Source organism: Ensifer sp. SSB1 (genome assembly GCF_016652895.1).
In the GTDB taxonomy this organism is placed as follows: Bacteria; Pseudomonadota; Alphaproteobacteria; order Rhizobiales; family Rhizobiaceae; genus Ensifer.
Window position 1 is genome coordinate 1 of record NZ_JAEPRP010000040.1, and the last position, 44,278, is coordinate 44,278.

The window sequence follows — 44,278 nt, forward strand, 5'->3', positions numbered from 1 at the left end:
GAGACTGTCGCATCTCTAACTGGCCCAACTGTCGCATTACTAAATAGCCGCTACACATAGAGATCACATAAGATAGATTATGGAACTATTGCATCTACCGGAAAACATGGATTGCGGCCAATCCTTGTGTTGCCGAGCTTGACCCGGCCTTTCCAGCCTGCTTAGCGTTCCGGCACCGAACACCACTTTCAAGGCCAGATGCGATGAGCGAATTGCGCGTTCTTACAGATGCTTTCATTCCGGAACTGCCAAGCCGCTATAAAGGCAAAGTTCGTGAAAACTACGACCTGCCCGACGGCAATCGCATCATCATCGCCACCGACCGTCTCAGCGCCTTCGACGTCATCCTGACATCGATCCCGAACAAGGGTCATGTACTGACCCAGACGGCACGCTACTGGTTCGAGGAAACGGCCGACATCTGCCCGAACCATGTGGTCAGCTATCCGGATCCGAATGTCGTCATCGGCAAGCGGCTCGACATCCTGCCAGTCGAGGTCGTCGTTCGCGGTTATCTCGCCGGAACCACCAGCACCTCGATCCTGACGAAGTACCGCAACGGCGAGCGCGAGATGTACGGCATTACCTTGCCGGACGGCATGCGCGACAATGAGAAGCTGCCCCAGGCGATCATCACGCCCACCAGCAAGGCTTTCGACGGCGGCCACGACGAGCCGCTTTCGGCTGAAGCGATCCTCGAGCAAGGTCTGCTGACGAAGGAACAGCTCGATACCGTCTGGCAGTATGCGCTCGCTCTGTTTGCCCGCGGCCAGCAGCGCGCCGCCGAGCGCGGCCTGATCCTCGTCGACACCAAGTACGAGTTCGGAACCGACGAAAACGGCACGATCATTCTTGCCGACGAGATCCATACGCCCGACAGCAGCCGCTACTGGATCGCCGACAGCTATCAAGAGAGCTTCGAGCGCGGCGAACGCCCGAAAAGCTTCGACAAGGATTTTGTCCGCGCCTGGGTCACCGCGCGCTGCGATCCCTACAAGGACCCGATCCCGGAAATTCCTGTTGATCTCATCGAACAGACGTCGGCTGTCTATATCGAAGCCTTTGAGAAGATCACCGGCCAGCGCTTCGCTCCGGATCTTTCCGGCGCTACGGTTCTGGACCGCATCCGGGCCAATCTCGCGCCATATTTTTCCAAATAAATCAGCATATTAGATCGGTATTTTAATCTAAATTATGCGTCAGCGGGCGCCGGATCGTCGATATCGAATTCGAGCCGCATCATGTCATAGGCCGGCTCGATATGCTCGGGCGTTTCGCTCTGGACCATGTCGTAGTCCAGCGGCACGTGCATGTGCGTGAGCACCGCCCGCTTCGGCTGCAGCCTGGTGATCCAGCCGAGCGATTGTACCAGCGACAGATGGCTCGGGTGGAACTTGTACTGCAGCGTGTCGATCACGAGCAGATCGAGGCCGCCGAGCTTGGCGACGGTCTCCGCCGGAAAATCGCTGACGTCGCTGCAATAGGCGAAATCGCCGACGCGGAACCCGAGAGAATGGATGTTGCCGTGAAACTGCATCAGCGGCCGGAACGCGATCGGCCCGCCGGCGCCCGATATCACCACGGGCGACAGATCGTCGGGAATAATCCGCGGCTCGACGATCGGCGGATAGCCGCTGCCGGGCGGTGACTCCAGGCAATAGCCAAACCCTTCGCGAATGCGGCCCATCGTATAGGCATCGGCCCAGATCGGCACCCGCCTGCGGTTTTCGATGACGTAACCCCGCAGATCGTCGATGCCATGCAGATGGTCGGCATGCGAATGGGTATAGAGCACCGCATCAATATGGCGCACGTTCGTTGCGACCATCTGCGCACGAAAATCCGGCCCGGTGTCGATGACGACGGTCGTCTTGCCGCCATCGGGCGCGATTTGCTCGACAAGCAAAGCCGCGCGCATGCGCCGGTTCTTCGGGTTTTCAGGATTGCAGGCGCCCCAGTCACCGGTGATCCGCGGAACGCCAGGCGACGACCCGCAGCCAAGAATGGTGAAGGTGCGCCGGAACGCCACGTCAGAGCCTCGGCATCTTGGAGAAGATGCGGAAGGCATTTGCCGTGGTGATCGTTGCGATTTCCTCCGCGCTTACGCCGATCGTTTCGGCAAGCACGGCGGCCGTATGGGCACCGTAAGCCGGCTCGTTGCGCTTGCCACGGAACGGCTTCGGCGCGAGATAAGGCGCGTCGGTCTCGACGATCATCCGGTCATGCGGCACGGTCTTGGCGATTTCGCGCAGCTCTTCGGATTTCGGGAAGGTCAGGATGCCCGAAAACGAGACGTAGCCGCCGAGCTCCACGCCGACCCGGGCGAGGTCAGGACCAGACGAGAAACAATGCAGAAGGAAAGGGAAGGCCCCCTTCCCGGTTTCCTCGGTCAGGATCGCTGCCATGTCCTCGTCGGCCGAGCGGCTGTGAATGACGAGCGGCAGTCCCGTCTCGCGTGCAGCGGCGATATGACGGCGCAGGCCCTCTATTTGCGCGTCACGCGGCGCGTTATCATAGAAGTAATCGAGACCCGCCTCGCCGATCGCCACCACCTTTGGATGCGCCGAAAGCCGAACGAGATCCTCCGTCGTGATGTCCAGTTCCTCGTCCGCATTGTGCGGATGGGTGCCAACGGAACAGAAGACGTTCGGATAGGCTTCAGCAATCGCGAGGATCGTCTCGAACCGCTTCACACGGGTCGAGATCGTGATCATCTGCTCGACACCCGCCTCGTGCGCCCGCGCGACGATGGCGTCACGCTCCGCTTCGAAATCGGGGAAGTCCAGATGGCAGTGGGTATCGATCAGCATGCTCAAATGCCCTACTGCGCTTCCGGTGCCACATAGCGCGGGAACACCGGCCTCGGCGCTTCGAGCGGTGTGCCCGAGACCAGACGCCCCGCCTCGCCGAGAGCTGCGAAGTCGCGCTTGTCGGCAGGTGCTGCCACTAGGTCGAGCAGCTTTGCTGAAGATTCCGGCATGAAGGGCTGCAGCAGGATGGCGATCTGGCGCACGACTTCCGCCGTGACGTAAAGCACGGTGCCCATGCGGGCCGGATCGGTCTTTTTCAGCGCCCAGGGCTCCTGGCCGGCGAAATAGCGATCCGTCTCGGAAACGACGGCAATGATTGCCGCCAGCGCCCGGTGGATCATCTGCTTGCCCATCTCATCGCGGGTGATTTCATGCAGCGCGTCAGCGGCGGCCAGCATCGCCTTGTCCTCGTCGGTCAGCGGACCGCAGACCGGAACCTGGCCGTCGCAGTTCTTAACGATCATCGACAGCGAGCGGCTCGCCAGGTTGCCGATGCCGTTGGCGAGGTCGGAGTTGATACGGGTTGCGATCCCCTCCTCGCTGTAGCTGCCATCCTGGCCGAAGGAGACTTCGCGCAGGAAGAAGTAGCGGATCTGGTCGAGGCCGAAATGCTCGACGAGATTGAACGGGTCGACGACGTTGCCAAGCGACTTAGACATCTTCTCGCCCTTGTTGAGCAGGAAGCCATGAGCGAAGACGCGCTTCGGCAGCGGCAGGCCGGCCGACATCAGGAACGCCGGCCAGTAGACGGCGTGGAAGCGGATGATGTCCTTGCCGATCACATGGATGTTCGCCGGCCAGAATTTGGCACGGGGACCCTTTGGATCGTCGAGATAACCGGTGGCGGTGATGTAGTTCGTCAGCGCGTCGACCCAGACATACATGACATGCGACGGGTCGTTCGGGACCTTGATGCCCCAGTCAAAGGTGGTGCGAGAAACCGAGAGGTCCTTGAGGCCGGACTTCACGAAGGAGATCACTTCGTTGCGGCGTTCCGCCGGGCCGATGAAGTCAGGGTTTTCCTCGTAGTGCTTCAGCAGCTTGTCCTGGTATTCGGACAACTTGAAGAAGTAGCTCTGCTCCTCGACCCACTCGACCGGCGTTCCCTGCGGCCCGTAGCGCACGCCGTCATCGCGCAGCTCCGTCTCGTTCTCCTGGTAGTAGGCTTCATCGCGCACCGAATACCAGCCGGCATAGGAGTCCTTGTAGAGGTCGCCCGCCTCGCCCATGCGGGTCCAGATGTCTTGCGAAGCCTGGTGATGGCGCTGCTCGGTCGTCCGGATGAAGTCGTCGTTGGAGGCGTTCAGAACCACGGCCATTTTCTGGAATTCCGCCGAGTTGCGGTCGGCGAGATCCTGCGGCGTCACGCCTTCCTTGCGCGCGGTCTGCTGCATCTTCTGGCCGTGCTCGTCCGTTCCGGTCAGGAAAAACACGTCACGTCCGTCGAGGCGCTGGTAGCGCGCCATGGCATCCGTCGCGATCAATTCGTAGGCGTGGCCGATGTGCGGCTTGCCGTTCGGATAGGAGATCGCGGTGGTGATGTAAAAGGGGGACGTGTCTCTCATAGGCGGATTCGATCTATCTCGGATTAAGCTACGCACGCTCTTAGCGCATACGCCGCAAGGAAGAAACATGCGATCCGTGAAAAGCCCGGGCCCCGCGGTCGTCGTCGCTGCTCCCAGCCTTGCGCGCTCAGCACGCGCCAACTAGAACAAAACAGAAACAAGCTGAAGGACAAATCATGCTGGAACGACTTGGCAGCCAATTTGAAACTGCATCCGCCGGCTATGCCGGCGCGCACGGCATCGAACGTGATCCCGATTGGTTCATCCTGAAGATGCAGGAGGAATTGGGGGAGCTGACGCAGGTCTGGAACAAGCTCAGTGGGCGCGGCCGGCGCCACGGCGTATCGACGGACGAACTCACGGCGCTGATGGCCGACGAGACCGCCGATCTGCTCGGGCATGTGCTGCTGTTTGCCCACCACCACAAGCTCGACCTCAGCGCCGCGATCGAGCGCAAGTGGCGCTTCCAGGCGGTGCTATAGCGCCGCCTTCATGTCGTCGAGCAGCGACAGGATGGTCTGCTTGCGATCGAGATTGTAGGCGTCACTGACCGTCAAGCGCTCGGTCACGGAGGCAGAAAGCCGCGCGAAGCGCTCGGCGCGCATGATGTCTCCCGCAATCGCAGCCTCCCGCGCATCGCGCATGATGCGGTCGCTCGCGAGCGCCTGGAAAAATTCGAAGATCGTTTCGCTGTCCTTGCCCGACAGCACGTCGGCCAGCTTGTGCATGTCCTTGCGCACCGCCGGCCCCTGCCCTGCGAGGATCCCTTCGAATGTCGCGGCGATCTCCAGTCCGCCATAATTGATGAGCTTCAGCGCTTCGGCGACGCTGCCATTGGCGGCCGCAATGATGCGCTCGGCATTCTCGCCCTCGAGATCGAAACCGAGATGCGCCAGAGCCTGGCTTAGCGGTGCCACGTCAAGCGGCCTCAGCCGCAACGGCAGGCAGCGCGAGCGGATCGTTGGCAGCAGCTTTCCGGGCGCATGCGTCAGCACCAGGAAGAGCGAGCGGCGCGGCGGCTCCTCGAGGATCTTCAGGATGGCATTGGCCGCATTGCGGTTGAGATCATCAGCCGGGTCGATAATGACGATGCGCCAATTACCGGTACCGGACGTCTGGCTGAAGAATTTGCCGGCCCGCCTGACCTCGTCGACCGTGATCGCGCCCTTCGCCCGGCCCGTTTTCTCATCGATCGGGCGCGTCAGGTGCAACAGATTGTGCGAGGCGCCCGAGGCAAGCTGGCGCCCGATGGCGGAAGCCGGATCGGGATCGGAAATCGCTTCAGGCGCTTCCGCGGGCTCGGGATGTTTCAGGATGTGATGCGCAAGGCGGAAGGCAAGCGTCGCCTTGCCGATCCCCTCCGGCCCTTCGATCAGGATCGCGTGGTGTCCCTTGCCAGAACGATAGCTCTGCGCGAGGAATGCTTCGGCTTGCTCGTGGCCGAAGAGCCGATTGTTCTCGGCGGGCGCGATGGCGCCATCCAGGACGCCGGCTCGTTCGCTCATGACACCACTTCCTCGGCCGACGTATCGGTGCCATCGCCATGCGGCAGGAGGGTCTCGACGAGCGAAAGTACCTCGGCGGCTATGGCCTCGACAGGCTGTGTCGCATCCACGACGCGGCATCGCTCGGAATCGCGCCTGGCGATATCGAGAAAGGCATCCCGCCGTTTCTCGTGCGTCTCCAGTTGTTCCTTCTCAAAACGATCGGGATTGTCATCGCCGGCGCGGCGTTGCGCCCGCTCAAGGCCGACACTGGCCGGCAGATCGAAGATCACGGTCCGATCGGGCACCACGCCGTTGATCGCCACACGCTCGAGGCTCTCGACGAAGCTCTGCTCCAGGTTTCCGGTAATGCCCTGATAGACGCGCGAGGAATCCATGAAGCGGTCGCAGAGCACGATGGTGCCCTGATCGAGCGCCGGCCGAATGACCTCTTCGACATGATCGCTGCGGGCGGCGGCAAAGAGGATCGCCTCCATCCGCACCCCGAAAGCCTCTGCGGCGCCGGAAAGCAGCACGTGGCGCACCGCTTCAGCGCCGGCTGAACCGCCGGGCTCCCGTGTCGTCAGTACTTCGTAGCCGCGCGCGCGCAGCGATTCGGCGAGAAGACGGAGCTGCGTCGACTTGCCGGCGCCTTCCCCGCCTTCGAATGTTACGAACAGACCTTTTTTCAGCGACACCATGCGTTCCCATATCGGCATGCGACCCCGGTCACGATGAAATCTGGTCGAATCGACCGCGTGACCGGTTCTAATAGGTTGGAGCGGGATGGAGCGGAAAACTGCGCAAACCATCCTCATCCCGCTTCGGCTCTGTTTAGCCGATTGGCCGGCGCTGTGAAACCGTCAGGTGGCGATGAATTGGCGAGAACCTCCCCCGCCTTGGCTTGCTGTCGCTAAATCCAGAAGAACAGCAGTTCCTGCAGCGCATCGAGGGCACGGCTGGTGAGCGTGCCCTGCCCGACGGCGCTCGCGGTCTTGACCGGCACTTCACGCAGCAGCTTCTCGCCGTTCCACAATTTGACGACGCCGACCTCCGTTCCCGCCGTCACCGGCGCCCGCAAGGGCCACTTGTAGACGATACGCGCCGTCAACCGGTCCGGATTATCGACCGGCAGCAGCACGTCGACCGGGCCGCCGGCAACCAGCGCGACATGGGAGGCATCGCCGCCATAGACGGCCGCCTCGCCGATCGCTTCCCCGTCGGCAAAGATCCGCTTCTTTTCGAACGCAGACATCGCCCAATCAAGCACCTTGCGGCTCTCTTCGATGCGCTCTTTGTCGGTCTCGAGGCCGCCCATGGCGAGATAGACCCGGCGGTCGCCGCGCTGGAGGGAAGCGGCGAGCGAAAAGCCGAAACCTTCGGCAAAACCAGTCGCCAGACCATCAACGCCGATATTGGCCGAGATCAGCGGGTTTTTGTTGCGCTGCAGGATCTTGTTCCATTCGAACTCCGGCTGCGAATAGAGCCGGTAGAGATCCGGGTGCGCCTCGTGGAGATGCCGGATGAGCGTCACCAGTTCGCTCATCGTGATCTGGTTGCCCGGATCGGGAAGTCCGGTCGCGTTGCGGAACGTTGCGACCGGCATGCCAAGCTCGCGAGCGCGCGCCGTCATCAGTTCGGCAAAGGCGCCCTCGTTGCCGGTCATGCCTTCGGCAAGGATGATACAGGCGTCATTGGCAAGCTGCACTGCAACGCCCTGCAACAGGTCGGCGACGCGCATGCGGGATTTCAACGCGGCAAACATCGTCGAGGTGCCGGCGGGTGCGCCACCGGTACGCCAGGCATGCTCGGACACTTCGAAGGTGGTTTCGGCCGAAAGCTCGCCCTTGCCGATCGCCTCGGCCACGACTTCCATCGTCATCAGCTTGGCAAGCGACGCGGGCGGTATCGGCTGGTTTTCGGCGCGTGAAAAAAGCACGGTGCCGGTTTCGGCATCGACAAGCAGGATCTGCTTTGCCTTGGTATCGAAGGCAGGCGCCGGTGCCTGCGCGAGTGCGGCGCCGGCAAGCAGCGAAACGCTGAAAAACACCGCCGAAAACATCTTCATGCGCATGGGAAACTCCGGGTTCCCCTCGGGCATAGCAGCGCGGTCATTTTGGCACAACGCCGTCTGTGCTTATCGGACAGAACCGCTTGCTTTCTGGCGCTTGGCGTAATCGACGATCACCTGCGGCGTCAGTTGCTTCTTGTCGACCATGATCGCTTCAAACGGCGATTCGGCATCGCTGACGCGAACTTCGTAATAGGCGGCCGCAAAAGCCATGTTGCCGTTGGGCATCGGGATGTATTCAGGACGCTCGCGCGGGATCGGGCCGATTTCCGGCAGCATGACGAACTCGTTGAACGACTGTGGCTGGGCGAACTGCGGCACGGGAGCGGCAAGTGCCGTCACCGGCTCGCTGACATCGAGCGAAGCCTTTGCCGGGACTGTGATCGTGCCGAGGCTCTGATTGCGGAACGGCTCGTTCGAAGCGACCATCACGCCGGTCGCGATCTGGCCTTCCGGCATCACGCTCGGGCCACGCTGCCCCTTCTCGACATAGGATGCCATCAGGTAGGGCATGTCGTTGCCTTCGAGCGGCGCACGACCGACATATTGCACCCGCACCTGCGCGCTGCCCTTGCGCTTGATGTCGAGCATGTCTGCCGTCTTCGAGGAAACGTCGATGATGCGGCCAAATTCATAAGGCCCGCGGTCGTTGACGCGAACGATGACCGACGTACCGTTTTCCATGTTGGTGACGCGCGCATAGCTCGGCAGCGGGAACGTCGGGTGCGCGGCCGAGAGATGCGCCTTGTCGTAGACCTCGCCGTTGGCAGTCAGGCGCCCGTGAAAGGCCGAGCCGTACCAGGAAGCCGTACCCGTCTTGTTGTAGCCGAAGTCTTCCTTCGGCTGATACCACTTGCCCTTGACCTGATAGGCCTTGCCGACCTGAAAGCGTCCGCCGCCCTTCGGGATGTTGTTGCCGGTGGCAACGCGCGGGCTGGCCTTTACGCCATAGACGGATTCAGGAAAGTACTCCTTGCTCCGCGCAGTTTTCTTGACGTTCGACGTGGAGCCGCAGGCGGCAAGCGCTACGCAGAGCGCAGGTATCGCCGCAAGGCGCAGTCCCTTGACCAGATATGCCGCATTTTTACTGGATTTCATCTGTCCCACAACATCGATCGATAAAGCCGTACTCGAAACCTTCCGCTTACCCCCAGCGGAAATCTCGGCGTCCCGAAACGGAACAGGTGTGTATTCATGACATCATCAAGGCGAAAATGCGAACTCATCCACAGGCCGGCGCCGCATTTCGCGAGTTATGGTTTATGGCTAGTTAACGCAATCCAGCCCGACGCGTGCTCTTCGAAGCGGTCGAGAAAATCTTGCGGCGACGCATGTTAATTCTTGCAAAGCGCCAAGGCTTCGCGCAATAACGCCGTGCCCGGCACGCAGTCGAGCGTTGCTTCAGGCAAGGACAGGTGGCCGAGTGGTTTAAGGCTCTGGTCTTGAAAACGTGTGCCACTGTCGGAAATGCCCCTTTCCTCTCAATCGGTTAGGGAAAAAATAGCGGCAAAAGTGCCGCAAAAGTGCCGCAGGGCTGCAAAGCTTGCGGCATCGGTCGGATGGGTGGCCGAGTGGTTTAAGGCAACGGTCTTGAAAACCGTCGTGCGGGGAACCGTACCGTGGGTTCGAATCCCACCCCATCCGCCAATTTCCCGGCCCCGCGCCCTTGTGGTAATTTGTTACCACGATGCGCAAAGTGCCCGACCCCGCCGAACAATTCGAATCGATGATTGCCGCCCTTCGCGACGATGGCCTTTCCTATCGCCAGATAGCCGCCGAGGCGGGGATTTCCCATGCCTCGATATGGCGCATTGCCGAGGGCATCACGCACCGGCCGTCCTATCAAACCGGCTTTGCCATTGAGCGGGCTTATCGAGCGAGGCGAACCGATGCCCGTTGACCGCCGGCTCTATGATAAGCGATGGGAGAAGCTTTCCCGGTCGTTCCTTCGCGCCAACCGCCATTGCGTCCGATGCGGCGAGCCCTCGGCTCACGCCGACCATATCGTGCCGGTTAAGGTGGCCCCGCATCGGCGCTATGACCGTTCCAACCTGCAAGCGCTTTGCCAGCCCTGCCATAACCGCATCACGACCGCCTATGAAAAGGGCTCGCTTGCCGGCGCATGCGACGAGGACGGCGTGAGCCTCGACCCGTGGCACCCATGGGCGCAAGAGACGAACGCCGACGCCATCAAGGTCGCGAACCTGCCCAAGGACAAACGCACGGTGGACCCGCGCTATGCCGCCACCCTCAAGGCAAGGGTGAGCCGCCAATGAACCCGGTAGCGCTCACAAGGCGGCTGATAGCGGCCGGCATCACCAAACAGGAAATTCACCGCCTTGCCGGAATTTCCCGCCGAGCGCTCGACCAGACAATCAACGGGGCAACCGACAAGCTCACGCTTGACGAATTGGAGCGGCTGCAAAGCCTGTTCCGGGGAGTGTTGCCGCCCTCGGTCGTCGCCCAGGTGCATCACCCGCGAACGCCGCCGAGGTTCGGGCGATGAAAAGTCCTCTCGACCTTTGGCGTTCCCGACCAAAACCCAAGAAACCGCCACGGGAACCGGAAACCATCGGGGCCACGTCGCCCAAGGGGCCAAAGCCGCTCGGGGCGGCCGATGCCAAGCGATTGCCAAAGGACCGACCGCGTCCGAGGCGATGAAGCGGGCCGGGACGTACCGCACTTATTGTCACTGGCCTCCGTCCCGGCCTCATTCGCATGGTCCCGGCCATCGCTTAGGCCGGCTCATGCGATATTTGAAGCCGGGGCGACGACCTCACATCGCCGCCCCGGCGCATCCGCACTTAGGGCGAGCTTGCCGGCGGAATGGATTTTGCCCTGCGATAGGCGCGGAAATGGAGCTTTCCGGCCCCCGCATCAACATCAAGCGCAATGTCGTCGGCGTCCATGTTTTTCGCGATGGCGACGAGTTCGCCGAGCGACCCGGTCAACTGTTCGGCGGGTGCATTCTGCATCTCATGTTCGACAAGCTCGGCACCGTCGCGCCGTACAATGACAACGTTGCTCATGGCTTTTCCTTCCTTATCCGGTCGGCGACGATTGCCAGAACCTCAACAAGCGTCTGGCCGGGGTCCAGCGTCTCACCGTCGAGGCGGCTGCCGTGGTCGCTTACCCGGTAGCTCGTACCATCGACACAAACGACGAGGGCAAGGAACCGCGCCTTTGGCTTTTCCGGTTTGGGCAGACGCTCATGCATCATCGGCTTGCCCTCTCGGCCTTGAGCTTGGCGATTTCGGCTTCAAGCTTGCGCAGTTTCGTCTCGGCCATCCGTTCCATGCGGTATTCCGCATCTGCCAAGCGCTGCTCAAGAATGCGGTCGTTGCGCTTGAATTCGGCATCGAGCTTTTCAAGCGCCTTGTCGATGCGGGCGCGCTCCAATGCGAGCGCGTCGGTGATGGTGGCCCGCATCGCCTTCACATGCTCGCCGATGAGGCGGCCCACGCCCTTGATAAGGCCGTCGAGCTTCCGGTCGAGCCAGTCTTTCCAAGAGATGTTCAACGCCGCCTTGCGTTCTTCCTCGGCGCGCTTTTGCTCGGCCTTCCACGCCATTCGCTCATCAAAAGTGCGGTAAACGCCATCTTCGCACGGGCTCTTGTAGCTTCCGGCCTCTTCCATGGTTCAAGCCTCGTCGGTATAGGCGACGGCACCGGGGGCGGCCACCCACGACGTCGGCAGGACGGCCCGGAGCGCGGCCGAGTCGGTTTGCCAAAGCGACCTCGCGGGGGCGCCGATGGTTCCGGCACCATCGGAAAACGGTACGACGCCGGCTTGGTCCTGCTCGACCAAAACCGCCGAACGGCTCACCGAGAATTTAACCTCGCCGCCGAACGCCACGCTCAAATCGTCGGCGTCAACGAGGATAAGGCGCGTATCCGGTACGGCCTCGCTGGAAAGCACGCTGTAATCGGAGAAGCCGAGAAGGTCGCCGCCCGCCGCCAATGCCGCCCGCCGTCCGGGGCCGGTGATGAAAACAGGGTTCGCGGGTTTGACGACGGCCATCAAGGCGGCGATATCGGCTTGAAAAGTTGCCCCGCCCGTCGTCGCGGTGATGCCATTCAACAATCCGGCGGGCCGGATAGCGGATGAGGGGCTGGCGTCAAAAAGCACGCTATCGAGGCAAGAGCCTACCGCCTTGTTGAGGATGGTCCGAAGCAAGGTTTCAACCTGCGGCGCGGTGCGCTCGCTCATTTCCTCGGTGAAGCTGGCAATCGCCTTTATCGAATGCGCCTGGAACGAGGCCGAGGAAAACGCCGCTTTCGTCAAGCCGATGGGCTGGCCCTCGCCGACGAAAGAGGCCGAGGCAGACCCGGCAATCACCGCCTTGACGCTAGCGCTCATCGAATAGCCGTGCGCCGCTTGAAACAGGGACGGCGCGGCATAGACGCCGCCGCCGAGCGAAAGCACGTAATCGGCCGTGACGCTCTGCGCCAGTTCGGCGGCCCAGCCGGTGACCGACGTCATCGCGGGCGACGTCGCCGCCTTTTGCTGCCAGCGCTCGACCGCGTCCATGTCCTTGAGGTGATGGAAAATGGCCGCCGCCGCTTGCGCAATGAACCTTGTGCCCGTGGGCTTGCGCTTGCCGCCGCGCTCAAGTTTCACCAACAGACCGCGCAAGTCCTGCAATTCGCGGCCGATACTTTCGAGAGAGTGCGACATGAAAAACCCCGGCTCGATGGATTCCGGCGCGGGGCGAACATTGTTCGATTGGGCGGCCGGAATGCCCTGTTACACGACTGCAATCAATGTATCAGGTGAAGGCAGGTCATCAAAGCGATGAATTCGTTGCCAAAAATGCAACGCCATATTTGGCTGTAGACGCGCTAGATGCGCGGACGATGCGACATGCGGAAAAAGCGCCGGTCGCGCTGTAGACCCGGCCCACGGCCGGCACCGTCGAAAGGATGAGGATATGGGCGAGGTCATCCTGTTTCCAAAGCCGATGCCCGAATGGCGGCAAATCCTATTCGAAGCGCTCGAAGTGCCGCGTCGGTATTGGGGCACGCCCGAGGGTGAGGCTATTGCTTTTGCCCTTGCATCCCGGTTCAATGAGGACAACAAAACGCGGCACTGATTATCGCGGCTTGCCGGATTTCTCCGCATGCAGCTTTGCCGTTGCGGACGTCGGCCAGAGCGCGGCCATTCTCGCCTCAAGCTCGGCGCTCGGTGCCCATGACGGGTCGGCGAAGGATTGCAGCAAGCCTTCCGTGGCGAGCCCTTCCCATGTCTCTTTGTCCTCGGCCGTCTTGGGCCGGCGACCGGTTATTCTGCGACGAGCGGCGGCTGTTACGCCAAGTTCGCCCTCAAGTCGGGTCGCCCTCGCCCGCAAGGCATCCAGTGCGCCGGTCAACGGGTGTTTCACCGGGTTGCCCTTTTGCCCTGTCACCATCCTGCCGGCCGCATCAATGATGGCGCTCGTTTCCTTCTCATCGACCCGGCACCGGGCCAACCGGGCAACCGATTCCACGTCGGCCGAGGCCGCCAATTCGGCCAGTTGCTCCATGATGTGACGGAATTCCGCATGATATTTGGGGTCGAGCCCCGTTGGCGGCTTGTGAACAGCGAGTTTGACGGCTTTGGCCACGGGATGCCCTCGTTTCAGCGTTATTATTTTCGGATATAAAGCCCGAAAAACCAACAATTTCTCACGTTGCACTCCACGGCGCGGACGCCCATTGGGCTCTCTGGCGAACGCGACCCGCCCCCCCGCCCGAGGGGACCGTCATCAATCGCTTTCGGCGCGACTAACGCGGATGACTTCACCGAGAAGCACGTCGAGGTCTGACGCAAAATCCACCTGAATTGCAGTTGGCAAGTCCACTCTCGACCTAATCGGTGAATGAAGGTGAACGTTGGCAATGTTGCGCAATGAGGTCTCAAGACGCTGCATTGACGCTTTGAACGACCTTTCTGTCTTTGGAGTGCCGTAATTGGTTGCGACTTCGGCGAAAGTCCCGAATCCAAGGACAGGCGGAACATGGTCCATTATCGCACGAAGAAGCATAGCGGTTGAAAGGTGACAGCGGTTTGCAGCAGCCACATTCAATTCGCGGCACAGTTCCACGAGGCGTACGAAGTCCCACGGCCCGTTGCTGAGGCCCTGAAGCGCACTGATGCGTGATTGATCAACGTAAGGCTTGGGGGACGCTGGTTGCGACAGTGGTGCCTTTGCTCTCTTGCGTCCTACCGCTCGCGCGCCGGCTCGGACAATCTGACCCGATTCCTCAACCGACGCGTACGAGGGGCCGCCATCATAGAACATTCCGCTTATGCCAATGCCGGCAGTATGGGCGAGATTCCTCGAATAGTCGTTAGCGATGCCGAGTTCGTCATCTAGGATTGATTTAGCCTCAAGAGCGAGCCCTTTGAACGCCGCAGCATGTGGAGTTGCAAGAACCAAGCCGGAAATATTGCCGCCGTTGATGAACAACGGCAGTAGGCTTTCCATCTTCTCGGCGATTCCTGAGAGGTCTTCTATCATAGGGCGAGAGGCTAACCGCACTGCCCGCAGACGAGGGAGTCCCATTTCGGGGTTTCGGAGCTTTATACACAACGAACTATTTCCGAAGGCACTGCGACGAGGCGACAAGGTGACAGAGCGACAATTGTCACTGTTTGTCGCTCTGTCGTCGGGATGGTTGGCGGTGGTCGGCGGTAGAGGGTGACAAGCGACAAAGGCGACACACCCCTTTAAAGGGTGTCGCTTTGTCGCCGTTGTCGCCAGCTAACGCACCGTGTCCTGTCGCGCTGTCCACACAAGGTCTTTCCACTGTCCTATCCATCCCTCTTTCGCCAACCGTTCCACGGAACGGGTGAAGGCTCTGGCCGTTGATTTCGGATTATCGGAAGCCGAGACGCCGCGCTTAAGCGCATGCTCTCGCCACTCATCCATCATCACGGCCTGCGTATTGTCAGGGATATAGCGCGACCGCTCGGGCACCTTTCCGCGTTCAAGCAATACCTCGATAAGCGCCCGATGAGCCGCGACGGCCGAGTCTGGCAACTTGGCCTTAAGCTGTTCGGAAAGGCCCGGTGCATCGTCCACGGGCTCGACAACGCATGACGTCACCGGGTCGCCGTCCTCGTCGGTGTAGAGGTCCACCACACGAAGCTTGAAGGCCACTTTCGCACCGGTTGGCCCATCCTTCATGAATTCGACGGTGACAATGATATTGCCCTCATTGTCCCGCTTGAACGAAAGCACGCAATCGGCGGCGGCGACGAGCGAGGTATGGCCCCGAGGGCGTGACGTATCGAGGCCGGTATGGTGGACGATGACGAGCGAGCAATTGAATTCCGCAATGATTGCGTCACCCGACTTGATGAAAGCGCCCATGTCCTCATCGGAGCTTTCCGAGCCGCCGATTGAACGGTTGAGCGTATCCAGCACGATTAGCACCGGCACCACCTGCCCGAGTTGCGCCCGTATCTCGGCTATCAGTTGCTTGCGGTCGGCGGCGAGGATTGCCGGAACCGTGATGGCATAGAATGGCGGGTCCGCGCCCGCTTCCAGAAATTCCTTGCGGAACGCCTCGGCCCGGTCACTGACGCCGGTCGCACCCTCGAAAGCGCAATAGACGACGGCCCCTTGCTTCACCCGCCGGCCTCGATATTTCCAACCAAGAGCGACATGCATTGCGAGGTCGACAATCCAGAACGATTTCCCGCATTTCGCCGGCCCATAGGCCACGGTGAAGCCCGGAAACGGTATCAGCCCCTTGACGAGGTATCGCCGCCGGCCGTTGGGTTTCAGGTCTTTGAAGCGAGTGAGCTTGAAACGTATCTTGGGCGCCGGTCGCTCGGGTTTCGGCTTGGGCCTGTAAAGCTCGCGGATATTGTCGCCATATTGCTCTGTTGCGTCGGGTTCGGATGGTGGCTTATTGCGCATAGTCGGCGCCCTCTCTGGTCGGCATGAGAATCTCGACGGAGCGGCCCGCATCCTTCCAGCGCTCGGCGCATCGGCGGGCCGCTTCGATACCGGTGCGGCTCTTGTCGTGGTCGGCCCAGATGACGAGCTTGCGGACTCGGGGAATGACGGGGAATGCCTCGATGGCCCCGGCCGAGCCGAGCGCCCAAATGGGGCGTTGCCATACGGCCAAGGGGTTGCCGTCGTCTTCCTCTCGGAAGCTCGTCACCGGCTTGCCCTCGCCATAGATGGCAAGCGCGGTTTCGACGCCCTCGGCGATATGCAGGACGCCGCCGACCTGTTCCCTCGGGGAAATCATCATGGCCGCGCCGCCGACCGCCCCGAGCATCGCCTTGTTGTCGTGGCCGCGCCCGGTGATGCGGTGGATTGCGACCACCTCGTCATCCTCGAAAACATCGAGCGCCGGATTTCGCATGATGCGAGTGAAGGCGACGAGCAACGCCGGCCGTGGCTTGCAATCGGGGAACGGGCATTCCGGGTGAAAGCCGAACGCGAGGCGGCGAATGTAACCGTTGACCGGCAACTGTATGCCGCGCCCGTTCAAGTATTCTTCCGCCCAGGTGCCAACCGGGTCGACGGCCTCACGCCATAGACGGCGGGCGAGCGCCAAGCGTCGGGCCTTGGCTTTCTCTTCCTTGCGGCGCTTCTCGGCGAATCGCCGGTCTACCTCGGCCTTTTCTTCCGCGCTCTGTTCCGTCTTTTCCTGCGCGGTCGGCGCGCTGAAAGTGCCGCGCTCGCCGCACCGGATGCAAAGATAGTTGACGGCCTCGGGTCGCTTTGAATGGGGCCACAGGCGCAACACCTTGCGCGCCGCGCCGCGTTTCGTCTCGCAACGGCTGGCGCAAAATTCGCAAGTCACGTTGGCCTCGGGCTTGCCATCGAGCAAGCGCTTGAAGGTCTCGTAATCGGCGCTCATTCGTCGCCCCCGTCAAATCCGGGGCGATTGGCCCACCACGTTTGAAGCTCTTGCCGCTCGTCGGCCTCTCGCTCTTTCAGCGCTTGGGCGGCGTCCTCGTCCCACCATTCGGCAATTGCCGCCAAGACGATATCTTGCAGGTCGGGCGGCGAAATCGCCTCACACTGGACCGTGCTTGTCCCGTCGCCATCCAAGCCGGCAAAGCTTCGCCGGTCGGTACTCTTGGCCGGGGCCGTGGGTAGGCCCAAGCCGCGGATTTGCTCGGGCGTCACCGCGACCCGCCGAAATATCGCCTTGTCGGTATCTTCGCCCATGCCCTCGATGAAGGCGGAAACGTCGGCCTCAAGATTCTGAAAGATATGTTCGCCGGATGGGTCAAAATCGCCGAGATGCAGGATGACGGTCGGCCGGCTCTCAAAGGCGATGGAGCGCGCCAGTTCATGCTTTGCCGTGACGCTATCGAACCCGCCGGCCGAGCGCACGGTCGCGCCATAGGGGGAAGCCATCCGCGCCAGCATTTCGGTCATGCCGGCGGCCTCGCATTGGACGATGAGCCGGGATGGCTGGCCGATATCGGGACGAAGGCGGAAATAGCGGACGTTCGACTCGAAGGCTTGCAACAGTTGGTGAAACGAACTGTAACCGCCGCCGCCCTTCGAAACGGTGCCGTCGTCGCGAATTGCATCAAAGGAAATCAGGCGGGCGCGGCGGGCGCGCTGTAGAACCTCGCAAAGCGAGGAATAGGCGTTTTCGGTCTTGCTATAGTCGAAAGTCCCGACGAGGCGATAAAACACCTGCCGGCACGTCATCGGCCCGAATTGCTGATACTCGGCGATGATATGGGCGACTTGCGAAAGCAATTCGCGAGTCTTGGCGTGCGGTTGCCAGCTTTCAATGAATCCTATCGGTCTGCTCATCTTGGGGGTCTCCCCGAAAAGGTGAAGGGAAACCGGCGCCGCCCCCCTCAAGCGCCGGTCGTGGTGTCAAACATCAACCTGGATTGCTTGCGCCATATCCTTCGCGGCGGCGGCGTAGTGCCGCGCTTTCTGGCGATGGAGTCGCGCCAGTTCCAGCAGCACCTTGCGCACCTCGTCGGTCGAGATTTCCGGCGCGGGTGTTCCGACTGGCAATGGAAGCTGAATATTCATGACTTGGTTTCCTTTCGTGTTGAAAGGCAACCAGTTGACGCGGAAGGATGCGGCCCCTACGTTTGAAGCGCTCCGAAATGCTTCATTTGATGGGGGTCGCCCGCGCAAGCTGGCGGCCTTCTCTGCGTTGGGTCTAGGCCGCTTCGATACCGAAGCTCGCGCGGATATCTTCAATCGTCTTCCCGGTGATGAGGACGAGCCCACCAAACCGGATGGTCGGCACCTCGCCGTTATCGACGGCGCGTTGCAGGCGCTTGCGCGGCATTGGGATGGTCTTTGCCGCTGCCGTAATGGTGTAACCGGCGCCGGAACCGCGAAACCTGCCCTTTTCCTGAATTGCTGGAATGCTCATCGGCCTTTTTCTCCCTTTCTCGTGTGTTACCGATAACAAAGGGAAACACGGTTACATAAATCATGCAACACGGAATATTGCGGTAAATTCGGTCATAAGGTACAACAGGAACCGTTAGGGAAAGAAAGGAAAATCCGTGGCAAAACAACTTCTGTTATTTCGCGGGCATCGGTTCAAATCGGCCCGGATTGATGTTGACCGGACCCTCATGACGACGGGCACCGGGCAAGCATGGGAAGCGCGCCGGCCTCAAGGGTTCTGGCGCACCTTCGCCGAGGCGGACTTGAGCAAGGCCGATATCATCAAGGGGTTTATCGCCAGATATGGCGACGTAAACAGCAAGCTCCCCGAGCGAAGCGCGCTCAAGGACTGGCAAGAGGTACAGGACACATTGAAGGTGGCCGCGCTTGCCTATGTCGCGCCGGATGCCAACGGTGTCTCACATGTCACCACCGATAAGGCGCTTGTCGACCATGCAAGCGTACTTGGCTTCCCCGGCGAGGGCACGTTGCATTTCGACGTCACCAACGAGGTCGTGCGCGGAGTCGGCATCTGCCCGCGTGCCCCAAGTCTCGCCACCTTCATGCAGATGAGCGCGGTCCAGATGATTTTTGAGCGAACGCCGACGAGGCGCTGCGACGAGTGCGGCCATTGGTTCGCCCTTGAGACGACCCGCGCCATTTATTGCTCGGCCGCTTGCAAGAGCGCGGCGCACCGCAAGATGAGGGCCGCATAATGGCTTACGTTCGCAAATCCCAACGCGCCAACGGCGCCACGTTCCATAGAGCCATCTGGCACACGACGGCCGCAAACGGCGACCGCTCGCAACATTCCAAGAGTTTCGGCAAGGCCAGCGATGCCAAGGCTTACGCGAACCGGATGGAGACCGAGGTCGAGCGCCGGGGCGTATCCAATCCCGAGGGGCAAGACGTGGCGACATTCTTCCGCAAGTGGGTCGCCCATATCACCGACCGGGCCGAGCTATCCCCGGCAACGATTAGCGGCTATTCGATTAACCTCGAAAACCTCGCCCGGTTCGTCGGCCACGTGCCGCTATCGAAGCTCGGCACCCATCACTTGGATGAAGCTTACGGCACGCTCTTGAAGCGCGGCGGCAAGAGCCGGAAGCGTGACGGCGGCGAAACGCCCCTGTCGGCGCAATCGGTCCTTCATATCCACCGGGTCGCCCATACCTGTTTGGAGCAAGCCCGTATCTGGAAATTCATTGCCGAGAACCCGGCCCGAGACGCCAAGCCGCCAACCCCGGCCAAATCCAAGGTCCGCGCCATGACCGACGACGAGTCGGCCCGCGTCCTCAAGGCCGCGATTGCCGCCGAGGCCAAGGGCGAGATTTACCCCGGCATTGATTTGGTGGTGATGCTCTTGCAAGCCACCGGGATTCGCCGTTCCGAACTGTTGGGCCTGAAATGGAGTTGCGTTGACCTGTCGGCCAGCAAAATCACCATCGAGCGCGCCGTTGTCCTCGATTTGGACGGCAAGCCGTTCATTCGCGAAAACACCAAGTCAGAGACGAGCCGGCGCACCATCAACATTCCGGCCTCGGTGGTCGAGCGGCTGCGCAAGCACAAGGCTTTCACCGCCTCGCAACGGCTGGCATGGGGCCGGGACTATGCCGCCCATCTGGACCTTGTGTTCCCGGTTGCCGGTGGCGGCGTCATGGAACCGGTGACGATGAGCGGGCGGCTTAGGCAGGTCATGCGCCGCGCCAAGGTGAAGGGCGTACAACCGACGCACGGCCACCGGCACACGATGGCCACGAGGCTCATCATGGATGAGGGCGCGAACGTCAAGACGGTGCAACAGCGGTTAGGCCACTCGACCCCGGCCATCACATTGAGCCTCTACACTCACCCGAGCGACGAGCACGACAAGGCCGCCGCCGACGCCATGGGCGAGCGCTTGAGGAAGCTCATGGAAGGGTGAGGCAGTGCCGCAATCGTGCCGCAGGATATGCAGAAAAGGCCCGAAAGCACCCGGAAAGGCCGGGAATGACAGTGCAGCGAATTCACCGGAAAGCGAAGAGGTTTCAACGCCTTACGGAAACATAAGATAAGACGCGGATAACCCGCTATACATCTTGAAAACCAGCGTACGGGAAACCGTACCGTGGGTTCGAATCCCACCCTGTCCGCCATTTCCCCAAGGGAATATAGCCCCACCAACGACCGCAACCCGTGGCGCTGTTTCATCTCAATGGGCCCGCGTAGGCAAGGTTGAGTTGATTTTCCGATACAGCGGCTGGTTCGCCGCCGGCAGATGAATCTGCGTTCTCCGTCCTAACCTCAAACCGATTGCCGGAGGTCTGCAAGAAGTCCGGATTTCGACAATGCTAGAGGCTGAACGGGTCGCGTGCTGAACGCTTCTCGCCCGGCGCATTGAACGGATCGGCCTTCTTCTCCTTGGACTTGCGTCCTTCGTCGGCAATGATCTCATCCACGGCCCGCTGGCACTTCATGAACGAATTCGGTGAAGAAGTCGGTATTGGAAAAATTGACGACCAGAGCCTTCGAACCCGTGAGGTCCACGCCGAACGCAACGGCCGGCCACTGGCGGCCGCGGTCGAGCTGCAAGGCAACGTCATACTCTCTTTGCGGCTCGATCGATTTCCAGGTGGCATTGCCGATCGAAAGAAACGCCAGGTTCGCCGATCCCCTTGGATAGAAGCCGATACGAAGAATCGCGCCGGCGTCATAGCTCGTCGCCGCGTAGCACGAGCCGCCCAAGGACAGATCGGAACCGACCGTCCAGGCGTTGATCCGCTTCCAGATATTCGAACGGCCCTCTTCAGCAGAGGCCGCTCCGGCCGCCACCAACAGACCGAGAACCGCCAACGACAATCTATGCATGCAACCACCCCACTTTCCCCGCAAAGTTATCGTATTTTTGCAACCTGTCGAGACAATGCGGCGCGATCACAACAGGGATTTGTGCACTCCAACAGGGAGGACATTGACTGGCACAACCGATGCGAATGCGGGTCGGCCGATCGCACCAGGATCAAGGGCCTTGCCGCCGCGCACCTCTGGCGCAAAACGGTCACAGCCTGAACTCAAAGACCTGTTGAACACATGAGAGTGATCGCCAAGTTTGCTGGACTTCGGAACGAAAGCGCGGTTCACATCGTTAACCGCCCCGTAGTCCCACCCTTGCCTCAAAGTGGACGATCACCGTGCTTGCCGCCCTGCTTCTCGCTTCGATAGTCGCATCGCCTAACATGCCTGACGTCAAGCTCAGTGCCGCCACGGTCGATGAACTGCAGACGGACTTCGAAAGCGCCGTACCCTGCCACCAGATTGATGGACGCAACGTGTGGAAGGGCGCCATTGCGTTCTACATCCAGTCGTTCGTCTATGACGGCGACACGCCCGTGGCAACCGATGCGGCGGACGCGGTGCTTCCCGAAGACAACAGCGCCGAGACGGTGAAGGAATTCGAAGACGCCTGCGCCGCCACGCAGCCGGCCTGACCCTCGCCATCAGAACGCTCGCGATTCGCTCGACGCAGTCCAATACGGTCGTTTCCAACCAAACAATCATCACCAAAACCCGCTTTGCTCCCGTAAAAGTGACCAACCGGCACGCGCAGTCGCGCCAATTGACTGAATTCACGGAATTTTAGGCACTTGCAGAACACATATGGAACAGATAGTGTCTGTTCTTGATTTGTTTCACGCCTTCTGGAGCGACGTGCCATGCTGACCCGCAAGCAACAGGAATTGCTTCTGTTCATTCACGAACGCATGAAGGAGTCGGGCGTCCCGCCATCATTCGATGAAATGAAGGATGCGCTCGACCTGGCGTCGAAGTCCGGCATCCACCGTCTGATTACCGCGCTCGAAGAACGCGGGTTCATTCGCCGTCTTCCGAACCGGGCCCGCGCGCTCGAGGTCATCAAGCTTCCGGAATCCTACGCGTCCAGCCAGCAGCAGCCGCGTCGCGGCTTCTCGCCGAGCGTGATCGAGGGAAGCCTCGGCAAGCCGCCGGCGGCAGCCCCTGCCGCACCACCGAAGCCGGCGCCAGTGGCCGAAAACACATCGGTTTCCGTGCCGGTCATGGGCCGCATCGCTGCCGGTGTGCCGATCTCGGCGATCCAGAACAACACGCACGACATCACCGTTCCACTCGATATGATCGGGAACGGCGAACACTACGCCCTCGAAGTCAAGGGCGACTCGATGATCGAAGCCGGCATCTTCGACGGCGACACCGTGATCATCCGAAATGGCAATACAGCCAACCCCGGCGATATCATCGTGGCGCTCGTGGATGACGAGGAAGCGACGCTGAAGCGTTTCCGTCGCAAGGGCGCGTCGATCGCGCTCGAAGCCGCAAACCCTGCCTACGAGACCCGGATCTTCGGGCCTGATCGTGTGAAGATCCAGGGCAAGCTCGTTGGGCTGATCCGCCGCTACCATTGACCTCCAGAAAAAATCGGCGCTCTGAAGAGCCTCGCTGCCGCTTGGGGTAGCGAGGCTCTTCTTGTTTATCCGATAACGCGCCGCTTACTCGTGGATCGTGTATTCACCGAGTTCGCAAAGGTCCTGCGTATCTTCGGTCGTATCGAGGCCCGAGTCCTCTTCGAATTCGAAGCGCATGTCGTACTTGCAGACATCCCGACCGTCAGCGATGGTGATCTCCATGTTCTCGCCGGGGTTCAGAACCTGCCGGCCGAATACATCGTCTTCCCACTCGTTGACGCCCACCGGCGACGTGTAGAAGTTAGTCAGAACTGCATTTGTGTTGTTCTTCAGCTTGAAAACTAGGTCCTCTGCCCGCGCCTCGAATGTGGTCGCAGCAAAGAGGGCCAAGGCCGTCAGGACAAGTTTCGTTTTCATATAAGCCATTGCCTCCGCTTGATGATGACGGACGCTACCGATGCGGCTGATGTCAGCGGAGTCATCGTTCCCCCTCTGCCGATTTCACCGAAGCGATAAGATCCGCAGGGGATTTAGAAGACGTGGCTTGTGCGGGCGTGTGGCACGCCTGAGCGAAAGCTCCCAGGTGTCTCAACCCGGAGTAAGCTGAGGAAGGCAATCGTTCCGACCTCCTCTTGAAGCATTGCTGCACGCTGGGCAGGAGCAATCGACATTGCCAGACGTTCTGCCTGTGGAAAGCGCCCGAACCGCAAATTCGCTTTGTGCTTTTTCCGAAAATGCCTCTTGCGGATTTTCTGCAATCATTCTAAATCCCCGCCAACGCTCGGTTATCCGAGCCGTGAGGCCTCGTGGCGGAGTGGTGACGCAGAGGACTGCAAATCCTTGTACCCCGGTTCAATTCCGGGCGAGGCCTCCAAATATATTCACCAATATAATCAATATGTTGCAGTCGTCGCGAAGCGGAAAAACACCGCTTCCGCGTAACGCGATGTTGCTACGAGATTCCCTTGCTTTCCCTGCACTTCCACGCGGCGACGGCGGATCCATACGACATGAAATGCGACATGTTCACAGCGAATCCTGAGCCAGAAACCCGCTCACCAGCTGCAGGTGCTTGAACCCCGCTTCTCCTTCGCGCCGCCTACGAACACGTCGCAGGTCACCGTCTCTGCGGAAGGCTGTCATAGCGCCCTCCGGGCCGCCCTGTGAGCGTCCATGAGGGTCGCGACGGGATCGGTCGCTGCCACTTCATCGCCTTCTGCAAGAAGCGCTCGTCCCTCGCATCGATCTCGGCGAGCGCGATTCTGACGACAATCTCGCCGATCTTTTCGAGGCTCAGCACGTACTCCCGATGCTGTCTGCCGCCCCTAAAGAGGCGCGGCCCCTTGTCGAACTTGGACGTGGCGCGGAAAGAGCTCCCACACACCAAACCCTTCAAAGAACGCATAAATCCGTCGACGACGTATTTCGACATCGTGGCCAACAAAACATAGTCGTGCTGCGGCGGCCACAACATGGCGTCGACCTTCCGAATTAAGCAACTTCTAAAGTTACGCTTGAAGCCGCTCGCAACCGTGGCATTCTTACCGGCGATCGAGGGGGAGGTATTTTGGATGCTGAAGGGTAGAACGTTGCTCTTCGCCGACATCATCGGCAGATTCGGTATCTGCGCGTATTTCGCAATCGCGATGTTGCGGCGCATCGTTCACGCCGCGCAAATCGTGGTGAAAGACGAATGGCAGTCGGCTGACGTCTTGGCGTTGACTTCAACCGCCGCCACCGTCCTATTCCTCGGAATGGTCTGCGTGGTAGCCATTACGCGCTTGCCCCCGATCAAAGCAGCCACTGGCTTCGAGCCCTATTTGACCGCGATGGCAGGAACATTTCTTCTCGGGCTGATCGCATACTTGCCCGAGCCCGCCGATACAGGCTTGGCGCTTCAAATGGCCGGCACGGCTATGATCGTGGTCGGGATGGTTTCGTCAGCCTTCGTTCTTTTCTGGCTCGGTCGCGCCTTCAGCATCATGCCGGAGGCCCGGACCTTGATAACGGGCGGCCCCTACTCGGTTGTTCGCCACCCGCTCTATCTAACGGAAGAGATCGCCATCATCGGCTTGATCGTCCTCAATCTTTCTGTCTGGTCGGTACTTCTTGGGGGTGTCCAGTGGCTGCTGCAAATTCGCAGAATGATCAACGAGGAACGAGTATTGCAGACCGCGTTCCCCAGTTATGGCGCCTATGCACTCGACGTCCCGCGCATTCTTCCGTTCATGAACGCGGGTAAGCTGCGATCAGCACAGTGAAGCCAAGGTGGGATTTGCTCGTACTGATACCGGATGAACACGACGCCGGAGCCGTTGCCGCCATAACCGGTTGAGGGGGCGGATCGGCGAGACATGCGGGATCCAGTCAGAAGGCCATCAGCACACCACCACCGCGTGAGCTGCGGCCTCCGAAAAATCACCACATTGGTCAAGCGTGCTGCGGCAATGTCTTCCTTCGAAGGCATTGCGGTTCTGTAAATATCGGCCTCAGCACCAGGGCGTCGTGTGTCCCGTCCACGGCCGCACCAGTCCCTCGTTTACGAGGACGCGTCCGATGGATTGATCGCCGCGAGTGACCAGCCGCAGCTTTTCACCGGCCTTGGCGTCCTGACGACTGTTCGCCGTTTCCAGCCTGAAGTCACCTGCGTTCAGCAGTTCGCGCAGGCGCTGCTTGGCGTAAAAGCCGCGCGAACGTTCCTTGTCGCAGCTTGCCTGGCGAATACGCGGTGCATCGACGTCCGCCACGCGGATCGTGTCTCCGTGGTAGAGGAAAGTGGCGCCGTCGATCACGCAGTTGTCGTTGCGAATCCCACAGAAATAAAACTGATCCGTGCGGATCGATGCCGTTTTGACTTCCTCATTCGGCCGCACCGCGGGTGTCGGCGCGTTCGCGCCGACGTCCACCGACGGCACGGGAGCTGCAAGCGCAACTCTTGTCACGGGGGTTGGCTTTTGCTTCTCCGCTTGCTGCGCGGGACGCCCGTCCGCTTTCTGGGCGACACGTGCGGGCTTCGGCTTCGAATCATGACGGGACGTGAACGCCACCACATCCGATACCACCGGCCAGTGCTTCAGTTCGGCGCGATGATCATAGGCGACTACGCCACCGACGATAACCGCGGCGGCCAGATACCACGGCGCCATACCGCCTTGCTTGCCCTTGCTCCGGCCGGAATTCCTGCTTCGACGTTTCGTAGTGGCTTTGGCCATGCGTCCTCATCCTGATTCGCGACCGCATTATGCGTTTGATGCGTTGCCGAAAAGTTTTCGGCAGCCCCTCAATAGCCAGATGCAGGCTCGGAAAGAATCAAGTGGCAGGAGAATCGAACTAGACAGGTCGGTGCGGTTCGGCGTTGACGAAGACGGCCACCGAGAGACGGACGCGACGAATTTTGGCTCACGACCCCTTCGACGAGTTTGCCCGCCCGCGCCAACGCGCCCACCAGACTGCCAGACGGCGGCGGCGGCGGCGGACGGATGGGAGATCGTGCGAAAGAACGATGAGGCCCAGCGGTATCATCCAGAAGCCGAGCACCGGCAGAAAGCCGAGAAAGCCGCAGAACACCAGGAGTGAGCCCAACAGGATACGCAGCAGTGGCGATTCCGGCAGCGTGATGCGCCATTTGCCGAGCACGATCTGTCGTGTCTGCGGATCGATCCCGAAATGCATCTGCTTCCTGTTTTTGTTCATCATTCCCTATCCGGCGTCTTTTCCCACAATTGGGGACTTCTCCACAGCCTCGCAACCGAACTTGTCACTTTTTTTGAAAAAACCGCTTGGCAAATCAGAAAAGCATGCGTATTAGCAGCCTCACTTCTGAAGCGCACAGCAAACAGCGGCGCGGATGATCCCTGGTAGCTCAGCGGTAGAGCATTCGACTGTTAATCGACAGGTCGCCGGTTCGAATCCGGCCCGGGGAGCCACTTTCTAAAAGAGCCATTTGCAGAGATGCAGATGGCTCTTTTTCATTTTGCACCTATGTTCCCCGGGTGAGCAATCCCAAACCTCGACGGTATTCATGACAAAGGCGGCGCCCATCATCGTCTGGTTCCGCAAGGACCTGCGCCTTGCCGACAACCGGGCCCTTGCGGCTGCAGCGGCTGACGGCCCCGTCGTTCCGCTCTATATCCGGGAGCCGACCGAAAGCGGCAACGGTCCGCTGGGGGCTGCGCAGCAATGGTGGCTGCATCATTCGCTCGAGGCGCTGAGGGCTCGCCTCGCCCAGTTCGGCTCGCAACTCATTTTGCGCTCCGGCGACCCGCTGGACGTGCTCACCGACGTGGCGCGTAAATCAGGAGCGCAGCGCGTTCATTGGAATCGCCGCTACGATCCCTCTGGCATCGCCACCGATACCGCCGTGAAGAAGGCGCTCGCAGCTCAGGGGATCGCCGCCGAGAGTTTTGCCGGGCAGTTGCTGCATGAACCCATGCGCCTGCTGACGACGGCCGGCGGCCCCTATCGCGTGTTCACGCCCTTCTGGCGCGCCCTCGATTCGAAGTTTGAACCGGCTCCACCGATCGACGAACCGCAACAAATCGCGTCACCGGAAACCTGGCCGTCGTCCGAGCCGCTTGACCAATGGTCGCTTCTGCCAGCGAAACCGAACTGGGCAGCCACGTTCAGCGAAATATGGACGCCGGGAGAAAAAGGCGCGGCAGCTCGCCTCGACGAATTTATCGACGAGAAGCTGGAAGATTACAAAGTTCGCCGGGACCTTCCTGACGCTGACGGCACATCCCTGCTCTCTCCCCACCTTGCCCTTGGGGAAATCTCACCGGCGCAGATCTGGCACGCGACGCAAGGGTTGCAGACCGAAGCCGGTGAAGGTGTCGCCACCTTCCGAAAGGAGGTCGCCTGGCGCGAGTTCTCCTACCATCTGCTGTTTCACTATCCCGAACTCCCCCGCTGCAACCTCGATCGCCGATTCGATCTTTTCCGATGGCTTGACCACGAAGGCGACTTTTCCCGCTGGTCCAAGGGCCTGACCGGATTTCCGATCGTCGACGCCGGCATGCGCCAGCTCTGGCGGCATGGCTATATGCACAACCGCGTGCGGATGATCGCCGCCTCCTTCCTCATCAAGGACCTGCTGATCGACTGGCGGAGGGGTGAAGCCTGGTTTCGCGACACGCTGGTCGATGCGGATCCGGCCAACAATGCGGCAAGCTGGCAATGGGTCGCGGGATCGGGCGCCGATGCGGCGCCGTTCTTCCGAATTTTCAATCCGGTTCTCCAGGGCGAGAAATTCGACCCGGACGGCGCCTACGTAAAGCGCTTCGTGCCGGAACTCGAACGTCTGGAGCCGCGCTACATCCATCGCCCCTTTGCTGCTCCGGCCGCACTCCTCGCAGGTGCCGGCATCGAACTCGGCGCGACCTATCCAAGGCCAATCGTTGACCATGCCATGGCCCGGGATCGAGCGCTCGCAGCGTTCCGCGAGATCACAAGCGCGCCGAGAGAACCGTAGCGAATACAGGCCCCCGGTAGAATTCCACGGTTGGCGTCTCAGGCGAATGCCGCTACGCTCACCCTACGGATGCAACAGCTGAGGGGGTGGTGTATGCGTGAGCTGGAAGCAAGTCTCGCCGCGTTCAACGGCGCACAGGAGCTTTCTGCCGAGAATCTCTCGATGGTCCTCAGGGACTTCCCATTGAAGGCACGGATGGTGCTCGGCGCGCTCGTGCATCTTCAGGCCGGGGTCTTGATGCTCACGGCTCCGGATGGCCGCAAACTGGTGATCAGGGGCAAGCGAGCAGGCCCGAGCGCGATCCTCACCCTGAACAACTGGAAACTGCCGCAACGCGCCGTGACAGGCGGCACCATCGGCGCTGCCGAGAGCTATATCGACGGCGACTGGGACAGTCCCGATGTGGGCGCCTTTCTCGAACTCTTCCTCATCAATGCCGAGATCGGCAAGCATTTCCCGAACCGGGCGCGCGGCCTGCTTCAGCTGATCGAAAAGTTCCTGCATTGGCGCAATGCCAACACGAAGTCCGGCGCGCGTCGCAACATCTCCGCTCACTATGACCTCGGCAATGCCTTCTACCGCGAATGGCTCGACCCGAGCATGACCTATTCATCGGCGCTCTACGCAACCGGCGCCAACGATCTCCGCTCCGCGCAGGCGGCCAAATATCGCGCGCTGGCAGAAGCGACCAACCTTCGCGCCGGAGACCACGTGCTGGAGATCGGCTGCGGCTGGGGAGGCTTTGCGGAATTTGCCGCGGGCGAAATCGGCTGCAAGGTGACGGGATTGACGATCAGCCGCGAGCAACTGGCCTTCGCCCGCGAACGCATCCACCGGGCAGGTCTTGCCGACCGCGTCGAACTCAAATTCCAGGATTATCGCGAGGAGAAAGGCACCTATGACCGCATCGTCTCGATCGAGATGTTCGAGGCCGTCGGCGAAAAATTCTGGGCGACCTATTTCTCGCAGCTCAAGCGATGCCTGAAGCCGGGCGGCAAGGCCGGACTGCAGATCATCACCATCAAGCCGGAAGCCTATGAGGAATACCGCGCCAACCCGGACTTCATCCAGAAATACGTCTTCCCCGGCGGAATGCTGCCGACGCGCGAACATCTCATCGATCTCGGTCGCCATGTCGGCCTGCGCATGAGCAACGATTTCGGCTTCGGCATAGACTACGCCCGCACACTTGGCGAATGGCGCCAGCGCTTCTGGTCGGTCTGGAACAAGATCGAGCCGCTCGGCTTCGACCTTCGCTTCAAACGGCTCTGGGAGTTCTATTTCTACTACTGCGAAGCCGGGTTCCGGGCCCGCAACATCGACGTCCGGCAGATCGTGTTCGAATAAGAACGCATCCGGCGCGTCTTTACCGCGCCGCGCGTAGCGCTTAAGAGGCGGTCTATCCAATTCTCAATTGAAGGTTCCGCATGCGCCTTGCATGGTTTTTCCTCGCGCTCGCCATCGCGACCGAAGTGGTGGGCCTGACGGTGATGAAGGCCGCGTCCTCGAGCGGCTCTTATCTCGGCCACATCGTCATGTATGTCTCGATCGCGCTTTCCTACGTCTTCCTCGCCAAGGCCGTGAAGACGATCTCCGTCGGCGTCGCCTACGCCATTTGGGAGGGTTCGGGCGTCGCGATCATCACGCTCGTTTCCGTCTTCATCTTCGGCCACGTGCTGACCGGACGCGAGATCCTCGGGCTTTCGATGGCGATCGTCGGCATCCTGCTCGTCAATGCGGGAGAGCGCCACGACGAGGAAGAAGCCGCGGCGGAAGGAGCAGCCAATGAGCGCGCCTAACATCTATTTTGCGCTCGCCGTAATGGCAGGCATTCTCGATGTCGCCGCCAACCTGGCCTCGACGAAATCCGAAGGCTTTGCCCGCCGCGGCTGGGGCGCGCTTTCCATTCTGCTGGTGCTTGCCGCCTTCGCGCTCCTCGCCGAGGCAATCAAGGGCATGGAACTAGCGATCGCCTATGCCGTGCTTGGCGCAACCGGGATTTTCGGAACGGCCATCTGCGGACGGCTACTTTTCGGGCAGAAGCTGAAACCGATCGGCTGGGTCGGGCTTGCCCTGATCTTCGGCGCCGTGCTTGTGCTTCACACCGCCTGACGCCGTCGCTCGCCGGAGCCCGCATGCTTTTTCGCTTCCCTTGCCTCGGCCACGACACCCGTCAGCCGCCGGACAAGCGCGAAATAGAGACTATAGGGCAGCAGACGCAGGAGCTTCACCGCGTAGGTGAAATGCCGCGGGAAGCTGATTTCAAAGCGCCGCGACTTCAAACCCGCAATGATGCGATCCGCCGCCTGCTCGGAACTGACGAGAGCCGGACGTGGAAAGCGTATCCGCGCCGTGCCGGGCGTATCGACGAAACCGGGGCAGATGATCTGCAGGCGGATGCCGATCCGATCGAGATCGAACTTCAGGCTCTCGGCCATGTTGATCAGCGCAGCCTTTGAAGCGCCGTAGGCGGCGCTGGTGGGCAGCCCGCCGTAACCGGCGACGGACGACACGATGGCAATGTGGCCGAAGCCCTGCGCCTTCATATGGGCAACGGCCGGCAGAAGGCAGTTGACCACCCCATTGAGATTGACTGCGAAACTCTTCTCGAAGGCTTCGCGATGAAGATCATCGCCGCGCACGGGAACGGCCACTCCGGCATTGAGGATCACCAGCGACAGGTGGCCATGGTCGTACTCGATCGCCGCCAACACGCGCTCCATGTCCTTGGGGTCGGTGACGTCGCCGTCGAGAACCGTGACCCTTCCCTCGCCTGCTGCCTCGTGCTGCAGGTCCACCAGCTTTTCGTGGCTTCTGGCGGTGACAACCACCGAATAACCCTCGCGCACCAACTTGAGCGCCAAAGCCCGGCCAACGCCGACGCTCGCGCCGGTAACCCAAGCCAGTTTATGTTCGGATTTCGCAGACTGAATACTCATCACTCACTCCTCGGCACGCGCCGGGAAACACGCACGCATCTCCTTGTGGGCGAAAAAGACTTGCCCGGCCCTTCATCGCGGCAACGCTTCCTTGCCGCTGAGCCCCACATGCCTTGGAGACGATTTTTGTTCGGGACAGAGCGGCGGCGAAACGCTATTTCTTGCCTGAAGTGCAGGCTGAGCCGAAAACACGCCAACATTTCGGCGGTCCGGGATCGTTGTTGATTTTCGTCAGTCGCCGTTCGTCTTTCCCTGGTACTCGTCGCCCTGTTCCGGCGCCTGTCCTCAAACACGAGGTTCTGAAAATGGCCATTCTACCGTCCGTCCTCGAAGCGATCGGCAACACACCCTTGATTCGGCTCAAGGCCGTATCGGAGGCCACCGGCTGCGCGATCCTCGGCAAGGCCGAGTTTCTGAACCCGGGGCAATCGGTCAAGGATCGCGCCGCGCTGTCTATCATCCGGCATGCGGAAAAAACCGGGCAGTTGCGCCCAGGTGGCGTCATCGTCGAGGGCACGGCCGGCAACACCGGCATTGGCCTGGCGCTCGTCGGCCAGGCGCTCGGCTATCGGACCGTCATCGTCATTCCGGAAACCCAGAGCCAGGAAAAGAAGGACGCCTTGCGCCTGCTTGGTGCCGAACTGGTCGAAGTGCCGGCGGTTCCCTACAAGAACCCCAACAACTACGTGAAGATCTCCGGCCGGCTTGCCGAACAACTGGCAAAGACTGAGCCGAACGGCGCCATCTGGGCGAATCAGTTCGACAACGTGGCCAACCGCGACGCGCATGTGGAAACCACGGCGCCGGAGATCTGGCGCGACACGGATGGCAAGGTCGATGGCTTCATCTGCGCAGTCGGATCCGGCGGCACGCTCGCCGGCGTTGCGCAGGGATTGAAGGCGAAGAACCCGGCGATCAAGATCGGCCTTGCCGATCCGCAAGGCGCCGCACTCTACAATTTCTACACCAATGGCGAACTGAAGGCCGAGGGCAGCTCGATAACAGAGGGAATCGGCCAGGGCCGCATTACCGCCAATCTCGAGGGCTTCACCCCTGATTTCTCCTACCAAATTCCGGATTCGGAAGCCGTGCCCTATGTCTTCGACCTGATCGAGCAGGAAGGCATCTGCGTCGGCGGTTCCACGGGCATCAACATTGCCGGTGCGGTCCGTCTCGCAAGGGAACTCGGTCCCGGACATACGATCGTGACGATCCTCTGCGACTATGGTAACCGCTATCAGTCGAAGCTCTTCAACCCGGACTTCCTGGCCTCCAAGGGGCTGCCTGTGCCGGCCTGGTTGAAGACGTCTTCCAACATTGCCGTGCCATACGAATCAGTTGGATAGGAATGCGATGACCAGGACCGTGACTGCCCTCTTCCGTGACGATTTCTACCTCTCGACCTGCGAAGCGAGCGTGACGGGAATTCTGGAGGACGGCGGGATCGAACTGGATCAGACCTGCTTCTACGCAACGTCCGGCGGCCAACCCGGCGACACCGGTTTTCTGGAGCGTGCCGACGGGAGCCGCATCGACATCGCGGTCGCGCGCCATGGCGCGACCAAGGACATCATCGTCCATGTACCGGCTGAAGGACAGGCGGTACCGGACATTGGCGAGAAACTCGTCCTTCACATCGACTGGCCGCGCCGCTACCGCCTGATGCGGATGCACACCGCCTGCCATTTGCTTTCGGTCGTCTGCCCCTTCCCCATCACCGGAGCCTCGGTCGGCGAGGACGAGAGCCGTGTGGATTTCGACATGAGCGAGACGATCGACAGGGACGATGTCACCGCGGCGCTGATGAAGCTCGTCGAAGAAAATCACCCCGTCTACGTCCAGTGGATCACCGACGACGAACTCGCCGCCAACCCTGGCATCGTCAAATCGAAGAATGTGCGCCCCCCAATGGGTCTAGGGCGCGTCAGCCTTGTCTGCATCGGCGAGAATTCGGCGCTCGACAGCCAGCCCTGCGGCGGCACACATGTGTCGGAAACGCAGGAAGTCGGCGCCATCCACATCGCCAAGATCGAGAAGAAGGGCAAGGAAAACCGTAGGTTCCGTATCCGCTTCGGCACGCCCGAAGATCGCGCATCAGTTTGAGTAGGGAGTTGCGACCGTGACCAACAACAAGAGCGCCTTTGTCGTTTCCGCCAATTGGCTGCAGGAGCGCCTTGGCGATCCCTCGATCCGGATCCTCGACGCTGCCTGGTACCTGCCGGCGCAGAACCGCAACCCGAAGGCGGAATACGATGCCGGCCACATTCCCGGCGCCGTGTTCTTCGATCAGGACGTTATTGCCGACCACACCAGCGGCCTGCCCCACACACTGCCCTCGCCGGAAGCCTTCGCGTCGGCGGTCGGCGCACTGGGCGTCAGCGAAAAGGACACGATCGTCGTCTATGACGGTCCCGGCATCATGACCGCGCCGCGCGTCTGGTGGATGCTGCGCATCATGGGCGCCAAGGACGTCTACGTGCTCGACGGCGGAATGGACGGCTGGAACAAGGAAGGCCGCCCCGTCACCACCGAGGTGCCCTCACCCAAGCCGGCGACGTTCAATGCCCATTTCAATCCGGCGGCCGTGACCTCCTTCACGCGGATGACGGAAATCGTTGCGGATGGCTCGATCCAGATCGCCGACGCCCGCGGCGCCGGACGTTTCTACGCCGAAGAGCCGGAGCCGCGCGCCGGCATGCGCTCTGGCCATATGCCCGGCGCCCATAGCCTTCCGTCCGGCACCTTCTCGGAGAACGGAAAATTTAAGGATCTGGCGAGCCTGCGTCAGATGTTCGCCGACGCAGGCGTCGATCTTGCGAAGCCGGTGGTCACGACCTGCGGCTCGGGCGTCACCGCTGCCATCATTACCCTGGCGCTGCAATCGCTCGGCCATACGCAGAACACGCTCTATGACGGCTCCTGGTCGGAATGGGGTGGCCGAGCAGACACGACGATCGTGACCGGTCGAGAGTGATATCATGCGCTCGCCGAAGCTCACCTCCCTGACAGCGCACGTAACCGAACTCGAAATGACGGCGCCGCCGAAGCAGAGCCTGCCGATGCCGGTCAATATCCAGACCGCGATCCTGCGCGTCTCGGACATTCCGCTCAGCTACTACCGCTTTCTGTATCTGCGTGTCGGCCGCCGCTGGCACTGGACCGAGCGGCTGCGGATGGGCGACGAGGACCTTGCCGCGGTGCTTGCCGACAAGCGGACGAGCGTCACGGTGCTTTATGTGAACGGCGCACCGGCTGGCTTCTTCGAACTGCACCAGCGCGAAGACGACGTCGTCGAGCTCGTCCATTTCGGCCTGATGGAACACGCTCTCGGCCTTGGCCTCGGCAAGTGGTTCCTGCTCCAGACGCTTTTTGCCGCCTGGGCACTGAACCCAAGCAAGCTGACGGTCACGACCAACAATCTCGACCACCCGCGCGCGCTGCAACTCTACCAGCAATTCGGCTTCTCGCCGGTCGCCACCCGCGAGACCACGGTCGAACCTCTGACCGACGACGAACTGCTGGCGCTCGCAAAAAATCTTTGACGAACACCATCCGGCAAGTTCCGGGTGTCTTGGTGAACGCGGCCGGTGCACTCTCCTGATCGAACAATTCAAGTCGATCAAGGAGATACACCATGCGGTTGCGCTACATTCCCATGTCCGACGATGAAGCCCGCCGGATGAGAGAAGGCGGGCCAGATGCATATGGCAATCCGCCAGAACGGGAGATCTCCGATGGAGACGGCGTTCCCTGTCGGCATTGCCTGCGCAATGTCGGAGCTGGCGAGCCCTACCTGATCTTTGCGCTGCGGCCGTTTTCCTCGTTGCAGCCCTATGCTGAGACCGGCCCGGTGTTCATGCATGCCGAAGAATGCCCGGCGCATGACGGCAACGCGCTTCCACCGATCCTGGCCTCAAGTGTCAGCTATCTGTTGCGCGGTTATGGCGAGAACGAACGGATCGTCTACGGGACAGGCGGTGTCGTTCCGACGGAAAAACTGCAGGCGCGGGCGGAAGAACTGCTGGCGCGACCGGACGTTTCGTCCGTCCATGTGCGTTCAGCCAAGAACAATTGCTACCAGTGCCGGATCGAAATGCTCTGACATGAATTGGCCCGGCATCGCTGCCGGGCCGAAAGGATCAATCGTCAGGCGACGCTCAGGACGGCCTCCGGCGCGTAGGCATCGTAGCCGAGCGCTTCGGCGACCGGCGCGTTGGTGACGCGACCACGGTGCACGTTAAGGCCGGCGCGCAGGTGTCGGTCCTCGGCAATCGCCTTCAGGCCCTTGTCGGCGAGTTGCAGGCCATAGTGGAGCGTGGCGTTGTTCAGCGCATGCGCCGACGTCACCGGCACGGCGCCCGGCATGTTCGCGACGCAATAGTGCACGATACCGTCGACCTCGTAGGTCGGGTCGGAGTGCGTCGTCGCATGGGACGTTTCAAAGCAGCCGCCCTGGTCGATGGCGACGTCAACGATGACCGCCCCCTTCTTCATGCCGGTCAGCATTTCCCGGGTCACGAGCTTCGGTGCCGCAGCACCGGGGATGAGCACAGCGCCGATCACCAGATCGGCGGAGAAGACTTCCTCCTCCAGTGCATCGATGGTCGAGTAGCGTGTGTGCACGCGACCGGCGAAGAGATCGTCGAGCTGGCGCAGGCGCGGGATCGAGCGATCGATAATGGAGACATCCGCGCCGAGACCGGCCGCCATGCGTGCAGCATGCAGACCGACGACGCCACCGCCGATCACAGTCACCTTCGCCGGAAGCACGCCCGGCACGCCGCCGAGCAGGATGCCGCGGCCGCCATTGGCCTTCTGCAGTGAGGTTGCGCCCGCCTGGATCGCCAGGCGTCCGGCAACTTCGGACATCGGCGCAAGAAGCGGCAACCCGCCGCGGTCGTCGGTGACGGTTTCATAGGCGATCGCCGTGACGCCGGAATTCAACAGACCCTTGGTCTGTTCCGGATCGGGCGCAAGATGGAGATAGGTATAGAGAATTTGGCCTTCGCGGAGCTGCACCCATTCGGAAGGCTGCGGCTCCTTGACCTTGACGATCATGTCCGACTTTTCGAACACGTCCTTTGCCGTCGCGACAATCTTCGCGCCAGCGGCACGGTAAGCATCGTCATCCGCGCCGATCCCTGCCCCGGCCTTGGTTTCCACGATCACCTCGTGGCCATGGGCAACATATTCACGCACCGAGCCGGGCGTCAGGCCGACTCGATATTCATGGTTTTTGATTTCCTTCGGGCAACCGACACGCATCCTTGCGTTCCTCTCCTGTTATGGGCTTTGCGCCACTTTTGACGAGGCATTCAGCAAAACACGCCGTCTTTCGAATGTCCTTGCAAAGACGAAACCCAGGGCGCATTGATTTCGAAGAAGATTGCGTAAAGTGATACATGATTGGCGGAAATCACGAATGAGCGAACTTGATGCCATCGATCATGCGATTCTACGCATACTCCAGCAGAACGGTCGGATTTCGAATGCCGACCTCGCGGCGAAGGTCGGACTCTCCCCATCTGCCTGTTCGCGGCGGGTCGACATCCTGGAGAAATCGGGAACGATCGCCGGCTACCATGCCCGCATCGCCCACAAGGCGCTCGACTACCAGATCATGGTGATCGTGCATATTTCGCTGTCGGGCCAGTTCGCCAAGACGCTCGCGGAGTTCGAAGCGGCGGTGAAACTCTGTCCGAACGTGCTCGTCTGCTACCTGATGTCAGGTGAATACGACTACATCCTTCGCGTCGCGGCCAAGGACCTGCAGGACTACGAACGTATTCACCGCGACTGGCTCTCGGCACTGCCCCACGTGGTCAAGATCAATTCCAGCTTCTCGCTGCGCGAAGTGATCGACCGGCCGAATGTCGGCATTTGAGCGAATGGTTTCGGCCTAACGGCCGACGACGCAATTGCGGCCACGCCCCTTGGCGGCGTAGAGCCGAAGATCGGCCTCCGACAACAGGTTCTCGACCGCAGCGCCATCGTCCGGCGTCGAGGACAGGCCGATGCTTGCCGTCACCGGCCGCCCATCCGGCGTCGAGACGAGATCCGACACGGCAATTCGAATCTCGTCCGCGCGCCGCAAGGCATCGCCGTGAACCATGGCCGGGCAGAGGATCACGAACTCCTCGCCGCCATAGCGAAACAGCCGGTCGACCGGACGCAGCTTCGACTTCACCGTCTCGACCAGCCGCTGCAGCACGCGGTCGCCCTCCTGGTGGCCGAAGCGGTCGTTGACGCCCTTGAAATGATCGACGTCGATGATCATCAGCGTCACGGCCGCATTGTCGGCGCTCGCCGCACGCAGCATTTCCGGCGCTTCGACCTCGAACCGGCTGCGGTCGAGCGAGCCCGTCAGCGTATCCTGCCCGGAGCGCGACAGCAGGTCCTCGTAGCGTTCGCGGAAGGTCAGCGTGTTGAAGATATCGCCAAGCGGCCGGTCCGACATTGCCAGCGACGGGTGGCGCGACAGGTTGAGATAAAGACCGACGGCGACGGCATAGAAAGGTGCCGCCAGCATCTTCGCCATCCAGCCGCCCCAGAACACCTCGGCCGGCGCGCCGTTCCACCAGCGTAGCGCCGCATAGAACGCCGCCTGATCGAATGTGAGCACAACGACACCGCAGACCAGGAACCGGATGGTCACGAAGCGCCGCAGCCACCGACCCAGGCGCTCGTAAAGCAGGATGATCATCAGCGAATCGAAATAGAGGATCGTCGTCCCCCAGACCATCAGCCAGCCCATCTCATCGATGAAGGCGAGGTCTGCGGATCGCTCCGCCACGATCGAAACGGTGTCGTGCTGACGCAGCAGGAGGCTGAGCGCGACCGTGAGGAAGTTGCCGGCGAGCAGGCCGTAGATCGGCTGGCGAACGGTCGCCGCGTCCTCTTTCACATAGAGCAGCAGGATCATCATCAGCTTGCCGGAGAACAGGACGGCAGAGCCTGGCGAGATCACACCGAATGGCAGTTGCACATAGAAAACCGCGGCGAGATAGGTCTCGATGAAATGCATGACGCCGAGCGCGGCGACGAAGACGCCAAGCCCCAGCCGCGCGCGAAGATGCAGCAGCCCGATCATCGCCGTAACGTAGACCAGCGCCTCGCCGACGAAGAGAAGAAGGTTGGCGTTTGGCATGTGCTTGAAAAAGTTCCGTTTCCCGAAGCACGGTTAAACCGGAAGTTTGAAGAAAACTTTAGCGGAGCCGGCGATTGCCGGGCTTCGAAATGCGAAAATCTGCTGCTTTCGGAAATGTCGCCTTTCCGGCATAGTCGCCGCCAACCCACCGTGGTTCGCGCGTCTGCGAACAAAACTCCGGATTGCACTCGTCTCGGGAAAACCGGGATCCTTGATAAATGGAGGACCGCATGCCAACGATGACATCCCCGCTCCACCTCACGCGCCGCTCGCTTCTCGCAGGGGCCGCGGCCTCCTCGGCGCTCGTCATGCTGCACCCGTTCTCCGTCAGCGCCGCCGCTAACCAGGCGCATCTCAGAATCATGGAAACGACGGACCTGCACGTTCACGTCTTTCCCTACGACTACTATGGCGACAAGCCCAACGATACGGTCGGTCTTGCCCGGACCGCCTCGATCATCGACGCCATCCGCGCGGAGGCGACGAACTCGATCCTCGTGGATAACGGCGACTTTCTCCAGGGCAATCCGATGGGCGACTACATCGCCTATCAGCGGGGCATGAAAGATGGCGACATGCACCCGGTTATCGCCGCGATGAACGTGCTCGGCTATGATTGCGGCACGCTCGGCAACCACGAATTCAACTATGGCCTGGACTTCATGTTCAAGGTCCTGAACGGCGCGAACTTCCCGCTGGTCTGCGCCAACCTGACAAAAGGGGCGCTCGCCGCCAATGCCCGTCAGGATGAACTGTTTCTCAAGCCCTATGTCATTCTCGACCGCAAGGTGAAGGACGGTTCCGGCACGGAGCACCAGATCCGCATCGGCCTCATCGGCTTCGTTCCGCCGCAGATCATGACCTGGGATGCCAAGAACCTCGAGGGCAAGGCCAATGCCCGCGACATCGTCAAGGCGGCCGAAGCCTGGGTGCCGCAGATGCGCGAAGATGGCGCCGACATCGTCGTCGCCCTCTCCCACTCCGGCATCGGCCAGCAGGTCTATGCGGAGAACCTCGAAAACGCGTCCGTTCCGCTTGCTGCGATCGCAGGCATCGATGCGATCGTTACTGGTCACAGCCACCTCGATTTCCCTGGACCGAAGTTCGACGGCATCGCGGGCGTCGACAACAACAAGGGCCTGATCTCCGGCAAGCCCGGCGTCATGGGCGGCTTCTGGGGCTCGCATCTCGGCCTGATCGACCTGCTTGTCGAACGCGAAGGCGGCTCATGGCGCGTCGTCAGCTCCACGAGCGAGGCGCGACCGATCTACCGCCGCGAGGAAAAGAAGGTGATCGCCCAAGTCGCCGACAAGCCGGAGGTGCTGGCTGCGGCTCAGAAGGATCACGAGGCGACGCTGACCTATGTGCGCACACCGGTCGGCAAGACCAGTGCGCCGCTCTATTCCTACTTTGCCCTGGTCGCCGACGACCCGTCCGTGCAGATCGTCAGCCAGGCGCAGACCTGGTACATCAAGGACATGCTGAAGGACACCGAGTACCGCGACCTGCCGGTGCTTTCGGCAGCGGCTCCGTTCAAGGCCGGCGGCCGTGGCGGCGCGGACTACTACACCGACGTCCCGGCCGGCGACATCGCGATCAAGAACGTCGCCGACCTCTATCTCTATCCGAACACCGTCCAGGCCGTTGTCATTACCGGCGAGCAGGTGCGCAACTGGCTGGAGATGTCGGCCGGTATCTTCAATCAGGTCGAAGCGGGCGCTTCGGACGCGCCGCTGATCAACGGCAGTTTCCCGTCCTACAATTTCGACATCATCGACGGCGTCACCTACCAGATCGATCGCAGCCGCCGAAATTCGACAAAGACGGCGCCACGATCAATGCGTCTTCGAACCGCATCAAGAACCTGCAGTTCAACGGGCAATCGATTGACCCTGCGCAGAAATTCGTCGTCGCCACCAACAACTACCGGGCTGGCGGCGGTGGCAATTTCCCCGATATCGCCGCCGACAAGGTGGTGTTCGTGGCGCCCGATACCAACCGTGATGTTGTGGTGCGCTACATCATCGGCCAGGGCACGATCAATCCATCGGCCGACGCCAACTGGACCTTCGTACCGCTCGCCAATACCAGCGTGACCTTCGACAGTGGCCCGAAGGCCCGCCAGTTCCTGGCACAGGTGAAGGGTGTAACGATCGAAGAAGCGGGCGATGCTGCCGAAGGCTTTGCCCGCTTCCGGATCAAGCTCTAAGCGTCAAGCAAACGAAGGCCGGGCCGCCCGTCTGTGGCGGCCCACCATTTCGACCGGATGCGCGAGAATTCGCCGACCCTTCTGCAGGACGCCAAATGCGAACGCGAGACATTAGGAATGTCCGCTATCTATCTGAGGAAATTTGCTTACGCCGCTGGCGCGATTGATCAAACCTGGCGCGACTGGGCGTCGTCGGAAAACAACGACGGGCCAGTCTGGTCGATGATCTGGCGTCCCTTGCGCAGGGTAGCGTCGATCGCGTCCTGCTCGGAGGTGAAAAGATCGGCGCGAATAAAGCTGCGGATCTTGGCTCCGCCATCGGCAGAAGCCTTCTCGATGCTGCCGGCCAGGCGAAATTGTGAGCCCTCGCGCATGGGCGTCGCGCGAATTGTGCATTCGGCATAGGCCTCGGTCTTGCCGGGCGCAGCCTGAGTCTGGTTTTCAGCGGGGCCGGAACGGCCGAACAATTTCGAGAAAAACGATGCCATGCCCAAGACTTAGACGCCGCGACCGGCACTGTCAAAGCATAAGTGCCGATTTTGAGCGACGACGCACCCCCACCCTCACCGGAAGCGCCGAGCATTCAGCCGGACGTATCAAAGGCGCTCCGGCATTTTGATTCCCGAGCGCCTTTCCGCTTCCAACTATTCGACACGAGAGCGAAGCTCTAGATGATCAGATTGGAAAGGATCTCGTTCTCGGTGATGTCCTGGTAGCGCAGCCCGGCAGCGTCGAAACGCGCCTTCAAGACCGGGAAGTTCTCGGCATGTTTGGTTTCGATCCCGATCAGGATGGAGCCGAAATTGCGCGCAGACTTCTTCAGATACTCGAAGCGCGAGATGTCGTCCTCGTCGCCGAGCAGATTGAGAAAATCGCGAAGCGCTCCCGGTCGCTGCGCCATGCGCAGGATGAAGTATTTCTTGAGCCCGGCATGACGCATCGCCCGTTCCTTGACATCGGGCAGGCGATCGAAATCGAAATTGCCGCCGGAGACGACGGCGACGACCGTCTTGCCCGCAAGTTTCTCGGGACCAAGCGCCTCCAACGCTGAAACCGACAGGGCGCCGGCGGGTTCCAGCACGACACCTTCGACGTTCAGCATCTCGACGATCGTCAGGCAGATCGCGTTCTCCGCAAGCAGCATCACCTGATCGGCCGAGAAACGTCGAAGCGCTGCGAAATTGAGGTCGCCGATCCGCCCGACGGCAGCACCGTCGACGAAATTGTCGACCTGATCCAGCGTCACGACGCTACCGGTTTCGAGACTCTCGCGCAGGCTGGGCGCGCCGACCGGCTCGCAGAAGATGAAATGGTCCGGTGCAACCGCATCCTTGAGATATCCCGTCACGCCTGCAGCAAGGCCGCCACCGCCAACCGGCAGCACGACGAGATCCGGCGTAACACCATCAGGCAGCTGCCAGGCGATTTCCGCCGCGACGCTTGCCTGACCTTCGATGATATCAGCGTGATCGAAAGGCGGCACCATGACGCCGCCGATCGCCTCCACGTGGTCCCGCGCTGCCTTGTAGCATTGGTCGAAGATATCGCCGACGAGGCGGATGGTGATGAACTCGCCGCCAAACATGCGGGTCTTGTCGATCTTCTGCTGTGGCGTCGTCACCGGCATGAAGACGACGCCCGGCACGCCGAAATGACGGCAGACAAAGGCGAATCCCTGGGCGTGGTTGCCGGCCGAGGCGCAGACGAAAGTCTTGCCGGAAGCGCCGGCGCCAAGTGCCTTGCGGAAGAAGTTGAAGGCGCCGCGGATCTTATAAGAGCGCACGGGCGACAGATCTTCGCGTTTCAGGTAAATGTTGGCGCCGTAGCGGGCGCTGAGATGCTCGTTGAGCTGCAGCGGCGTCGGCGGGAAGATCTCCCGCAAGGCTTCGGTTGCGGCTTCAACATCCTGCTTCATCGCGTGCGGTCTTCCGTTGAGTTGGTCGATGGCCGTGGCTATTGCACATTGCAACGCGCGAAGCCATCGCTTTGACTCGAATCGACCGCCGTGAACAATACAGTTGCATCCCTTCGGCCGGGACGCCCGCAACACTTTCCGGGAAATTGAACGCTTGAACGCAACTTTGATCCGGCATGCTGTGCATATCGCGGCGATCCTCGGCATCTACCTCGCATGCGCGATGCTCGTGCCGGCGATGGTCGACCTCTACTATGGACACCCGGACTGGCGCATCTTCACTGCGTCCGCCTTCATCGTCGGCGGCCTGTCGCTGACGACCTTCATGGCCACGCGCATGGGGCCGCCACCATTTTCCAAGAAATTCGGTTTCGTCCTCGTCAACATGCTGTGGGCCGTGTTTTCGGTGGTGGGCGCGATCCCGCTCTGGCTGTCGTCGCTGAAACTCGACTTTGCCCAGGCACTGTTCGAATCCGTATCGGCGATCACCACGACCGGCGCAACCGTGATCGTCGGTCTCGACGATGCGCCGCCGGGGCTGCTGGTCTGGCGCTCGCTGCTCTGCTGGCTCGGCGGCATCGGCATCGTCGTGCTCGGCCTGTTCATCATCCCCTATCTCAGGGTTGGCGGCATGTCCTTCTTCAAGATGGAATCCTCCGACACCAGCGACAAGCCGTTTGCACGCCTTGCAAGCTTCAGCCGCGCGTTCCTCGTCGTCTATGTCGTCATCACCCTTCTGTGCGCCATCGGTTACTTTCTGACCGGCATGAACCGGTTCGACGCGATCAATCACGCGATGTCGACGGTTGCCACCGGCGGATTCTCGACCCACGACGCATCCTTCGCCTATTTCGGCAGCATCCCGCTGCTCTGGACGGCGACCTTCTTCATGGCGCTTTGCAGCCTGCCGTTCTCGATCCTGATCGTGCTTGTCGCCCGCGGCCGTCTCGATGCTCTGCGCGATCCGCAGATCATCGTCTTCCTCGGGTACCTCACGGCCTTCTCGATCGCAGTGGCCATCTATCACCGCCTTGCCAATGGGGTCGAATTCCACCTGGCACTGGCGCATTCCTTCTTCAACATCACCTCGATCCTTTCGACGAGCGGCTATGCCAGCCAGGACTACAGCCTCTGGGGGCCCTTCGTCGTCATGGCCGCCTTCGTCGCCACCTTCCTGGGCGGCTGCTCCGGGTCGACCGCCGGGGGCATCAAGGCTTACCGTTTCATCGTGCTCTTCAACGCGATCCGGTCGGGCCTCAACAAGCTCGTCTATCCCAACGCGATCTATGCGGTGCGCTACGGCAAGAATACCGTCGATGCCGACACGCAGCGCGCGATTTTCCTGTTCTTCATCACCTATATCCTGCTCTGGGTCTTCGGCAGCCTCGCCATGGGCGCGCTCGGCTACGACCTTGTCACGGCGACGTCGGCGGTCATCACCTGTCTCTCCAATGTCGGGCCCGGACTTGGCCCCATCATCGGACCGGCCGGCAATTTTTCCACGCTCGGCAATCCCGAGCTCTATCTGCTGTCGCTGATGATGCTTCTCGGCCGTCTGGAAGTGCTGACCGTGCTCGTGATCCTGACGCCGGTCTTCTGGAAGCATTGACCAATGGCCGGACGGCCCTATCGTCTTGACTCGATGCGGCAGATGCCGAAAGTCGGTGTCATCCGGCGATGGGGGACGTCATGGTGAAACATATGCTTCTTCTGGCGACAATGACCGTCGCCACGACACTTTCCGGGAATACCACCACCCACGCCGGATCGCTGACCGATGCGGCGGCGCAGGCGGAGAAACTTGCCGCTTCGGGCGCTGCGGCAAAGGCGCGAGACCTGCTTCTCCAAGCGATGAGCGACTTTTCACAG

50 protein-coding genes, 4 tRNA genes and 2 pseudogenes are annotated in these 44,278 nt (G+C 61.1%); 28 read left to right on the forward strand and 28 right to left on the reverse strand.

Going from position 1 to position 44,278, the window contains the following annotated elements; genetic code table 11:
* The first annotated feature begins 212 nt into the window (after positions 1–212).
* On the forward strand, positions 213–1,160 hold the full coding sequence (locus I8N66_RS12405; protein WP_113537252.1) for a phosphoribosylaminoimidazolesuccinocarboxamide synthase: 948 nt from the start codon (positions 213–215) through the stop codon (positions 1,158–1,160).
* Positions 1,161–1,192: 32 nt separating this feature from the next.
* Here I8N66_RS12405 and I8N66_RS12410 read toward each other — a convergent pair whose 3' ends face one another.
* The 3 genes from I8N66_RS12410 to metG are packed head-to-tail and all read right to left on the reverse strand — an operon-like array spanning position 1,193 to position 4,375.
* On the reverse strand, positions 1,193–2,029 hold the full coding sequence (locus I8N66_RS12410; RefSeq protein ID WP_291154058.1) for an MBL fold metallo-hydrolase: 837 nt from the start codon (positions 2,027–2,029) through the stop codon (positions 1,193–1,195).
* Between the two features lies 1 nt (position 2,030).
* On the reverse strand, positions 2,031–2,810 hold the full coding sequence (locus I8N66_RS12415) for a TatD family hydrolase (protein ID WP_291154060.1): 780 nt from the start codon (positions 2,808–2,810) through the stop codon (positions 2,031–2,033).
* Between the two features lie 11 nt (positions 2,811–2,821).
* Entirely contained in the window at positions 2,822–4,375 is a 1,554-nt protein-coding gene (metG, locus tag I8N66_RS12420) for a methionine--tRNA ligase (protein WP_291154062.1), read from the reverse strand.
* A gap of 176 nt (positions 4,376–4,551) precedes the next feature.
* Between metG and I8N66_RS12425 the strand changes: the two genes are divergently transcribed.
* Positions 4,552–4,857 (forward strand): pyrophosphatase, encoded by a 306-nt coding sequence (locus I8N66_RS12425; protein WP_291154064.1) that lies wholly within the window; start codon positions 4,552–4,554, stop codon positions 4,855–4,857.
* Here I8N66_RS12425 and I8N66_RS12430 read toward each other — a convergent pair.
* The 4 genes from I8N66_RS12430 to I8N66_RS12445 all read right to left on the reverse strand — a co-directional run bounded on the left by I8N66_RS12430 (position 4,852) and on the right by I8N66_RS12445 (position 9,028).
* Entirely contained in the window at positions 4,852–5,880 is a 1,029-nt protein-coding gene (locus I8N66_RS12430) for a DNA polymerase III subunit delta' (RefSeq protein WP_291154066.1), read from the reverse strand. The genes I8N66_RS12425 and I8N66_RS12430 overlap by 6 nt on opposite strands.
* On the reverse strand, positions 5,877–6,560 hold the full coding sequence (tmk, locus tag I8N66_RS12435; RefSeq protein ID WP_291154132.1) for a dTMP kinase: 684 nt from the start codon (positions 6,558–6,560) through the stop codon (positions 5,877–5,879). The genes I8N66_RS12430 and tmk overlap by 4 nt, the downstream gene beginning before the upstream one ends.
* Before the next feature lie 212 nt (positions 6,561–6,772).
* On the reverse strand, positions 6,773–7,933 hold the full coding sequence (locus I8N66_RS12440; RefSeq protein WP_291154068.1) for a D-alanyl-D-alanine carboxypeptidase family protein: 1,161 nt from the start codon (positions 7,931–7,933) through the stop codon (positions 6,773–6,775).
* Between the two features lie 63 nt (positions 7,934–7,996).
* Positions 7,997–9,028, reverse strand: coding sequence for a septal ring lytic transglycosylase RlpA family protein (locus I8N66_RS12445; protein ID WP_291154070.1), 1,032 nt, complete (start codon positions 9,026–9,028; stop codon positions 7,997–7,999).
* A 459-nt stretch (positions 9,029–9,487) separates the two neighbouring features.
* Here I8N66_RS12445 and I8N66_RS12450 point away from each other — a divergent pair.
* The 4 genes from I8N66_RS12450 (at position 9,488) to I8N66_RS12460 (ending at position 10,436) form a co-directional block, all read left to right on the forward strand.
* A tRNA-Ser gene (locus I8N66_RS12450) sits at positions 9,488–9,577 on the forward strand.
* Between the two features lie 79 nt (positions 9,578–9,656).
* Complete coding sequence (locus tag I8N66_RS37540) at positions 9,657–9,830, forward strand: helix-turn-helix domain-containing protein (protein WP_365887209.1); 174 nt, start codon at positions 9,657–9,659, stop codon at positions 9,828–9,830.
* A complete protein-coding gene (locus tag I8N66_RS12455) occupies positions 9,820–10,206 on the forward strand; it encodes an HNH endonuclease signature motif containing protein (protein WP_291154071.1) in 387 nt (128 codons plus the stop codon). Before I8N66_RS37540 ends, I8N66_RS12455 begins: the two co-directional genes overlap by 11 nt.
* Positions 10,203–10,436, forward strand: a complete 234-nt coding sequence (locus tag I8N66_RS12460) for a helix-turn-helix transcriptional regulator (RefSeq protein ID WP_291154072.1) — start codon at positions 10,203–10,205, stop codon at positions 10,434–10,436. Before I8N66_RS12455 ends, I8N66_RS12460 begins: the two co-directional genes overlap by 4 nt.
* Positions 10,437–10,734: 298 nt before the next feature.
* On the opposite strand, the gene I8N66_RS12465 is transcribed toward I8N66_RS12460, so the two are convergent.
* The 4 genes from I8N66_RS12465 to I8N66_RS12480 are packed head-to-tail and all read right to left on the reverse strand — an operon-like array spanning position 10,735 to position 12,607.
* Positions 10,735–10,959, reverse strand: a complete 225-nt coding sequence (locus I8N66_RS12465; RefSeq protein WP_291154073.1) for a hypothetical protein — start codon at positions 10,957–10,959, stop codon at positions 10,735–10,737.
* Entirely contained in the window at positions 10,956–11,150 is a 195-nt protein-coding gene (locus I8N66_RS12470; protein WP_291154074.1) for a hypothetical protein, read from the reverse strand. The genes I8N66_RS12465 and I8N66_RS12470 overlap by 4 nt, the downstream gene beginning before the upstream one ends.
* Entirely contained in the window at positions 11,147–11,566 is a 420-nt protein-coding gene (locus I8N66_RS12475; protein WP_291154075.1) for a hypothetical protein, read from the reverse strand. Before I8N66_RS12475 ends, I8N66_RS12470 begins: the two co-directional genes overlap by 4 nt.
* A 3-nt stretch (positions 11,567–11,569) precedes the next feature.
* Complete coding sequence (locus tag I8N66_RS12480) at positions 11,570–12,607, reverse strand: phage major capsid protein (protein ID WP_291154076.1); 1,038 nt, start codon at positions 12,605–12,607, stop codon at positions 11,570–11,572.
* Between the two features lie 253 nt (positions 12,608–12,860).
* On the opposite strand from I8N66_RS12480, the gene I8N66_RS12485 reads away from it, so the two are divergent.
* Positions 12,861–13,022, forward strand: coding sequence for a hypothetical protein (locus I8N66_RS12485; protein WP_291154077.1), 162 nt, complete (start codon positions 12,861–12,863; stop codon positions 13,020–13,022).
* Here I8N66_RS12485 and I8N66_RS12490 read toward each other — a convergent pair whose 3' ends face one another.
* From I8N66_RS12490 to I8N66_RS12520, 7 genes are all read right to left on the reverse strand, one after another.
* The gene (locus tag I8N66_RS12490) at positions 13,023–13,604 is read right to left on the reverse strand and encodes a P27 family phage terminase small subunit (RefSeq protein WP_291154078.1); all 582 of its coding nucleotides are present in this window, start codon (positions 13,602–13,604) and stop codon (positions 13,023–13,025) included.
* Between the two features lie 69 nt (positions 13,605–13,673).
* Positions 13,674–14,396 carry a hypothetical protein gene (locus tag I8N66_RS12495; RefSeq protein ID WP_291154079.1) on the reverse strand — a complete coding sequence of 241 codons (723 nt, stop codon included), beginning with the start codon at positions 14,394–14,396 and terminating at the stop codon, positions 13,674–13,676.
* A gap of 276 nt (positions 14,397–14,672) precedes the next feature.
* Positions 14,673–15,887, reverse strand: a complete 1,215-nt coding sequence (locus I8N66_RS12500) for an AAA family ATPase (RefSeq protein ID WP_291154080.1) — start codon at positions 15,885–15,887, stop codon at positions 14,673–14,675.
* A complete protein-coding gene (locus I8N66_RS12505; RefSeq protein WP_291154081.1) occupies positions 15,826–16,761 on the reverse strand; it encodes a toprim domain-containing protein in 936 nt (311 codons plus the stop codon). The genes I8N66_RS12500 and I8N66_RS12505 overlap by 62 nt, the downstream gene beginning before the upstream one ends.
* 26 nt (positions 16,762–16,787) lie before the next feature.
* Complete coding sequence (locus tag I8N66_RS12510; protein WP_291154082.1) at positions 16,788–17,708, reverse strand: hypothetical protein; 921 nt, start codon at positions 17,706–17,708, stop codon at positions 16,788–16,790.
* A 66-nt stretch (positions 17,709–17,774) separates the two neighbouring features.
* The gene (locus I8N66_RS12515) at positions 17,775–17,939 is read right to left on the reverse strand and encodes a hypothetical protein (RefSeq protein ID WP_291154084.1); all 165 of its coding nucleotides are present in this window, start codon (positions 17,937–17,939) and stop codon (positions 17,775–17,777) included.
* A gap of 133 nt (positions 17,940–18,072) precedes the next feature.
* Positions 18,073–18,291: a hypothetical protein gene (locus I8N66_RS12520; RefSeq protein WP_291154086.1), complete on the reverse strand. Its 219-nt coding sequence runs from the start codon at positions 18,289–18,291 to the stop codon at positions 18,073–18,075.
* Between the two features lie 208 nt (positions 18,292–18,499).
* Here I8N66_RS12520 and I8N66_RS12525 point away from each other — a divergent pair, with 208 nt between their 5' ends.
* From I8N66_RS12525 to I8N66_RS12535, 3 genes are all read left to right on the forward strand, one after another.
* On the forward strand, positions 18,500–19,027 hold the full coding sequence (locus I8N66_RS12525) for a hypothetical protein (protein WP_291154088.1): 528 nt from the start codon (positions 18,500–18,502) through the stop codon (positions 19,025–19,027).
* Positions 19,027–20,235, forward strand: coding sequence for a tyrosine-type recombinase/integrase (locus I8N66_RS12530; protein WP_291154090.1), 1,209 nt, complete (start codon positions 19,027–19,029; stop codon positions 20,233–20,235). The genes I8N66_RS12525 and I8N66_RS12530 overlap by 1 nt, the downstream gene beginning before the upstream one ends.
* Before the next feature lie 87 nt (positions 20,236–20,322).
* Positions 20,323–20,446: transfer RNA gene (locus I8N66_RS12535), tRNA-OTHER, on the forward strand.
* A gap of 295 nt (positions 20,447–20,741) precedes the next feature.
* On the opposite strand, the gene I8N66_RS12540 is transcribed toward I8N66_RS12535, so the two are convergent.
* Positions 20,742–21,158, reverse strand: coding sequence for a hypothetical protein (locus I8N66_RS12540; protein WP_291154092.1), 417 nt, complete (start codon positions 21,156–21,158; stop codon positions 20,742–20,744).
* 368 nt (positions 21,159–21,526) lie between these two features.
* Here I8N66_RS12540 and I8N66_RS12545 point away from each other — a divergent pair, with 368 nt between their 5' ends.
* Both I8N66_RS12545 and lexA read left to right on the forward strand, forming a co-directional pair.
* Positions 21,527–21,778, forward strand: coding sequence for a hypothetical protein (locus I8N66_RS12545; protein ID WP_291154094.1), 252 nt, complete (start codon positions 21,527–21,529; stop codon positions 21,776–21,778).
* A gap of 225 nt (positions 21,779–22,003) precedes the next feature.
* A complete protein-coding gene (gene lexA, locus I8N66_RS12550) occupies positions 22,004–22,729 on the forward strand; it encodes a transcriptional repressor LexA (protein WP_291154096.1) in 726 nt (241 codons plus the stop codon).
* 84 nt (positions 22,730–22,813) lie between these two features.
* Here lexA and I8N66_RS12555 read toward each other — a convergent pair whose 3' ends face one another.
* On the reverse strand, positions 22,814–23,146 hold the full coding sequence (locus tag I8N66_RS12555; RefSeq protein WP_291154098.1) for a hypothetical protein: 333 nt from the start codon (positions 23,144–23,146) through the stop codon (positions 22,814–22,816).
* Positions 23,147–23,529: 383 nt separating this feature from the next.
* Here I8N66_RS12555 and I8N66_RS12560 point away from each other — a divergent pair.
* Positions 23,530–23,603, forward strand: a tRNA-Cys gene (locus I8N66_RS12560).
* A 243-nt stretch (positions 23,604–23,846) separates the two neighbouring features.
* Here I8N66_RS12560 and I8N66_RS12565 read toward each other — a convergent pair.
* Positions 23,847–24,203: a hypothetical protein gene (locus tag I8N66_RS12565; RefSeq protein ID WP_291154100.1), complete on the reverse strand. Its 357-nt coding sequence runs from the start codon at positions 24,201–24,203 to the stop codon at positions 23,847–23,849.
* Here I8N66_RS12565 and I8N66_RS12570 point away from each other — a divergent pair.
* The gene (locus I8N66_RS12570; RefSeq protein ID WP_291154102.1) at positions 24,202–24,990 is read left to right on the forward strand and encodes an isoprenylcysteine carboxylmethyltransferase family protein; all 789 of its coding nucleotides are present in this window, start codon (positions 24,202–24,204) and stop codon (positions 24,988–24,990) included. The two genes, I8N66_RS12565 and I8N66_RS12570, sit on opposite strands and share 2 nt — an antisense overlap.
* 228 nt (positions 24,991–25,218) lie before the next feature.
* On the opposite strand, the gene I8N66_RS12575 is transcribed toward I8N66_RS12570, so the two are convergent.
* A complete protein-coding gene (locus I8N66_RS12575; RefSeq protein ID WP_291154103.1) occupies positions 25,219–25,941 on the reverse strand; it encodes a thermonuclease family protein in 723 nt (240 codons plus the stop codon).
* Between the two features lie 187 nt (positions 25,942–26,128).
* Entirely contained in the window at positions 26,129–26,422 is a 294-nt protein-coding gene (locus tag I8N66_RS12580; RefSeq protein ID WP_223727358.1) for a hypothetical protein, read from the reverse strand.
* 158 nt (positions 26,423–26,580) lie between these two features.
* Between I8N66_RS12580 and I8N66_RS12585 the strand changes: the two genes are divergently transcribed.
* From I8N66_RS12585 to I8N66_RS12605, 5 genes are all read left to right on the forward strand, one after another.
* Positions 26,581–26,655 (forward strand) — tRNA-Asn (locus I8N66_RS12585).
* A 95-nt stretch (positions 26,656–26,750) separates the two neighbouring features.
* Positions 26,751–28,199 carry a deoxyribodipyrimidine photo-lyase gene (locus I8N66_RS12590; protein ID WP_291154104.1) on the forward strand — a complete coding sequence of 483 codons (1,449 nt, stop codon included), beginning with the start codon at positions 26,751–26,753 and terminating at the stop codon, positions 28,197–28,199.
* A 93-nt stretch (positions 28,200–28,292) separates the two neighbouring features.
* Positions 28,293–29,546 carry a cyclopropane-fatty-acyl-phospholipid synthase family protein gene (locus tag I8N66_RS12595; protein ID WP_291154107.1) on the forward strand — a complete coding sequence of 418 codons (1,254 nt, stop codon included), beginning with the start codon at positions 28,293–28,295 and terminating at the stop codon, positions 29,544–29,546.
* Between the two features lie 80 nt (positions 29,547–29,626).
* A complete protein-coding gene (locus I8N66_RS12600) occupies positions 29,627–29,998 on the forward strand; it encodes an SMR family transporter (RefSeq protein ID WP_113537222.1) in 372 nt (123 codons plus the stop codon).
* On the forward strand, positions 29,985–30,311 hold the full coding sequence (locus I8N66_RS12605; protein WP_113537221.1) for an SMR family transporter: 327 nt from the start codon (positions 29,985–29,987) through the stop codon (positions 30,309–30,311). The genes I8N66_RS12600 and I8N66_RS12605 overlap by 14 nt, the downstream gene beginning before the upstream one ends.
* Here the strand turns inward: I8N66_RS12605 and I8N66_RS12610 are convergent.
* Complete coding sequence (locus I8N66_RS12610) at positions 30,299–31,138, reverse strand: SDR family NAD(P)-dependent oxidoreductase (RefSeq protein ID WP_291154110.1); 840 nt, start codon at positions 31,136–31,138, stop codon at positions 30,299–30,301. The two genes, I8N66_RS12605 and I8N66_RS12610, sit on opposite strands and share 13 nt — an antisense overlap.
* 305 nt (positions 31,139–31,443) lie before the next feature.
* On the opposite strand from I8N66_RS12610, the gene I8N66_RS12615 reads away from it, so the two are divergent.
* From I8N66_RS12615 to I8N66_RS12635, 5 genes are all read left to right on the forward strand, one after another.
* Entirely contained in the window at positions 31,444–32,484 is a 1,041-nt protein-coding gene (locus tag I8N66_RS12615) for a cysteine synthase A (protein WP_113537219.1), read from the forward strand.
* A 7-nt stretch (positions 32,485–32,491) separates the two neighbouring features.
* The gene (locus I8N66_RS12620) at positions 32,492–33,241 is read left to right on the forward strand and encodes an alanyl-tRNA editing protein (RefSeq protein WP_291154112.1); all 750 of its coding nucleotides are present in this window, start codon (positions 32,492–32,494) and stop codon (positions 33,239–33,241) included.
* A 16-nt stretch (positions 33,242–33,257) separates the two neighbouring features.
* Positions 33,258–34,112, forward strand: coding sequence for a 3-mercaptopyruvate sulfurtransferase (sseA, locus tag I8N66_RS12625; RefSeq protein ID WP_291154114.1), 855 nt, complete (start codon positions 33,258–33,260; stop codon positions 34,110–34,112).
* A gap of 4 nt (positions 34,113–34,116) precedes the next feature.
* Complete coding sequence (locus I8N66_RS12630) at positions 34,117–34,680, forward strand: GNAT family N-acetyltransferase (RefSeq protein WP_291154116.1); 564 nt, start codon at positions 34,117–34,119, stop codon at positions 34,678–34,680.
* A gap of 92 nt (positions 34,681–34,772) precedes the next feature.
* Positions 34,773–35,240, forward strand: a complete 468-nt coding sequence (locus I8N66_RS12635; protein WP_291154118.1) for a DUF1203 domain-containing protein — start codon at positions 34,773–34,775, stop codon at positions 35,238–35,240.
* Positions 35,241–35,284: 44 nt separating this feature from the next.
* Here the strand turns inward: I8N66_RS12635 and ald are convergent, their stop codons facing one another.
* On the reverse strand, positions 35,285–36,403 hold the full coding sequence (ald, locus tag I8N66_RS12640) for an alanine dehydrogenase (RefSeq protein WP_113537216.1): 1,119 nt from the start codon (positions 36,401–36,403) through the stop codon (positions 35,285–35,287).
* A 157-nt stretch (positions 36,404–36,560) separates the two neighbouring features.
* Between ald and I8N66_RS12645 the strand changes: the two genes are divergently transcribed.
* Positions 36,561–37,022 (forward strand): Lrp/AsnC family transcriptional regulator, encoded by a 462-nt coding sequence (locus I8N66_RS12645; RefSeq protein WP_057255972.1) that lies wholly within the window; start codon positions 36,561–36,563, stop codon positions 37,020–37,022.
* 15 nt (positions 37,023–37,037) lie between these two features.
* Here I8N66_RS12645 and I8N66_RS12650 read toward each other — a convergent pair whose 3' ends face one another.
* Complete coding sequence (locus tag I8N66_RS12650) at positions 37,038–38,285, reverse strand: GGDEF domain-containing protein (protein ID WP_113537215.1); 1,248 nt, start codon at positions 38,283–38,285, stop codon at positions 37,038–37,040.
* A 239-nt stretch (positions 38,286–38,524) separates the two neighbouring features.
* On the opposite strand from I8N66_RS12650, the pseudogene I8N66_RS12655 reads away from it, so the two are divergent.
* A pseudogene (locus tag I8N66_RS12655) lies at positions 38,525–40,494 on the forward strand (bifunctional 2',3'-cyclic-nucleotide 2'-phosphodiesterase/3'-nucleotidase).
* Between the two features lie 167 nt (positions 40,495–40,661).
* Here the strand turns inward: I8N66_RS12655 and I8N66_RS12660 are convergent.
* Both I8N66_RS12660 and ilvA read right to left on the reverse strand, forming a co-directional pair.
* A complete protein-coding gene (locus tag I8N66_RS12660) occupies positions 40,662–40,982 on the reverse strand; it encodes an HlyU family transcriptional regulator (RefSeq protein WP_113537214.1) in 321 nt (106 codons plus the stop codon).
* Between the two features lie 179 nt (positions 40,983–41,161).
* A complete protein-coding gene (gene ilvA / locus I8N66_RS12665) occupies positions 41,162–42,409 on the reverse strand; it encodes a threonine ammonia-lyase (RefSeq protein WP_291154127.1) in 1,248 nt (415 codons plus the stop codon).
* Between the two features lie 154 nt (positions 42,410–42,563).
* Here ilvA and I8N66_RS12670 point away from each other — a divergent pair, with 154 nt between their 5' ends.
* Both I8N66_RS12670 and I8N66_RS12675 read left to right on the forward strand, forming a co-directional pair.
* Positions 42,564–44,018, forward strand: a complete 1,455-nt coding sequence (locus tag I8N66_RS12670) for a TrkH family potassium uptake protein (protein ID WP_291154129.1) — start codon at positions 42,564–42,566, stop codon at positions 44,016–44,018.
* 80 nt (positions 44,019–44,098) lie between these two features.
* Positions 44,099–44,278 (forward strand): annotated as a pseudogene (locus I8N66_RS12675) (hypothetical protein); the annotation flags it as partial.

Bases quoted from the DNA above. Each gene is read 5' to 3' on its own strand.
- I8N66_RS12470 (WP_291154074.1), bottom strand. From the start codon at position 11,150: ATGATGCATGAGCGTCTGCCCAAACCGGAAAAGCCAAAGGCGCGGTTC.
- I8N66_RS12605 (WP_113537221.1), top strand. From the start codon at position 29,985: ATGAGCGCGCCTAACATCTATTTTGCGCTCGCCGTAATGGCAGGCATT.
- I8N66_RS12615 (WP_113537219.1), top strand. From the start codon at position 31,444: ATGGCCATTCTACCGTCCGTCCTCGAAGCGATCGGCAACACACCCTTG.
- I8N66_RS12485 (WP_291154077.1), top strand. From the start codon at position 12,861: ATGGGCGAGGTCATCCTGTTTCCAAAGCCGATGCCCGAATGGCGGCAA.
- I8N66_RS12610 (WP_291154110.1), bottom strand. From the start codon at position 31,138: ATGAGTATTCAGTCTGCGAAATCCGAACATAAACTGGCTTGGGTTACC.
- metG (WP_291154062.1), bottom strand. From the start codon at position 4,375: ATGAGAGACACGTCCCCCTTTTACATCACCACCGCGATCTCCTATCCG.
- tmk (WP_291154132.1), bottom strand. From the start codon at position 6,560: ATGGTGTCGCTGAAAAAAGGTCTGTTCGTAACATTCGAAGGCGGGGAA.
- I8N66_RS12660 (WP_113537214.1), bottom strand. From the start codon at position 40,982: ATGGCATCGTTTTTCTCGAAATTGTTCGGCCGTTCCGGCCCCGCTGAA.
- I8N66_RS12650 (WP_113537215.1), bottom strand. From the start codon at position 38,285: ATGCCAAACGCCAACCTTCTTCTCTTCGTCGGCGAGGCGCTGGTCTAC.
- I8N66_RS12445 (WP_291154070.1), bottom strand. From the start codon at position 9,028: ATGAAATCCAGTAAAAATGCGGCATATCTGGTCAAGGGACTGCGCCTT.
- ilvA (WP_291154127.1), bottom strand. From the start codon at position 42,409: ATGAAGCAGGATGTTGAAGCCGCAACCGAAGCCTTGCGGGAGATCTTC.
- I8N66_RS12465 (WP_291154073.1), bottom strand. From the start codon at position 10,959: ATGAGCAACGTTGTCATTGTACGGCGCGACGGTGCCGAGCTTGTCGAA.
- I8N66_RS12440 (WP_291154068.1), bottom strand. From the start codon at position 7,933: ATGCGCATGAAGATGTTTTCGGCGGTGTTTTTCAGCGTTTCGCTGCTT.
- I8N66_RS12645 (WP_057255972.1), top strand. From the start codon at position 36,561: ATGAGCGAACTTGATGCCATCGATCATGCGATTCTACGCATACTCCAG.
- I8N66_RS12580 (WP_223727358.1), bottom strand. From the start codon at position 26,422: ATGAACAAAAACAGGAAGCAGATGCATTTCGGGATCGATCCGCAGACA.
- I8N66_RS12455 (WP_291154071.1), top strand. From the start codon at position 9,820: ATGCCCGTTGACCGCCGGCTCTATGATAAGCGATGGGAGAAGCTTTCC.
- I8N66_RS12540 (WP_291154092.1), bottom strand. From the start codon at position 21,158: ATGCATAGATTGTCGTTGGCGGTTCTCGGTCTGTTGGTGGCGGCCGGA.
- I8N66_RS12415 (WP_291154060.1), bottom strand. From the start codon at position 2,810: ATGCTGATCGATACCCACTGCCATCTGGACTTCCCCGATTTCGAAGCG.
- I8N66_RS12570 (WP_291154102.1), top strand. From the start codon at position 24,202: ATGGCGTCGACCTTCCGAATTAAGCAACTTCTAAAGTTACGCTTGAAG.
- I8N66_RS12515 (WP_291154084.1), bottom strand. From the start codon at position 17,939: ATGAATATTCAGCTTCCATTGCCAGTCGGAACACCCGCGCCGGAAATC.
- I8N66_RS12600 (WP_113537222.1), top strand. From the start codon at position 29,627: ATGCGCCTTGCATGGTTTTTCCTCGCGCTCGCCATCGCGACCGAAGTG.
- I8N66_RS37540 (WP_365887209.1), top strand. From the start codon at position 9,657: ATGATTGCCGCCCTTCGCGACGATGGCCTTTCCTATCGCCAGATAGCC.
- I8N66_RS12565 (WP_291154100.1), bottom strand. From the start codon at position 24,203: ATGTTGTGGCCGCCGCAGCACGACTATGTTTTGTTGGCCACGATGTCG.
- I8N66_RS12425 (WP_291154064.1), top strand. From the start codon at position 4,552: ATGCTGGAACGACTTGGCAGCCAATTTGAAACTGCATCCGCCGGCTAT.
- I8N66_RS12555 (WP_291154098.1), bottom strand. From the start codon at position 23,146: ATGAAAACGAAACTTGTCCTGACGGCCTTGGCCCTCTTTGCTGCGACC.
- I8N66_RS12545 (WP_291154094.1), top strand. From the start codon at position 21,527: ATGCCTGACGTCAAGCTCAGTGCCGCCACGGTCGATGAACTGCAGACG.
- I8N66_RS12530 (WP_291154090.1), top strand. From the start codon at position 19,027: ATGGCTTACGTTCGCAAATCCCAACGCGCCAACGGCGCCACGTTCCAT.
- I8N66_RS12495 (WP_291154079.1), bottom strand. From the start codon at position 14,396: ATGGAAAGCCTACTGCCGTTGTTCATCAACGGCGGCAATATTTCCGGC.
- I8N66_RS12525 (WP_291154088.1), top strand. From the start codon at position 18,500: ATGACGACGGGCACCGGGCAAGCATGGGAAGCGCGCCGGCCTCAAGGG.
- I8N66_RS12575 (WP_291154103.1), bottom strand. From the start codon at position 25,941: ATGGCCAAAGCCACTACGAAACGTCGAAGCAGGAATTCCGGCCGGAGC.
- I8N66_RS12595 (WP_291154107.1), top strand. From the start codon at position 28,293: ATGCGTGAGCTGGAAGCAAGTCTCGCCGCGTTCAACGGCGCACAGGAG.
- I8N66_RS12510 (WP_291154082.1), bottom strand. From the start codon at position 17,708: ATGAGCAGACCGATAGGATTCATTGAAAGCTGGCAACCGCACGCCAAG.
- I8N66_RS12500 (WP_291154080.1), bottom strand. From the start codon at position 15,887: ATGCGGGCCGCTCCGTCGAGATTCTCATGCCGACCAGAGAGGGCGCCG.
- lexA (WP_291154096.1), top strand. From the start codon at position 22,004: ATGCTGACCCGCAAGCAACAGGAATTGCTTCTGTTCATTCACGAACGC.
- I8N66_RS12635 (WP_291154118.1), top strand. From the start codon at position 34,773: ATGCGGTTGCGCTACATTCCCATGTCCGACGATGAAGCCCGCCGGATG.
- I8N66_RS12475 (WP_291154075.1), bottom strand. From the start codon at position 11,566: ATGGAAGAGGCCGGAAGCTACAAGAGCCCGTGCGAAGATGGCGTTTAC.
- I8N66_RS12430 (WP_291154066.1), bottom strand. From the start codon at position 5,880: ATGAGCGAACGAGCCGGCGTCCTGGATGGCGCCATCGCGCCCGCCGAG.
- ald (WP_113537216.1), bottom strand. From the start codon at position 36,403: ATGCGTGTCGGTTGCCCGAAGGAAATCAAAAACCATGAATATCGAGTC.
- I8N66_RS12630 (WP_291154116.1), top strand. From the start codon at position 34,117: ATGCGCTCGCCGAAGCTCACCTCCCTGACAGCGCACGTAACCGAACTC.
- I8N66_RS12480 (WP_291154076.1), bottom strand. From the start codon at position 12,607: ATGTCGCACTCTCTCGAAAGTATCGGCCGCGAATTGCAGGACTTGCGC.
- I8N66_RS12520 (WP_291154086.1), bottom strand. From the start codon at position 18,291: ATGAGCATTCCAGCAATTCAGGAAAAGGGCAGGTTTCGCGGTTCCGGC.
- I8N66_RS12590 (WP_291154104.1), top strand. From the start codon at position 26,751: ATGACAAAGGCGGCGCCCATCATCGTCTGGTTCCGCAAGGACCTGCGC.
- I8N66_RS12620 (WP_291154112.1), top strand. From the start codon at position 32,492: ATGACCAGGACCGTGACTGCCCTCTTCCGTGACGATTTCTACCTCTCG.
- I8N66_RS12460 (WP_291154072.1), top strand. From the start codon at position 10,203: ATGAACCCGGTAGCGCTCACAAGGCGGCTGATAGCGGCCGGCATCACC.